50 protein-coding genes and 9 pseudogenes (1 of these 59 only partly in view) are annotated in these 56,883 nt (G+C 52.9%); 43 read left to right on the top strand and 16 right to left on the bottom strand.

Annotated features, from left to right (window positions below; all coding sequences use genetic code 11):
* Positions 1–372 carry the 5' portion of a glutathione S-transferase family protein gene (locus tag BUA39_RS08810; RefSeq protein WP_072792854.1) on the bottom strand. 255 nt of this gene lie to the left of the window's left edge, so only the first 372 of its 627 coding nucleotides appear in the window; its start codon is at positions 370–372; its stop codon lies off the left edge, out of view.
* A gap of 23 nt (positions 373–395) precedes the next feature.
* Entirely contained in the window at positions 396–872 is a 477-nt protein-coding gene (locus tag BUA39_RS08805; RefSeq protein WP_072792853.1) for a nuclear transport factor 2 family protein, read from the bottom strand.
* 114 nt (positions 873–986) lie between these two features.
* On the opposite strand from BUA39_RS08805, the gene BUA39_RS08800 reads away from it, so the two are divergent.
* From BUA39_RS08800 to BUA39_RS08780, 4 genes are all read left to right on the top strand, one after another.
* Positions 987–1,886 (top strand): LysR family transcriptional regulator, encoded by a 900-nt coding sequence (locus BUA39_RS08800; RefSeq protein ID WP_072793027.1) that lies wholly within the window; start codon positions 987–989, stop codon positions 1,884–1,886.
* Between the two features lie 96 nt (positions 1,887–1,982).
* Complete coding sequence (locus BUA39_RS08795) at positions 1,983–3,407, top strand: dihydrolipoyl dehydrogenase (RefSeq protein ID WP_072792852.1); 1,425 nt, start codon at positions 1,983–1,985, stop codon at positions 3,405–3,407.
* Positions 3,408–3,429: 22 nt separating this feature from the next.
* Positions 3,430–3,909, top strand: coding sequence for a DNA starvation/stationary phase protection protein Dps (dps, locus tag BUA39_RS08790; RefSeq protein WP_072792851.1), 480 nt, complete (start codon positions 3,430–3,432; stop codon positions 3,907–3,909).
* A gap of 283 nt (positions 3,910–4,192) precedes the next feature.
* Positions 4,193–4,435 (top strand): hypothetical protein, encoded by a 243-nt coding sequence (locus tag BUA39_RS08780; protein WP_072792849.1) that lies wholly within the window; start codon positions 4,193–4,195, stop codon positions 4,433–4,435.
* An 88-nt stretch (positions 4,436–4,523) separates the two neighbouring features.
* On the opposite strand, the gene BUA39_RS08775 is transcribed toward BUA39_RS08780, so the two are convergent.
* The gene (locus BUA39_RS08775; protein ID WP_131814589.1) at positions 4,524–4,760 is read right to left on the bottom strand and encodes a LysR family transcriptional regulator; all 237 of its coding nucleotides are present in this window, start codon (positions 4,758–4,760) and stop codon (positions 4,524–4,526) included.
* Between the two features lie 244 nt (positions 4,761–5,004).
* Positions 5,005–5,238: pseudogene (locus tag BUA39_RS08770) on the bottom strand (IS110 family transposase); the annotation flags it as partial.
* Positions 5,239–5,372: 134 nt separating this feature from the next.
* On the opposite strand from BUA39_RS08770, the pseudogene BUA39_RS16670 reads away from it, so the two are divergent.
* A pseudogene (locus BUA39_RS16670) lies at positions 5,373–5,666 on the top strand (integrase core domain-containing protein); the annotation flags it as partial.
* A 369-nt stretch (positions 5,667–6,035) separates the two neighbouring features.
* Here BUA39_RS16670 and BUA39_RS08760 read toward each other — a convergent pair.
* Positions 6,036–6,980: a LysR family transcriptional regulator gene (locus tag BUA39_RS08760; protein WP_072792847.1), complete on the bottom strand. Its 945-nt coding sequence runs from the start codon at positions 6,978–6,980 to the stop codon at positions 6,036–6,038.
* Positions 6,981–7,096: 116 nt separating this feature from the next.
* Between BUA39_RS08760 and BUA39_RS08755 the strand changes: the two genes are divergently transcribed.
* From BUA39_RS08755 to atzF, 7 genes are read left to right on the top strand one after another with little or no spacing between them, the layout of a single operon-like run.
* Positions 7,097–7,924, top strand: a complete 828-nt coding sequence (locus tag BUA39_RS08755; protein WP_072792846.1) for a transporter substrate-binding domain-containing protein — start codon at positions 7,097–7,099, stop codon at positions 7,922–7,924.
* 32 nt (positions 7,925–7,956) lie between these two features.
* On the top strand, positions 7,957–8,601 hold the full coding sequence (locus BUA39_RS08750) for an amino acid ABC transporter permease (RefSeq protein WP_165610507.1): 645 nt from the start codon (positions 7,957–7,959) through the stop codon (positions 8,599–8,601).
* Entirely contained in the window at positions 8,591–9,307 is a 717-nt protein-coding gene (locus tag BUA39_RS08745; RefSeq protein ID WP_072792844.1) for an amino acid ABC transporter permease, read from the top strand. Before BUA39_RS08750 ends, BUA39_RS08745 begins: the two co-directional genes overlap by 11 nt.
* A complete protein-coding gene (locus tag BUA39_RS08740; protein ID WP_072792843.1) occupies positions 9,304–10,080 on the top strand; it encodes an amino acid ABC transporter ATP-binding protein in 777 nt (258 codons plus the stop codon). Before BUA39_RS08745 ends, BUA39_RS08740 begins: the two co-directional genes overlap by 4 nt.
* Before the next feature lie 21 nt (positions 10,081–10,101).
* Positions 10,102–10,974 (top strand): DUF1989 domain-containing protein, encoded by an 873-nt coding sequence (locus tag BUA39_RS08735; RefSeq protein ID WP_084604845.1) that lies wholly within the window; start codon positions 10,102–10,104, stop codon positions 10,972–10,974.
* Positions 10,975–10,984: 10 nt separating this feature from the next.
* Positions 10,985–11,617, top strand: coding sequence for an urea amidolyase associated protein UAAP2 (locus BUA39_RS08730; RefSeq protein ID WP_072792841.1), 633 nt, complete (start codon positions 10,985–10,987; stop codon positions 11,615–11,617).
* The gene (gene atzF, locus BUA39_RS08725) at positions 11,617–13,404 is read left to right on the top strand and encodes an allophanate hydrolase (RefSeq protein ID WP_084604843.1); all 1,788 of its coding nucleotides are present in this window, start codon (positions 11,617–11,619) and stop codon (positions 13,402–13,404) included. Before BUA39_RS08730 ends, atzF begins: the two co-directional genes overlap by 1 nt.
* A 243-nt stretch (positions 13,405–13,647) precedes the next feature.
* Here atzF and BUA39_RS16805 read toward each other — a convergent pair whose 3' ends face one another.
* Positions 13,648–13,800, bottom strand: coding sequence for a hypothetical protein (locus BUA39_RS16805; RefSeq protein WP_165610506.1), 153 nt, complete (start codon positions 13,798–13,800; stop codon positions 13,648–13,650).
* A gap of 134 nt (positions 13,801–13,934) precedes the next feature.
* Here BUA39_RS16805 and BUA39_RS16800 point away from each other — a divergent pair, with 134 nt between their 5' ends.
* The 3 genes and pseudogenes from BUA39_RS16800 (at position 13,935) to BUA39_RS08700 (ending at position 17,057) form a co-directional block, all read left to right on the top strand.
* A complete protein-coding gene (locus BUA39_RS16800) occupies positions 13,935–14,081 on the top strand; it encodes a hypothetical protein (RefSeq protein ID WP_165610505.1) in 147 nt (48 codons plus the stop codon).
* Between the two features lie 509 nt (positions 14,082–14,590).
* Positions 14,591–15,687: pseudogene (locus BUA39_RS16975) on the top strand (IS3 family transposase).
* A 192-nt stretch (positions 15,688–15,879) separates the two neighbouring features.
* Positions 15,880–17,057, top strand: a pseudogene (locus BUA39_RS08700) (IS3 family transposase).
* 131 nt (positions 17,058–17,188) lie between these two features.
* Here BUA39_RS08700 and BUA39_RS08695 read toward each other — a convergent pair.
* Entirely contained in the window at positions 17,189–18,676 is a 1,488-nt protein-coding gene (locus BUA39_RS08695) for an aldehyde dehydrogenase family protein (protein WP_072792838.1), read from the bottom strand.
* A 782-nt stretch (positions 18,677–19,458) separates the two neighbouring features.
* Between BUA39_RS08695 and BUA39_RS08690 the strand changes: the two genes are divergently transcribed.
* From BUA39_RS08690 to BUA39_RS16590, 11 genes and pseudogenes are all read left to right on the top strand, one after another.
* The gene (locus tag BUA39_RS08690) at positions 19,459–19,800 is read left to right on the top strand and encodes a cupin domain-containing protein (RefSeq protein WP_072792837.1); all 342 of its coding nucleotides are present in this window, start codon (positions 19,459–19,461) and stop codon (positions 19,798–19,800) included.
* A gap of 142 nt (positions 19,801–19,942) precedes the next feature.
* Entirely contained in the window at positions 19,943–21,343 is a 1,401-nt protein-coding gene (locus BUA39_RS08685) for an FAD-dependent oxidoreductase (protein ID WP_072792836.1), read from the top strand.
* 154 nt (positions 21,344–21,497) lie between these two features.
* A complete protein-coding gene (locus BUA39_RS08680; protein WP_072792835.1) occupies positions 21,498–23,123 on the top strand; it encodes an extracellular solute-binding protein in 1,626 nt (541 codons plus the stop codon).
* Between the two features lie 180 nt (positions 23,124–23,303).
* Positions 23,304–24,065: a carbohydrate ABC transporter permease gene (locus tag BUA39_RS08675; protein WP_242648565.1), complete on the top strand. Its 762-nt coding sequence runs from the start codon at positions 23,304–23,306 to the stop codon at positions 24,063–24,065.
* Positions 24,062–25,012, top strand: a complete 951-nt coding sequence (locus BUA39_RS08670; protein ID WP_072792834.1) for a carbohydrate ABC transporter permease — start codon at positions 24,062–24,064, stop codon at positions 25,010–25,012. Before BUA39_RS08675 ends, BUA39_RS08670 begins: the two co-directional genes overlap by 4 nt.
* Before the next feature lie 4 nt (positions 25,013–25,016).
* Complete coding sequence (locus BUA39_RS08665; protein ID WP_072792833.1) at positions 25,017–26,126, top strand: ABC transporter ATP-binding protein; 1,110 nt, start codon at positions 25,017–25,019, stop codon at positions 26,124–26,126.
* Positions 26,123–27,193, top strand: a complete 1,071-nt coding sequence (locus BUA39_RS08660; protein WP_072792832.1) for an ABC transporter ATP-binding protein — start codon at positions 26,123–26,125, stop codon at positions 27,191–27,193. Before BUA39_RS08665 ends, BUA39_RS08660 begins: the two co-directional genes overlap by 4 nt.
* 45 nt (positions 27,194–27,238) lie before the next feature.
* On the top strand, positions 27,239–29,383 hold the full coding sequence (locus BUA39_RS08655) for a molybdopterin-containing oxidoreductase family protein (protein ID WP_072792831.1): 2,145 nt from the start codon (positions 27,239–27,241) through the stop codon (positions 29,381–29,383).
* A gap of 19 nt (positions 29,384–29,402) precedes the next feature.
* Positions 29,403–29,720 (top strand): ferredoxin family protein, encoded by a 318-nt coding sequence (locus BUA39_RS08650; RefSeq protein WP_072792830.1) that lies wholly within the window; start codon positions 29,403–29,405, stop codon positions 29,718–29,720.
* A 945-nt stretch (positions 29,721–30,665) separates the two neighbouring features.
* Positions 30,666–32,150, top strand: a complete 1,485-nt coding sequence (pdxR, locus tag BUA39_RS08645; protein WP_084604841.1) for a MocR-like pyridoxine biosynthesis transcription factor PdxR — start codon at positions 30,666–30,668, stop codon at positions 32,148–32,150.
* Between the two features lie 490 nt (positions 32,151–32,640).
* A pseudogene (locus BUA39_RS16590) lies at positions 32,641–33,480 on the top strand (IS3 family transposase); the annotation flags it as partial.
* A gap of 259 nt (positions 33,481–33,739) precedes the next feature.
* On the opposite strand, the gene BUA39_RS08630 reads toward BUA39_RS16590, so the two are convergent.
* Entirely contained in the window at positions 33,740–34,972 is a 1,233-nt protein-coding gene (locus tag BUA39_RS08630; RefSeq protein WP_072792826.1) for an IS110 family RNA-guided transposase, read from the bottom strand.
* 202 nt (positions 34,973–35,174) lie between these two features.
* Here BUA39_RS08630 and BUA39_RS08625 point away from each other — a divergent pair.
* A pseudogene (locus BUA39_RS08625) lies at positions 35,175–35,417 on the top strand (integrase core domain-containing protein); the annotation flags it as partial.
* A 187-nt stretch (positions 35,418–35,604) separates the two neighbouring features.
* On the opposite strand, the gene lhpI reads toward BUA39_RS08625, so the two are convergent.
* The 6 genes and pseudogenes from lhpI to BUA39_RS08595 form a co-directional block, all read right to left on the bottom strand.
* Positions 35,605–36,549 carry a bifunctional Delta(1)-pyrroline-2-carboxylate/Delta(1)-piperideine-2-carboxylate reductase gene (gene lhpI / locus BUA39_RS08620; protein ID WP_072792825.1) on the bottom strand — a complete coding sequence of 315 codons (945 nt, stop codon included), beginning with the start codon at positions 36,547–36,549 and terminating at the stop codon, positions 35,605–35,607.
* A 2-nt stretch (positions 36,550–36,551) separates the two neighbouring features.
* Positions 36,552–36,896, bottom strand: a complete 345-nt coding sequence (locus tag BUA39_RS08615; protein WP_072792824.1) for a RidA family protein — start codon at positions 36,894–36,896, stop codon at positions 36,552–36,554.
* Positions 36,897–36,907: 11 nt separating this feature from the next.
* Positions 36,908–37,165, bottom strand: a complete 258-nt coding sequence (locus BUA39_RS16890; protein ID WP_072792823.1) for an arginase family protein — start codon at positions 37,163–37,165, stop codon at positions 36,908–36,910.
* 213 nt (positions 37,166–37,378) lie between these two features.
* Positions 37,379–37,591: pseudogene (locus tag BUA39_RS16970) on the bottom strand (transposase); the annotation flags it as partial.
* A gap of 406 nt (positions 37,592–37,997) precedes the next feature.
* Complete coding sequence (locus BUA39_RS08600) at positions 37,998–39,368, bottom strand: YjiH family protein (RefSeq protein ID WP_072792819.1); 1,371 nt, start codon at positions 39,366–39,368, stop codon at positions 37,998–38,000.
* A 253-nt stretch (positions 39,369–39,621) separates the two neighbouring features.
* Entirely contained in the window at positions 39,622–40,521 is a 900-nt protein-coding gene (locus BUA39_RS08595) for a LysR family transcriptional regulator (RefSeq protein WP_131814587.1), read from the bottom strand.
* Between the two features lie 171 nt (positions 40,522–40,692).
* Between BUA39_RS08595 and BUA39_RS08590 the strand changes: the two genes are divergently transcribed.
* From BUA39_RS08590 to speB, 7 genes are all read left to right on the top strand, one after another.
* On the top strand, positions 40,693–41,334 hold the full coding sequence (locus BUA39_RS08590; protein ID WP_072792816.1) for a cysteine hydrolase family protein: 642 nt from the start codon (positions 40,693–40,695) through the stop codon (positions 41,332–41,334).
* 22 nt (positions 41,335–41,356) lie between these two features.
* Positions 41,357–42,298, top strand: a complete 942-nt coding sequence (locus BUA39_RS08585; protein ID WP_072792814.1) for a DMT family transporter — start codon at positions 41,357–41,359, stop codon at positions 42,296–42,298.
* A 15-nt stretch (positions 42,299–42,313) separates the two neighbouring features.
* Positions 42,314–43,351 (top strand): ornithine cyclodeaminase, encoded by a 1,038-nt coding sequence (locus tag BUA39_RS08580; RefSeq protein ID WP_072792813.1) that lies wholly within the window; start codon positions 42,314–42,316, stop codon positions 43,349–43,351.
* Positions 43,352–43,355: 4 nt separating this feature from the next.
* Entirely contained in the window at positions 43,356–44,540 is a 1,185-nt protein-coding gene (gene argE, locus BUA39_RS08575) for an acetylornithine deacetylase (RefSeq protein WP_072792812.1), read from the top strand.
* A gap of 1 nt (position 44,541) precedes the next feature.
* Positions 44,542–44,862, top strand: a complete 321-nt coding sequence (locus BUA39_RS08570) for a DMT family transporter (protein ID WP_072792811.1) — start codon at positions 44,542–44,544, stop codon at positions 44,860–44,862.
* A 139-nt stretch (positions 44,863–45,001) separates the two neighbouring features.
* The gene (locus tag BUA39_RS08565; RefSeq protein ID WP_072792810.1) at positions 45,002–46,159 is read left to right on the top strand and encodes an amidohydrolase; all 1,158 of its coding nucleotides are present in this window, start codon (positions 45,002–45,004) and stop codon (positions 46,157–46,159) included.
* Positions 46,160–46,174: 15 nt separating this feature from the next.
* Entirely contained in the window at positions 46,175–46,975 is an 801-nt protein-coding gene (gene speB, locus BUA39_RS08560; RefSeq protein ID WP_072792809.1) for an agmatinase, read from the top strand.
* 8 nt (positions 46,976–46,983) lie between these two features.
* Here the strand turns inward: speB and BUA39_RS08555 are convergent, their stop codons facing one another.
* Positions 46,984–47,877 carry a LysR substrate-binding domain-containing protein gene (locus BUA39_RS08555; RefSeq protein WP_072792808.1) on the bottom strand — a complete coding sequence of 298 codons (894 nt, stop codon included), beginning with the start codon at positions 47,875–47,877 and terminating at the stop codon, positions 46,984–46,986.
* Positions 47,878–47,992: 115 nt separating this feature from the next.
* On the opposite strand from BUA39_RS08555, the gene BUA39_RS08550 reads away from it, so the two are divergent.
* The 6 genes and pseudogenes from BUA39_RS08550 to BUA39_RS17095 form a co-directional block, all read left to right on the top strand.
* A complete protein-coding gene (locus tag BUA39_RS08550) occupies positions 47,993–48,787 on the top strand; it encodes an ABC transporter ATP-binding protein (RefSeq protein WP_072792807.1) in 795 nt (264 codons plus the stop codon).
* 57 nt (positions 48,788–48,844) lie between these two features.
* Positions 48,845–49,618 carry a transporter substrate-binding domain-containing protein gene (locus BUA39_RS08545; protein ID WP_072792806.1) on the top strand — a complete coding sequence of 258 codons (774 nt, stop codon included), beginning with the start codon at positions 48,845–48,847 and terminating at the stop codon, positions 49,616–49,618.
* An 88-nt stretch (positions 49,619–49,706) separates the two neighbouring features.
* Positions 49,707–50,396, top strand: coding sequence for an ABC transporter permease (locus BUA39_RS08540; protein WP_072792805.1), 690 nt, complete (start codon positions 49,707–49,709; stop codon positions 50,394–50,396).
* Positions 50,397–50,399: 3 nt separating this feature from the next.
* A complete protein-coding gene (locus BUA39_RS08535) occupies positions 50,400–51,185 on the top strand; it encodes an ABC transporter permease (RefSeq protein ID WP_072792804.1) in 786 nt (261 codons plus the stop codon).
* Between the two features lie 247 nt (positions 51,186–51,432).
* Positions 51,433–51,673: pseudogene (locus BUA39_RS08530) on the top strand (integrase core domain-containing protein); the annotation flags it as partial.
* A 177-nt stretch (positions 51,674–51,850) separates the two neighbouring features.
* Positions 51,851–51,970 (top strand): annotated as a pseudogene (locus BUA39_RS17095) (IS30 family transposase); the annotation flags it as partial.
* A gap of 69 nt (positions 51,971–52,039) precedes the next feature.
* Here the strand turns inward: BUA39_RS17095 and BUA39_RS08520 are convergent.
* A complete protein-coding gene (locus BUA39_RS08520) occupies positions 52,040–52,966 on the bottom strand; it encodes a LysR family transcriptional regulator (RefSeq protein WP_072792799.1) in 927 nt (308 codons plus the stop codon).
* 108 nt (positions 52,967–53,074) lie between these two features.
* Here BUA39_RS08520 and BUA39_RS08515 point away from each other — a divergent pair, with 108 nt between their 5' ends.
* From BUA39_RS08515 to BUA39_RS08505, 3 genes are all read left to right on the top strand, one after another.
* The gene (locus BUA39_RS08515) at positions 53,075–53,698 is read left to right on the top strand and encodes a glutathione S-transferase family protein (protein ID WP_072792797.1); all 624 of its coding nucleotides are present in this window, start codon (positions 53,075–53,077) and stop codon (positions 53,696–53,698) included.
* Between the two features lie 208 nt (positions 53,699–53,906).
* Positions 53,907–55,880: a pyridoxamine 5'-phosphate oxidase family protein gene (locus tag BUA39_RS08510; RefSeq protein WP_072792794.1), complete on the top strand. Its 1,974-nt coding sequence runs from the start codon at positions 53,907–53,909 to the stop codon at positions 55,878–55,880.
* A 620-nt stretch (positions 55,881–56,500) separates the two neighbouring features.
* A partial coding sequence (locus BUA39_RS08505) for a sulfatase-like hydrolase/transferase (RefSeq protein ID WP_165610504.1) occupies positions 56,501–56,883 on the top strand: 383 nt, incomplete at its 3' end.

Here is a 56,883-nt window from a genome sequence, read left to right as displayed (position 1 = left end):
GCCGGTGCCGAAGACCTTGACCAGTCGCGCGGCGCACGGTCCGGCATAGATATTGTCGGCGGCAACTGTCAGCCAGCGCTGCACCTCTGCGGCGTCCTTCGGATTGGAAGGCATCCAGTGCGAACTTTTGGCATAGGTCTGCACCAGATAGATCAGGATCGCATTGCTGTCGGCCAGCGTGTAGCCGCCATCGTCAATCGCCGGAACCAGACCGAAGGGGCTGATCTTGAGGTACTCGGGTGCTTTGTGCGCGCCGTTGGCCATGTCGAGATCGATGGTCTCGTAGGGCAGGCCGAGGAATGCCAGCATCAGTTCGACCCGGTGGCAGTGGCCGGATTTGGGGTTACGGTAGAGTTTGATCGGGTTGGTCATGTCTTTTTTCCTTCAAGGTGAGGTCAGAGGCCTAGGTCGCTGAGGCCCGGGTGATCGTCGGGGCGGCGGCCCAGCGGCCAGTGGAACAGGCGCTCTTCTTCAGAGATCGGTTTTTCGTTGATCGAGGCGTGGCGATGCGCCATCAGGCCGTTTTCATCGAATTCCCAGTTCTCGTTGCCATAGGCGCGGAACCAGTGGCCGCTGTCGTCGCGATACTCGTAGGCGTAGCGCACGGCGATGCGGTTGCTGGTGAAGGCCCAAAGCTCCTTGATCAGGCGGTAGTCCATTTCCTTGTTCCACTTGCGGGTCAGGAATTCCTCGATCTCCTTGCGGCCTTTGGGGAACTCGGCGCGGTTGCGCCACTGGCTGTCCGGCGTATAGGCCAGCGCTACCTTGGCGGGGTTGCGCCCGTTCCAGCCATCCTCGGCCAGCCGCACCTTTTCGCGGGCGGTCTCTTCAGTGAAAGGCGGCAGCGGGGAGCGGGGGGCTTCGTTGGTCATGCTGTGCGGTCCTATTGATCTGTGTTGACATGACTGTAATTCGCTTGCTTCTTCGGAAGAATGACGTCATTCAAAAAGTCACTATTTCGCAGAATGGAATAAATGGCGGGTGCTATGGACCGGATCCAAATGCTCGAAGTCTTTGTGGCCGTGGCAGAAGCGGGCAGCTTCGCCGGCGGCGGGCGTGCGACAGGGCTGAGCGCGCCGTCGGTTACACGCGGGGTCAATGAGCTTGAGGAGCGTTTGGGCGCGCGGCTCTTCACGCGGACAACGCGGGTGGTCCGGCTGACGGATGTAGGGCAAGGCTACCTGGAAGAGGTGCGGAGCATCCTGGCGGACCTTCAGGCCGCGGACGATCTGGCCTCGGGCACGGCGGCCCGGCCCACGGGCCTTCTGCGTGTTACAGCCCCGGTCGAGTTCGGGCGCATCCATGTGGCCCCCATTCTGGCGGATTTTCTCGATACCTACCCGGATGTCTCGGCGGAGCTGTTGACGGTTGACCGCGTGGTGAACCTTGTTGAAGAGGGCATCGACGTCGGCCTGCGGATCGGTGAGCTGCCGCCTTCGGGTCTGATGGCGGTACGTGTAGGGCATGTCCGGCGGGTCGTCTGCGCATCGCCCGGATATTTGAAGGCACATGGCGTCCCGAAAACACCTCAGGACCTGACGCAGCATAAGATCGTCTCGATTTCAAGCGTCACGCCGAACACCGAATGGCGGTTCGGCAAGGAAGGTCTCGACGTTGTCCGGCTGAAGCCGCGTCTGCACGTTTCCAGTATCGGCACAGGGCTGGCGCTGGCCCGCACAGGCTGGGGGCTCACAAGGGTCCTGTCCTATCAGATCGGCCCGGACTTGCAGGCGGGTACTCTGCAAACGGTGCTGGAGCCCCATGAACCAGAACGCCTGCCCGTCCATCTTGTTCATCAAGAAGGGCGGCGCGTGTCGGCCAAGCTGCGCGCGTTCCTCGACTTCGCCCGTGACAGACTGCGCGGGGTACCAGTTCTGAACGGCTGATATTATTCCGTATCGTAAAATTATCTATTCAGGAATGAGGCCGTTCATTCTGTTTATGTACTGAATTAGCTCTGATCCCAACGAAAGGGATCGACCATGGCCACACTCAAAACCAAAGTCGCCGTCATCGGTGCGGGCAGCGCGGGAATGCGTGCCTACCGTGAAATTACCAAGACGACGGACGACGTACTACTGATCGAGGATGGACCCTACGGCACCACCTGCGCCCGGGTCGGCTGCATGCCATCGAAGCTCCTGATCGCCGCTGCCGAGGCGGCCTATGCAGGCAACCACACCGCGCCGATGGGCGTGACTTATGCCGCACCGCAGATCGATGGCGCCGCCGTCATGGCTCGGGTGCGCAGCGAGCGGGACCGCTTCGTCGGCTTTGTCGAAGAGACGGTTGAAGGCTGGCCGGAACAGCACCGGATCCGCTCCCGTGCCAGTTTCCTGTCCGACACCACGCTAGCGCTCAGCGACGGGCGCAGGGTCGAGGCCGAGACGATCATCATCGCCACCGGGTCGCGGCCCAACATTCTGCCATTCTTCGAGAATTTCGGTGACAGGCTGATCGTGAACGACGATGTGTTCTCCTGGGATACCTTGCCCAGTTCCGTCGCCGTATTTGGCGCGGGCGTTATCGGGCTAGAACTGGGGCAGGCGCTGCACCGGCTCGGCGTACGGGTCAGCCTCTTTGGCCGCGACAACCTCGTGGGCCCACTGAGCGACCCCGAGGTTTTGGCCCAGGCGAACCGCATCTTCACGGCTGAATTCGACTTCCACTCCCATGCCGACGTGACCGGCCACCGCCGCACTGACACGGGCGTCGCCGTCGACCTGAACGGCGAGACGCTGGAGTACGAATATGCCCTGATCGCCACGGGCCGGCGGCCCAATGTCGACAAGCTGGGGCTGGAGAACACCTCGCTTAAGCTGGATGCGCGGGGCGTGCCCGTGTTCGACCTTTACACCGGGCAATGCGGCGATGCCCCGATTTTCATCGCGGGTGACGCCAACAACATCATCCCGCTTCTGCACGAGGCCGCCGACGAAGGGGCAACCGCGGGCTACAACGCCGCGCATTGGCCGGACATTCGCCGCTTCACCAAAAGCGCGCCGATCTCGGTCATGTTCAGCGATCCGCAGATCATGATGGTGGGCGAGACGCACCGGGCGCTGACCGAACGCGGAGCGGATTTCGCCGTCGGGTCGCTCGACTGGGCCGATCAGGGTCGTGCGCGGGTGATGGGCGTCAACAAGGGCCTTCTTCGGGTCTACGGCGAATACAACACCGGCCGTTTCCTCGGGGCCGAGATGATCGGACCGCGTGCAGAGCATCTGGCCCATCTGCTGGCTTGGTCGCTGCAATCGCGCCTGACCGTGGACGAGATGCTTGAGCGCCCGTTTTACCACCCCGTCATCGAGGAAGGGCTGCGCACTGCGCTGCGGATCCTCAACGCCAACCTGCAAATGGGCGCCATGCCCCCGCCGCGCTGCATCGACTGCGGCCCTGGTGCCTGAACGACATCAAAGGAGAAAGATTATGAGACAGACACGACTGGGCCTTTCCGACAATGCCCGCAAAACCAGCATCGCCACCTTGCAAACCGCCCTGGCCGACGCCTTGTCACTGCGGCTTGCGGCCAAACAGGCGCATTGGACAGTGCGCGGACCGCATTTTCAGCAACTCCATGAACTTTTCGACAGCTTCGTCGCGCCGCTCGACGCGGAAATCGACGAAATGGCCGAGCGGATCGCGACACTCGGGGGTGCGCCCGATGGGCGGGCCGAGGCTGTGGCGGGCAACTCGGGGCTGCAGGAATATCCACTGGGCGCAACCCGCGGGGTCGATCACCTGGCTGCCCTTGCCGATCGATTTGCCGCCTTGGGCAATACTGTACGTGAAGGTATCGACATAACCGACGAGGCGGGAGACGCCAACACTGCGGACCTGCTGACCGCCACCTCTCGGTTTCTTGACCAGTCGCTCTGGTTCATCGAGGCGCATCTGGATGTGGCGTGATTGGCGTATTTGTGGACAGGAGGAGGGACAAAAGCCTCCTTCTTCCCGATTGACGCTCGAACATAATTCACATTTTCGGTTTAGTTAGCTGGCAAGGAACTTGCTCTAGGTCCACAACCGCTCCTGCACCACTTCGCCAGGTAACTTGATTTTACCAACGGAGCGTCCGACAGCCAGAAACCCGTTGAAATCACGGCCGGCGCCTTGGGACCCGGGCAGCCAGGGCGCAAACTGATAATGTCGCCCCAGCCCGCGCCCTGATCCTTGACGGTACCGCGAGGCCATGGGCCATGCAGAGAGCCTTGCCGCTGTTGGCGCCGCCCGTGTGCGCAAGGGTCAGCGCCATGTCGGGTATAACGCGCTGCTCTTTGCAAAACACCGGATTATCCTTGACGAAGGCATGCGCGTTGAAAGCCTCTACCCCGAGCCGCAGGCGATGGCACTGCTTTGCCTCGCACTTGGGGCCGGGCGCGAAGGGCGTCGAGATCGCCTTTCTCAAGCGGATGCCTGGGGTCGGAGTGGATGATATCGGTAGAGGATGTCAGTTTGGGCTGCATGATGCCATCGTCCGCATCGTCGACGAGAGGCAGGAACCCGATATCCAATGTCCCCTGTTACAGGCCCTGCATGATCTCGAACGCCGAGCCCGGACGCACCATGTCGATGGTGCGGTCGGGCGCCGCGAATATCGCGTCGACATGGCGCGGGGCGGCCTCGGCGCCGGGGAACAGCGCGTTGGCGCGTTTGGTCGGTGTCAAACCGTTTCCAGATCGCACGAACAGCAGATCGCCGGTGCGCGCACGCAGCTGCTCCAGCCAATCGCTGACGGTCGATTGGTTCATGTCCAGCAAGCGCGCCGCTAAGCGACCCGGCTTTCTGAATCGTCAGCAGGATGTGCAATTGCCGACCGTCGATTGTAAGGTAATCAGAATCTGAGCCTCCCCAACTGAATTGGTCCACCGTTGTGTTTAGGAAACGGATGACCAAGAATGGCAAGCAAGAGACCGAAGCCTGAAGAGATTGTATGGAAGTTACGGTAGGTTGAAGTTCTGATGGATCAAGGCATGTCCCGTCGTGATGCGATCAGACAGATCGGAGATGCTGCGCCAGCGTTCTATGATAGTTGCCAGTCGCCTCGAACGCGATCCGAACCGTCAGGTCGTAGCTGGCGAGGATGTCAGACAGGCGCTGGAAGTCTTCCAGCATGTTCATGATTGTCAAACGTCGGTGACGCATTTTCCCAGGGATGCCGATCAGCGTCTCATGGCGATGTTTAGAAATGTCGATAGCGACCAGCACGGTCGAAGCGGTAGAATAGGTGGTAGTCATAGCCAGTCTCCTCATCAGTGTGGTTTGTGCAAAACCAATGTTGAGACCTGAGACCCAGTTATGGCCACCCGCTGCGCTATTTGGGGGCTGCGGGTGGCCATAACCATAAACAAACGCTTCTTCCCAAGGTGCTAGGGCCGGAATTTGTCGCCGAGGCTGCCCGAGATTGGTTAGCCGCCATTGGCGCCAAGACAGCTTACATCGAACCGGGGAGCCCTTGGGAGAACGGATATTGTGAAAGCTTCAATCGCCGGTTCAGGGATGAGCTGCTCAACGAGGAGATGTTCTAAAGCTTGCGCGAAGCACAAATCTTGATCGAACAATGAAGGAGACATTATAACACAAAACGCCCACACAGCGCACTGGGCAATCGGCCGCCAGCGCCTGAAACCATCGTCCCGATGGATCACAGGCAAATTATGCATTAACACTCAATGTTGGCCATTTAAATGGGGCTGATCACCCCTGCACATTCTGTGCGTAGCGGGTAGCACGAGGATAATCTCAATGCGATGCGTTTTAGGATCTCGAAGGTTCGTATCCAGCAAACACCGGTTTCTTTCATAGCTACGCTGCTGGCGTTGCTCGGCCCGAAACAGGCAGCGAGATTTTGTGCGAACGTCGCGAAGGCGCACACCGGAAAGGCCTCTCGCTGGGGTTAACAGTCTACAAATGTATGCTCGAACCGAAATCGATCGCTGCCGCATTGGGGTTGACCATCTTCAGGTCCGGGCGATAGTCCGCCAGCCCCGGAAAGCATCATCCAGATGCATCGGTCGTCGATCATGCGCCAACAATCAAATTTGATCTCCCAGTTGATGCTGATCAATTGCATGCTCTTCTTTCATGCATTTCATTAGGAACTCTAACGATCTAGAAGGTGCGCGCGATCGAAGTCGTGCGAACACAAATTTCCGCTCTGCTGTCAGGCGCTCCGAGCGAGGCACCAGTGCAAGTTCATGATCTGGACCCGAAATATGTGGTAATGTGTGCATTGGCAGCAATCCCACATGCCGTCCGGCCGCAAGCAGAAGCGCGAGCGAATCCAGTCCCCTCGCCCGTGCAATAGGGCTGCGAATCGGCAGCTTCTCAAGCACTGACGCTTCAAACGCCCTCTCTTCGGAACGTACGGCAAGCCCAAAACCAATTTGCCCCAGATCCTCGGGGCTGGTGATATCAGCCAGTGCCGATTTCGCGCCGCACAATACGAAATACTCACTAAATAATGGCATTGTTTCAAACTTGGCTTCTTCGATCGGCAATCCGACAACACACGCGTGCAAGTCGCGATCTGCGACCTTGCCCAGTAGACTGCTTGGCGGGGCAGTTTCGATTTGAAGAGAAACATCCGGAGCTGCTTCTTGAAATTTGGCAATGCTTTCGATAAGACGTGCTGCTGGGTTTGTCAGGCAGTGATCCGACACTCCAATCCGCAGGGTACCACGGAACTTGGAGCGCGCGCTGGTCAAACGGCAACGCACTTCTTCCATCGAATCTTCCAATTTGATTCCTGCATAGAAGACATTGCGGCCCAGTTCGGTCAGTGCAAAGCCGGTCCTTCCGCGATGACATAGTGTACCGCCTAAGCGAGTCTCCAGTGACTTAACATGACGACTAATAGTGGAGCGGTCTAGTTTCAGCCTAGCCTCGGCGGCACTGATGCCTCCAGCTCTTGTCACTTCGGTGAAAACACGAATTAGCTCAAGGTCTTGCGAATGTATCTGCAGCCGATTCAGTCTCATATCGCCTCATTAAGTTGTGTGAGATGCAAGTAAGCGTGCAGTTACTTGCACTTTTCACATCATACCGGACGGTTAACGATCAGACCACCCTAGTTTACTCAACAGAGGACTATTCGATGAAATCGATCATTTCCACATCATTGCTCGCGGCAAGCTTAGCTCTGCCGGTCCAGGCCGAATCCACTTTTGAAAGCATCAAGTCGAGTGGGAGCGTAACAGTCGCGACTGAAGCGGCATTTCCACCCTTCGAATTTGTCGAGGACGGCAAAATCGTAGGGTATGGAAAAGATCTTCTAACTGAAATCGTGACTGAATTGGATGTAGAACTGGAACAGCTTGACCTGCCTTGGCCTGGGGTCCTGCCGGGCTTGATTGCAGGAAAGTTTGACTTTGTCGCTACAACCGTCGCAATCAACGAGGAGCGCGCCAAAAAATACGCCTTTACGATGCCTATTGCTGATGGTCAGCCCTATTTCGTGACGCGTAAGGGTGAAACACTGTCCTCGGAAGACGATCTTGCAGGTCTGAAGGTGGGAACGCAACTTGCCTCGTTTGCCGAACCGATCGCGCGGGCTCTGGACGAACGCCTGTCCGCCAAAAGCCAAGGCTACGCCGAGTTGAAGCTTTACCCCACGTTCCCTGATGCCTATGTCGGGCTTGCATCCGGCGAAGTAGACGCTGTCATCCAGGCACTGCCTTCCTTGGCAGTGCTGGTGCGTGACCGGCCGAATCTCTTTGAACTTGGACAGCCAGTGACCACCGGGGTTGAGTACACTTATCTGGCTTGGGTGACGCGCCCTGCAGATCTCGATCTCCGCGACTATCTTTCAGCCAAGCTCAAAGAGATGCGCGACGACGGTCGTATGGGAGAGTTTCAGAAGAAGTGGTTCGGCTTTGAAATGGACATCCCGACCGAAGGCTATCTGCCAGAAGGGGCGTTCTAAAACCGATGCGCTTCGAGTCAGAGATATTTGTAATGGCACTGCCCCAGGTTTTGGTGGCAGTGCTAACCAACGCTTGGCTGGCTGTTGTAATTTGCTTTTTCGCGCTAATCACCGGCGCCCTTTTGACGGTTGTTAGGACGTTCAAGGCCAAATTAGTGAACAAGATTGTGTCTTTATTCATATCCTTCATTCAGGGAACACCAATCCTAGTACAGATTTTTCTAGCCTATTATGCCCTTCCCGCGGTGGGCTTGAACCTTTCGGCAATCAGCGCCGGCATTCTAGCGTTAACTGTAAATTCGTCAGTGTTCATTACGGAAATCTTTAGAGGCGGTTTGCGCAACCTTGAGGACGGGCAAATCGAAGCGGCGGCGACACTTGGGCTTAAACCATTTCACATCTGGCGCTTAGTGATCTTTCCTCAATTGCTGCGCGTCTGCATTCCCATGCTCGTGAGCGAGAGCAGTATGGTTCTGAAGGCCACCGCGCTTCTTTCAGTAATTACTGTTGTAGAAGGTCTGCGCGTCGCGCAGCAGATAGGTGCTAGTGAGTTTAGTCCGTTCGAGCCCTATCTCGCAGTCGGGGCCGCTTTCGCCGCAATTTACCTGGTGATCGTTGTGATCGGAAAATTGCTTGAATCCCGACTTGCGTTGATCGGAGGGCGTCATGAATCTTGATTCGAACGTTATTCTTGGAAATTGGCTCCTCTTTGTACAGGGGCTTGGGATCACTGTTTTTGTCTGCACCATTTCCGTCGCCTTTGGTTTTGCGGCGGGAATCTTGTTCGCCTCGATGGTCAAATTTCCTTCCCCGCCTGTGCGATGGGCCGCCGGCACAATGCTCGTTTTGCTCCGCGGCGTGCCGTTCATCGTGATCGTTTTCGTTTTACATTTCGGACTGTTGTCAGCAGGGCTGCAACCGTCACCGATGGTGAGCGGCATCTTTGCACTCTCGCTCTTTGCTGGCGCCTATTTTGCTGAGATGTTCCGCGGTGCGCTTGATGCAATTCCGACTAAACAATGGGAAAGCGGTCAGGTCGTCGGCATTAGCCGATTTCAGACACTTATTCACATCATTATACCGCAGATGATCCCGCCATCCATCCCGGCAACTGTCAATATCACGATCATGACGATTAAGGAAAGCTCGGTTATCAGCGCAATTACCGTAGGTGAACTTACCTATCAGGGGCTGGTTGTTCAGGGTAGAACCTTCGCGCCTTTCGAAGTCTTCGCCACCATCGCACTGTTTTACTGGGGCATCACATTCACCGCCGCGAGTTTGGGTCGTTGGGCTGATCGCCGTCTTGGTAAAAAACAAGGCGGCAACGTTCGGCGGAGCAAATTAGGTTTGAAATTCCTTGAGTTGGAGGCCAAACCATGAGCAATCAACCTCGTGATATCATTTTTGCGGCCGAGAACTTATTGAGAAGGGCTGGAAACCTTCGCATTCTCGATGATGTCTACCTTGATATTGAGCGCGGTGAATGCTTGGGCGTGATTGGCCCCTCGGGCAGCGGCAAAAGCTCCTTACTCAGGGCTATGGCAATGCTGGACCCATTAGATGACGGCTTTATGCTGCTTAACGGCCTGCCAATTGGAAAGGGACGAACAAAAGACGGACTCGTATTTCGCCCTGACAAAGCCGCACGGTTAAAGGCGCGTCTAAGTATCGGCATGGTCTTTCAGGACTTTCAACTGTGGCCGCACCTTAGCGTTAAGAGGAATATTGAGCTCGCCCAGGAAATTTCGCTCGGGATCGCACCGGAAAAAGCGGCGCAAGCTGCGCAAAACCTGATGCACCGACTCAAAGTGTCCCATCTTGGTAAGGTTTTTCCCAACAACCTGTCCGGTGGTCAGAAACAGCGGGTTGCGATTGCGCGCGCCTTGGCGTTGAAACCTCAGGTCTTGTTGTTTGACGAGCCGACTTCGGCGTTAGACCCAGAACTTGTCAATGAGGTTTCCCAGCTCTTTATGGAACTCAAGAAAACAGGCCTGACGCTTGTTGTTGTGTCCCATGAGATGGATTTTCTAGGACGGGTCTGTGACCAGCTCGTCTTCATGGACCAGGGCAAAATTATTGCTCAAGCTGACCCCAATACGATGATGCGACAAAGCCAAAACGAAAGAGTGCGGCGGTTCTTTCAGACCCTTTAGCTCTCTAAAGAGAAGTGACCGATGTTTTATCTCTACCACCTATATTTAGAAAACGACCCAGGAGATGCAGATATGCTATCACCCAACATCTCACAAAATGAAACGCCTGAACAGCGCTATTACCGACTGAAGGCTGAAGGCAGTGAAGGTAAAAGCACATTCCCTGAACTTCAAAAGGTGGAGCGCCTAAAACCTCTACCGGAGATCCCGGAGGCGAATTACCTGTTTCAGGATCAAGTGCCCTCGAGGGGATATTGGTCAGGCCATCTTCGGCGCGGCGACGGACTGCGATTGGTCGCAGACAAGGCCACAGGCATTGCTACAAATTTCTGGAATCAGAATGACCGGTCCGAGCGCTTCAACCCTGGCGACACAATCAAAGTGCAATGGACGAGTGACATTACTGTCGGTCGTGCACTTTTGTCGGACATGGGGCGCGCAATGGCCTCTATCACCACAGATACGTTCGGCAAATCCGATTGCCTTGCTGGAGCGTCTTCACCCGACCGGGACACACCTGAGGAGTGGGCTGACAGCCAGTCGCATTTCCGCCGCGCCTGCCTAAAGAACGGACTGGACAAGCGAGATGTCGGCCCCGTGATCAATTTCTTCTCGCCGGTTAGCGTTGATAAAGACGGTAGGATTTTTTGGAATGCCCCATCAAAACAGGGCCCGTTCACACTCGACCTCAGGGCCGAGATGGATCTATTCGTCGTGCTCACCAATTGTCCCCATCCGCTGAGCCCCGATCAAGAAGCTGGAGGCTTGACAGTTACCCACTTTGCACCCGCCGCATGCTCTGAAACCGACTTAACACGGACGGGAACGCCCGAAGCCATTCGCGCTTTTGAAAATACTGACGCACTCTTCGGCCAGCGCAAACGCAAATCTTGAGGACCATACAATGCTTGATCAAACTAAACCCAAATCTGCCTTCACGTACCACATCCCTGCAAATGTCGGTTGGTCCGGTGTCATCAAAAAGGCGCAGAGGATTCGCATTGTGGACCTTCACGGCCAGCAGGCGGTCGACACTCTCTTTTACAATGCCGAAGACACAGCTGAGCGCTATTCGGCCCAAGACACAGTAAGGGCACAAATGTCGCCCTATGTCACTACTGGGTCCAGACTCATGTCTAACGAGGGCAACGTGATGCTGACTGTGTTGGATGATAGCGTTGGCCATCACGACACATCCGCTGGGGCCTGCTCATGCGAGGCGAACACGGTCCGCTTTGGGCACGAGGTTCGCCATTTGCACGCTTGCCGTGATAACTTTGTGATCGAAGCGGCCAAATGGGGTATGGAGAAGCGAGACATCGTTTCCAATATCAATTTCTTCATGAATGTGCCGATAGATGAAAACGGCGCTCTTGCCATTGTTGATGGCCTCTCAGCACCCGGTAACTATGTTGAACTGCGCGCCGAGATGGATTTAATTTGCCTGATATCGAACTGCCCGCAAATCAATAACCCCTGCAACGGGTTCAACCCTACACCGGTCGAGGTTTTGATCTGGACTCCGGAGGACGCCTGATGGATTTGCAGATTTCCCGGATAAATGCGCTTTATGCATCTGGCGAAGAAACCGTTGTTTCTTTGTTGACCAAGGTATTAGCGAATGTTGATAGCTATGCCGACAAAGCTGTATTCATTTCACGTGTCGCCCATAATGATGTTCTAAAGAGAGCCGCGGAACTCGACGCCCTTCCTCCAGAAAAGCGAGGCCGGTTATATGGTGTCCCCTTTGCAGTGAAAGACAATATCGAGGCAGCGGGATTGCCGACGACCAAGGGTCTCGCCACACCGCAACCTATAGCTCAACGCAATGCTCCCGTCGTTCAGCGCGCCCTGGACGAAGGCGCAGTGCTGATCGGGAAAACCAATCTCGATCAATTCGCTACAGGTCTCGTTGGGGTGCGCTCTCCTTACGGGGCACCGCGTTGCGTGTTTGACGATCACATGGTATCTGGTGGCTCAAGCTCCGGTTCCGGGGTCGCGGTGGGGGCGCACCTTGTGTCTTTCGCTTTTGGCACCGATACAGCTGGTTCCGGTCGTGTGCCAGCAGGCTTCAACAATGTGGTGGGCGTGAAGCCAACAAAAGGGATCTTATCCGCTACTGGCGTCTTTCCCGCCAATCGGAGCCAAGATTGTGTGTCTGTGTTCGCTCTATCGGTGACGGATGGTGATCTTGTGCGCCAGATTAGCCAAGGCGTGGATCCTGAAGATCCATATTCTCGCTCAGCGCATCAAGTGGCTCTGCCCCTGGGAAAGCTGCGCATCGGCATTCCAAATTCTTCGAGCATCGAGTTCTTCGGCGACAAGGAGGCAGAGCGGGAATTTGACCGGGCTTGCGAAGCCTTACGCACGCAGGGGCATGATATTGTGCCTTTCAATTTCGATCCCTTTGCGCAAACTGCGCGTCTACTATATGAAACCGCGTGGGTCTCCGAGCGCACACATGCCTTGCAACCTTGGCTTAATGGAGCCGAGGACGAGTTGCATCCGACTACGCTGAAAATCGTCGGCGGCGGCTTACAGTATAGCGCAGTGGACGCCTTTGACGCAATTTACAAAGCCGCTGCTGCCAAGCAGAAGCTTGCAAGTGTCTGGGATAATTTTGATGTCATGCTTCTGCCCACAACACCTACTTTTTTTTCGGTTGCAGAATTAGAAGAAGAGCCGATCAAGCGCAATTCACAGCTTGGATATTACACCAATTTCGTAAACCTTCTAGACTTGGCAGCTTTGGCAATTCCTGCTGGCTTCCGCGCCGACAAACTGCCCTCTGGGGTCACCCTTGTTGCCCCAGCCTTCACAGATTGCGACCTGGCTCGTATCGGGGCCGAATTTCATGCGTATTTGTCGCCTGTATCAGGGCGCGATAAAATCAAGATTGATACCTCGCAGTGCATTCCCCAATGCCCGGAAAGTTTCTTGGACATCGTTGTGGTTGGCGCTCACCTTGAAGGTATGTCTCTGAACAAGGGCCTGACTTCGCGTGGCGCTGTCTTTGTAAGTGCAGAAAAGACAGCCCGCGAATACCGTTTCTATGTATTGTCGGATGAAAAACGCCCTGCTTTGGTGTATGAGCCCGGCTTTGACGGTCCAGGTATCGACTGTGAAATCTGGCGCATACCAAAGGTAAATATCGGCGATTTTCTCACAACAATTGATCCGCCTTTAGGCCTAGGTAGCGTCAAACTATCGACCGGCGTATTTAGGAACGGATTTATTGCGGAATATCAAGCGATCAAAGGTGCAAAAGATATTACTGAATTCGGAGGATGGCGAAGTTTCAAATCGGCCGAAGTTGTCTCATGAGCGGTGATGCCGCGCACGCAAAATTCCTTCATAGTCAGAAATCGTTGAGTCGATGTATTTTAGTTAATCAGCGTGGCGGCGCGCGTCACTCTTTGTAGCTCCGCGTATCTGGAATACGTTTGTGAAGTTTGAACAAGGGATCGGCTGCGTCGGAAGGTGTTCTCATTGGCAAGCAGCTCAAGCTGAGAACGCCATCCTTGATAGCGCCGCCCGGAATACCGCCATTTTCGCAGCCTTCGACGGTTATTGCAGCCCGATCACCATCTGAGCGTGCCGATCTGCCAGCCATGTATCCGGATCAAGCGGCACGGACAGCTGAACATTCTCCGCCGCCTCGCCGCCTGGACGACCAACACCCGATTTAGATACCCAAAGCGCCTGAATTGCTTCAGCCACATATCGCCCGACCGAAAAGCGTCCCGCAGATGAAAACACGCTGCCACTTCCCAAAGACGCCTGCCTCCGGTTTCTTGATTGTCCAAATGCCGATGCCGTGTGGATGTCCGACGTAGGAAATCCCTTGGTTGGTCATGCCTCGTACCGCTCTGGATCAACGCCGTCGCCTCTATGAGAGGCAAGGCTATATTGGCACCTTCTACATTCAGAAGGCACAGCATTCGCCGGATAGAGCGCCTGAATCTATTGTGCCCCTGAAAGACGTGCGCAATCGGATCTGACGACAACGTATCAGACAATCTCGCGGCAATGGCGGCCAGATCAGGCAGATGCTCCCAGCTCAGACTGCCTTCGACGGCTTTTCCAAAGATGTGCCGTCCTCTTTGGCTTCCAGGAGCGCGGCACCCAAATCCCGAAAAGATCGGACGGTCTGTTGAACTGCCGATCTGGCATTCTCCACACGGACCGTGCAAAGCCGCCGCCCTTAGCGCTAGGTCTTTCCGTGTATTTTGCTATCGGCGCCGAATGCGAGCAGTTTCTACAGAGCTTCGGGCTATGAACATCACAGCGGTGCCTATTTGTTGCTAAACGTAGCCGAATTCAGTTTCGGTTTCGAGAACTTGTTTTATCAAGCTAAGCATCCACTGATCGCGAAACCGGCATAGATCACTGACCGTATTCCTTTAACGCTGATTAAATGCCCGCTGCTATGACCTGCTGCCCGCAATCTGGACCGTTCTGAGCTGGAATTTTTCAATTATGATCCCGAGAGTGGGAGAAGGAGAGTTCCATGAAGAAGAGCAAGTTTACGGAAGCGCAAATCGCGTTTGTGTTGAAGCAAGTCGAGGAGGGCACGAGCATTGCTGAGGTTTGCCGCAAGACCGGGATTGCGGAAGCCACGTTTTATAACTGGCGCAAGTAGTATGGCGGGCTGATGTCTTCTGAGATGAAACGTCTCAAGATGTTGGATGAGGAGAACCCGGGGTTGAAGCGTCTGGTGGCTGACCTTTCTTTGGATAAGGCAGTGTTGCAGGACGTTATCAAACGAAAGCTCTGAGTCCTGCCCGTCGCCGAGAACTGGTCGATGATCTCCGCGCCGTTTGGGGCGTCAGCATCCGGCGTGCCTGTGGCGTGTTGCGGGCACATCGCTCGACCTACCATTACAAGGCACACGGCGACGAGCAGGCCGAACTCAAAAACCGTATCAAAGAGATTTCAGAGACGTTTGTGCGCTATGGCTACAGGCGCACCCACGTCCTGTTGGGGCGCGAAGGGTGGCTGGTGAATGCCAAGCGTGTCTACGTCTCTACAACGAAATGGGCCGGCAACTGCGGAACAAAACGCCGAAACGCCGGGTCAAAGCCAAGCTCCGGGAGGATCGTGTGGAAGCAACTCAAAGCAATGAGACTTGGGCAATGGACTTTGTGCACGATCAACTGGTCACAGGCCGCAAAATCCGCGTGCTGACCATCGTGGACACCTTCTCGCGGTTCTCGCCTGCGACTGATCCGAGGTTCAGCTACCGAGGCGAAGATGTTGTCCAGATGCTTGAGCGAATATGCGGCAAGGTCGGATCCCAAGTCCATTCGTGTCGATCAGGGATCGGAGTTCGTCTCGCGTGACCTGGATCTTTGGGCCTACCAGCGTGGCGTCGTTCTGGACTTCTCTCGGCCAGGCAAACCGACAGATAACGCCTTCATCGAAAGCTTCAACGGCAAGTTCCGAGCAGAATGTCTGAACCCGCACTGATTCATGAGCCTTGACCACGCCCGGTCAAAAATGGAGGAGTGGCGTAGGGACTACTACTAAGTGCGTCCTCACAGCGCAATCGGAAACAACCCGCCGATCTCGCTGATGAATGGCTCAGAAACGCAACAAGCACCCTGAGCCCCAACCCCTGGAAAATCTCTAGCCGGGTGGTCCGAACAAGGGGAGCGGCTCAGTTTGCTACTTCAAAAGCAAGAGCGAAATCTGTCACAATAAATTAGTATTGCCGTTCAATTTGGATCTAACAAATGGACCTGTCGCTGTTTGATGCTGCTCCTTTGATAGCATTTATTGCAGCAAAGGAGATGAACTATGGGACTGAAACGGACGGACGAATTCCGGGCTGATGCGGTGCGTATCGCGCTGGCCAGTGGGCTGACAAGGAAGCAGGTGGCATCGGATTTGGGCGTCGGCCTATCGACGCTAAACAAATGGATTACGGCGCACCGCGACACTGATGTTGTGTCCGACAAAGACTTGGACCTCGCCCGCGAAACTGAACGGCTTCGGCGCGAGAACCGTATCCTGAAGGACTTGCAAGGATCAGGAAACAGTCTGGGGGACTGTTTTCCCGCAGCAAGAGGGATATTCTAAAAAAGGCCGCGGCCTTCTTCGCGAGCCAAAAGCCATGAGGTTCCGGTTCATTGAAGAGCATGGCCGCGAATTCCCGACCAACCGCCTTTGCAAGGTTCTGGATGTCAGCGAACGTCGCCTGCGTGCCTATCGTCACCGTCCAGCCAGTCAAAGGCAGCGGACCGAAATGATCGTTCTGGCGCATATCAAGGAGCAATCCCGTCTCAGCCTGGGCAGCTATGGTCGGCCACGGATGACCGAAGAGTTGAAGGAGATGGGCCTGAACATTGGCCATCGCCGTGTCGGTCGACTGATGCGTGAGAATGGCATTCGCGTTGAAAGGTCGAGGAGATACAAGGTGACGACCGATAGCAACCATGCTTTCAACATCGCACCTAACCTGTTGAACCGAGACTTCCGCGCCGACCGCCAGAACCAGAAATGGGCGGGCGACATCAGCTATGTGTGGACCCGAGAAGGATGGCTGTACCTCGCGGTGATTTTGGATTTGCATTCACGGCGGGTGATTGGCTGGGCAGTCAGCAATCGGATGAAACGTAATCTTGCGATAAGGGCTTTGAAAATGGCCGTGGCACTCCGTCAGCCTCCCAAGGGCTGCATCCACCACACCGACCGTGGCAGCCAGCCAATACTGCTCTCACGACGACCAGAAGCTGCTGCGTCAGCATGGAGTCCAGGGGTCGATGAGCGGCAAGGGCAACTGCTATGACAACTCCGCCGTCGAGACGTTCTTCAAAACGATCAAAGCTGAGCTGATTTGGAGACCGTCATCGCAGACGCGTAGAGAATCTGAGTTGGCCATCTTCCAGTACATCAACGGCTTCTAAAATCCGCGCCGCAGGCACTTAGCACTGGGCTGGAAAAGCCCGGTCGCTTTCGAACGGAAAGTGGCTTAAACGAGCATTTGGAGCGGCACAGAAACGGGACAGGTCCAAAAAGCATATCTTCCTGACGAGCCATGGCCAGTTAAATAGCAGCAGGCTATTACTGGCCATGGTATTAGATGGGTCCCTATTTTTGAGCGGCTCTAGAGAGGGCGAACAACTGATTGACGACGGTAGTAGTCTTCAAGAGTGTCGGCGCCGAGCACACCGCCGCCACATCCGCTGAGGTTACAACCGCCGTAAGAAACGCCATGGTTGAAGAGGTTGTGGCCGTTGATCCAAGAGTTACCAGCGACAAGTTTCTCGGACACGCGCTTCGCGCGGTCTAGATCAGTCGTCCAGACGCTGTTTGCAAGTCCGTACGGGCTACTGTTAACCAATTCAATAGCTTCGTCTTCGTCCTTGAAGGTCATGATATATGCGACCGGTCCGAAGATTTCCTCACGGGCAGCAATATTCTCGGGTGAACCACCTAAGAGGGCCGGCTTGATGTAGAAGCCGTCGTGACCAGGAACTTTCTCTTCACCGCCAGCAAGGTAGATTTCAGCACCTTCTTTTGCTGCGCGTTCAAGATAGCCGAGGACCCGGCTTCGCTGTTTTTCGCTGACGACAGGGCCGATTTGGGAAGCTTCTTCGCCACCATAGCCGATCTTCATCCCTTTCATTTCTGCAACAGCTTTATTGATGAACTCTTCAGCAATGTTTTCATGAACAAGCCAGCGAGAAGCAGTGCAGCATACCTGACCCGCATTCAGAGTAATGGCGCCAACCAAACCTTTTGCAGCCTGATCTACGTCGACGTCATCAAAGACTACTGCGGCACCTTTGCCACCAAGTTCCAGCTTGGCCGGTGTGAGATTGCTGGCACAGGCCTCTGCAACCATTTTACCTACCTCTGGTGAACCAGTGAATGACATGCGGTTGATGTCTGGGTGCTTAGCAAGAGCTGCACCCGCTGTCGCACCGCCGCCGGTGACCACGTTCACTACGCCGTCAGGGACACCAGCTTCAGCTGCCAATTTCGCGAAGTATAGTGCCGTCAGAGGCGTTTCTTCTGCGGGTTTGATGACAACAGTATTGCCAGCTGCAAGTGCAGGCGCGACGCCCCAACCCAACAGCAAGAACGGGAAGTTCCATGGGAAGATGAATCCACAGACACCATAGGGGAGGCGTACCGACCAAGCGTCGCTGCCCTCGACGTTAAATGGCACGCGAGGTTCAATTTCTGCACTCAGATCAGCATAGTAGCGGAAGGTGCCGACAGTATGAGGAATGTCAAAGGCGAGGGCCTGTTCTCTCGGCTTGCCTACATCCTTGGATTCGAGTTCACCAAGAATGGCTGTGTCACGCTCAATTAGATCCGCCAACTTGTTGATAATCTTCGCACGGTCTTTTGACGGCATGGTTGCCCAGCCCGACTTATTGAATGCCTCTCGGGCCGCCTTGACGGCAATATCAATATCTTCAGCGCCGCCATCGGCAAGTGTTGCAATGGGCTCACCCGTGCCTGGGTCAAAAGTCCGGAAAGTACCGCTAGATTTCGCATCGACCTGTTTGCCGCCGATTGCCAGTTTTAGTGGAGATGCCAAAAACCCGCGCACCTCCGAAGTAACTTTCTCCATCATGTTCATCTTAGTTCCTCCTCCAGGAATTTTTCGAAGTAATTTGGTCGTTTTCTACGTTTTGCCTTCAGATCGCATGCGTCGTCGTACGTATCAGTATGCCGCGAACAAGCCCGTCACAGCCTCAACCGCATAGCTTGGGCGAGGCTGTTTCAGGTTTGGCAACCCGTCTGCTGCAAATTTAGGCAAGGGAATCTGGTTTTGAGAAGAGCCAAAAACGTAGATTTTCATGGAGCCAAATACGGAATGGGAAAAATCCCCTGGTGCCGCGAAGGCAGGCTCCAGAATAGTGAGCGGCCTAGCGAGGCGCAGCCGCATGAGAAGAATCTTGGCTGCGAAGTCAAAAAAGCGACTTCTCCGATGAAGTTGAACACTGACCTATTATTGATGCAACAGCTTCTTCGAGCACCCATCAAGTAGATCGCCAATAAGCATATATTTTAGGCATCCAGGACTGCTTAAAGGCAAAATATGGGCATTGTTTGAAATACGGAAAAGACGGCAAAGGCTCCTCGATATCCGCGTTCTTTCTAATGGATTCAGCAGAGTGTGAAGCGACGCACAGAAGACACGGACTCAGGACAATTTAGGGATACTCCGAGCAGCAGGTCTCAGTGGGCAAAAACATTGGCACCATAAAAATGCTGCATCTTGGACCTTTTCAGGACCAAGATTCGGATGTTCTCTATAAGCTGCGAATGTGAGGCTGCTGACCATATTCCATTTCGGATGATCCTTGGGTCCCAGCCTTGAAGAGCCAACTTTGTAATAACGTAGGGATACATAGTACGATGAAAGTGGAAAAGATTGCAGGCGTGACAACTGGTGAGATACCGGCGCTGCCCGCCCCAAACGAAAACGCGCAGGGGAAAGACGTGGCTACGGCTAACTCCGGCGGGAATCCTCTCACGCTCGGTATGTTCCGAATGTCAAAAGGTGAAGCGCTTCCGTACAGCTACGCATTTGATGAATTCAAAGTGGTTCTCGAAGGAGAAATCACGGTTGCCGACGATCAGGGTAACTCGACTGACTTCGTGGCTGGCGACGTGATGAAGTTCGGTAAGGATACAAACGTAACCTTCTCAACAAAGTCGTCGGCCTTGATGGTCTACGTTGCTCAACGCGACCAATAGGCGTTTGGTTTTAATAACGTTCAATTCTGCGGAGGCTGATTGTGAACTGGAATGCTTGCAAGAGGTGCCAACAGGCTAAAGGGATGGGCTGGGAAGTCCAACTCTTTTGCAACGCATTAACAACAGCACGCGGGGAGGACTCATGTCATATAATGTTGCGATAATCGGAAGTGGCCCTTCGGGATTCTTTGCTGCGGAGGCGTTACTCGCGGCCGAGATGGGTGTCCGTGTCGACATGTTTGAGCGGCTGCCCGTGCCATTTGGCTTGGTAAGGTTTGGTGTTGCTCCTGATCATCAGAAACTGAAATCCGTAATTTCTGTTTTTGAAGAAATAGCGAAAGACCCCAACTTTTCTTTTTTCGGCAATGTTGAAATAGGAAGAGATATTGATGTTGCGCAGCTGAGAGCGACCTATGACGCGGTTATCGTTGCTACGGGTGCCAATTCCGGACGGAAACTTGGAATTGTTGGAGAGGATCTGGTTGGGAGCTTCTCGGCTCCAGAATTCGTCGGCTGGTACAACGGTCACCCTGATTTCCAAGATCTTGAAGTAGATCTTTCAAATCCTACGGCAGTCATTATTGGCAATGGAAATGTGGCACTTGATGTGTGCAGGATACTTGCAAAGAGCGTGGAAGAGCTTAGCGAGAGTGATATCTGCGATCATGCCTTGCAAGTCTTGGCTAAAAGCAAAGTCAAAGACATCTATCTAGTGGGGCGGCGTGGTCCTGTACAAGCCAAGTTTACACTAAAAGAGCTCCGGGAATTTGGTCAACTTGACGTTGCACAGCCTATCGTTATTCCAGACGAACTGGAACTCAATGATGCATCGACAGAAGAGCTTGGCGCACCTGCAAATTTTGTTCGGAAGAAAAACCTAAGCATCCTAAACGATTTCGATGTCGAGGGTTCTGAGTCTAGCAAGCCCAAAAGGGTTCATTTCAGGTTCAATCTGTCTCCGAAAAAGATCGCGGGAACAGAACGCGTCGAAGAAGTCCTTTTTGAAGAAACCCGACTTTCGGGGCCCGCGTTTGTGCAAAAGGCCGAACCTACTGGAAAGGAAGTTTCAATTCCGGCCGGTCTGGTAGTGTCGAGTGTTGGGTACCGTGGCTCAAAAATCCCAGGTGTCCCGTTTGATCAATCTTCTGCAACGATCCCGCATCTTGACGGTCGTGTGAGAGATGAGAGCGATGAGATTGTTCCGGGATTGTACGTGGTCGGTTGGATAAAGCGCGGCCCGAGTGGCGTTATTGGGACCAATCGCGCCTGTAGCGTCGACACAGTATCTGCTGTTTTGGACGACTTGAGAGCAGAGACTCGCAAGGATGAGGAGCTCGGCCGCCGTGACGCGCTAATCAAATCATTGTCGGAGCTTCCAACGGACTACGTTGATTTTTCCCGTTGGGAAAGGATTGACACACTGGAGCGCGAAGAAGGCGCTCGCCGCGGAAAACCGCGTGAAAAATTTACCAGAGTTCAATCAATGCTCGACGTTTCGCAAGATGCAGAGGCCTCAAGCTTTTCCACAAGTAGAACGGCTTAGGGGGAGAATTGGAAAGCAAATTTCAGTGATTGCAGCCGTATAGTCCGCGCCGAGACGCGTAGATAAATACCGAACGTATTTCGAGGCGGATCATTGCGGGACAAGAGAACGCAGAGCGACATGATTGCCTGTATAATAGGGAGCTAGACAAAAAATGACTGACAAAACATCACAACAAGAGCCCACCAGAAGGGCATTTTTGCAGACATCAACTGCTGCTGTTGCTGCAACTGGTCTGGGTGGCCTTGGCAACTTCATTGCTACGCCAGTTTTTGCAGATGGCCTTGCCGCCGGCATGACCGGAGGGCCAACTGGTTTTGAAGGAGCCGAGCGGTTCCAATACAATGGCGAGATGTCCGAAGGCCGGGCGATCGAAGGCATCAAAGCGCTGCAAGCAGCGGGCAATGCTCCGCAGAAGATCCGAATCCTGTTGCCCGAAGGGACAATTGATCAGCTCAAGCAGCCGTTCCGCGACGGCGCAACTGCCCCGATAGATGTTTGGACCCGCGAAACTGGTGTCGAGATTGAAATGGTCGGCGCTCCGGTGGCTGATATCTTCAAGAAAGTTATTCAAGACGTCACAACGACGGGTGGATCTTTTGATATCTACACAGGGCCTTGGAATTCGACAGGCGATTTGGTTGCGTCAGGTGGTGCCTATGATGTTTCCGAGTTTGTTGAAAAGTATCAGCCCGACTGGGGTGACCCTGAGCGTGGCTTGCCAACGCAGGAACTCGTGAAGCTGCTCTATACGTATAACGACAAGTTCTATCCTATTGCCTTGGATGGGGATTTCCTCACCTGGTATTATCTGAAGGGTATTTACGACAAGCCTGAAGTCCAGGACGCTTTTGCAAGTGAAGTCGGACGAGAATTGGTTGCGCCCAACACCTGGAAAGAACACGACGAAATCGCCAAGTTCTTCACGGGTAAGGACTTCGGCAACGGAACCATGTATGGCAACGGCATCTTGATGAGCCGCTTCTGGGGGCTTCCGTCCTTCTATATGCGCCTTGCCTCGATGGATACGCCGAATCATCATTTCTTCACGGAAGATGGAGAGCCAAACCTCAACACAGATCTTGCGATCCAATGTGCGGAAGAACACGTGCGTTCTTTGGAGTGGTCACCGCCAGATGCGCTCAGCTTTACTTTTGTTGAAGGCTGGTCATCATTATGGAATCTCCAAGTACCAAGTATCTGTACTTACACTGCAATTGCAAAATTCGGCGACGGCAACAAAGCAGACGGGTCGAAAAAGTCCAACGCGTCTGGCTTGATGGCGACACACAACCCGATTGGTCGGAAGCACGGTGACCACATCAACCGCCGTTCGATCTTACACTACAGTATTAGCGGATGGGTGTCTTCAACTTCACAGAATGCTGAAGCCGCATACCTCTTCCTTCAGTGGCTAAGCTCTACGAGGACTTTTTCACTCATCATGGCAAGCCCGACCGGATATTTGGATCCAATGCAGCAAGCCAATTTCGATGAGCCATTGGTTGCATCCAACTACCAACAATATGCCATGGAGACCATTCCTTACACCGTTGCGCGGTCCGTTCCAGGTATCAATTTTGGGGGCCAAACAGCATTGGACAATGCGCTGGACGAAGAAATTCAGGCTGCATTGACTGGTCAGAAAACTGCAAAGCAAGCAATGGATGCTGCTCAGGGGAAATGGGAACAGATCATTCGTCGACAAAAGCGAAAAGGCATTGTCGAAGCGATCCAGGCCAGCCGAAAAACATGGCCTACAATTGTCGACCCGATCTGATTAATCGGCAGGGCCGCCTATTTGGTGGCCCTGCTCCGGCCTGATGAAGGGTCCATTGTTAAGACCCACAAAACGAGGAGTGTAACCATCAAACGTTCTTTTCGCTCTCTAGCTGTGAAATACGCATTGTTACTGCTGGCATGTGCCGTTGTGATGTATCCTCTTTTTTGGATGATAACCATGGCGTTCAAACCATTTGACGAATGGACAACCGGCAGTGGCCTTACATGGCTTCCACAAAATGCAACCTTGGGTAATTTTGAATACCTTTTCTATGGCCAGACTGAAGGTCTGGTAGTCACTTTGGACCGCACGATAGGAGGTCCGCTATGGGCCAGCCTTGTGACATCGACATGTGGTACCATAATAGCTGTGGTAGCAGGCACACTTTCATCCTACGCCGTGGTTCGCTTTAACATTCTGCCGTCGCTGGCATTATCTGTCTTGCAGCTTCGACTGTTTCCACCGCTTGCAGTCATGATTCCGGTTATGGTGATGTGGGCATTTATTGGTGGTGTCGATACCTGGTGGGGATTGTCACTGATTTATGGTATCGTCACTTTGCCATTTGCCTTCTGGCTCATGAAGACTTTCTTCGACGAAGTCCCAATTGAGATCGAAGAAGCAGCACGAGTTGCTGGAAGTTCGTATTGGCGAGTTTTCTATCGGATTACCTTGCCGATTGTAAAACCTGGTTTGGCAACATGTGTATTGTTTGTCTTCATATTGAACTGGTCTGATTACCTTTTGGCATTGCTTCTTACACAGAAGGAATGGGTAACGTTGCCAGTTTACATGAACACACTCAACACCGCGCTTGGCGAGATGTATGGAATGAAGGCCGCTTTAGGTTTCATTGCAGCAATCCCCCCAATCTTCCTAGGGCTGCTCATTCAGAAGCACCTAGTCCGTGGGCTTACGTTTGGAGCACTGAAACAATGACAGAGTTGTCAAGCAATACATCAGCATCGTTGGCGTCCAACGTAGGTGAAAAACGTGGTTATTGGTCGAGGGTCGGCCGTGATGGTCGGAAGCTCGGGAAGTGGTTCGTAGCGCCAACTGTGGCTCTGCTTATCTTCATCGTTATCTTTCCGCTTCTGATGCAGCTATATCTTAGCTTCACTTGGTGGACACCACTGGACGGTGTGCCGTGGTATCAGGCCTATGAAAGTTTCAACTGGGGTGAGAACTATCTCATTCTGGCATATGATCCGGCCTTTTGGGCAGCTTTATGGAGGACTGCAATGATCATGCTGGTCGCTGTGCCAGCGCAATTTTTCCTTGGCCTGGGTTTGGCCTACCTGTTCATAGACAAGTTTCCCGGGCGGAAAGTTTTCTACTCTATTGTCTTGACCCCGATGATGGTTGTGCCAGCGGTCGTTGGTTTGATGTTCTTCCTGCTGTTCCAAGGCACAGGACCCGTTAATGACTCCCTCGGTCTCCCTGCCAGCTTTTCGTGGCTCACTGATCCCAATCGCGCATTAATTTCGGTGATTATCGCTGACACTTGGCAGTGGACGCCCCTTATGTTCCTTATCTTGCTGGCGGGCATGTTGGGTGTGCCATCGGATCAGCTCTTGGCGGCCCGGCTCTTGGGAGGAAGCAACTGGCAGAACTTTTACAAAATTATTTTGCCGCGCATGAAGTCTGTTATCGCAATTGCTATCGTTTTAAGGTTGGTTGAATGTTTCAAGATATTCGATCTGATCTTCATCATGACGAGTGGTGGACCCGGCGTAGCCACAGAGACAATTTCGCTGTTCCTCTACAAGAAGACTTTCGCTGATCTGGATTGGGCTTACGTAGGCGCCGTCGGACTGGCTGTCTTGATCGTACTCAGCCTTATCGCTGCATTCGGGCTCAGTCGCGTTGCAAAGAATAAGGGATAAGCGGATGTCATCAATTCAAATTAACAACGTAACCAAACGTTTCGGTGAATTTACCGCAGTAAGCGATCTGTCGATAGATATCGAAGACGGGGAATTTGTCGCTCTTCTTGGCCCATCAGGCTGTGGAAAGACAACAACAATGAATATGATCGCCGGTTTGGAGGAAGCCACCGAAGGCGAAATCCTTTTCAATGGGCAGGACCTGTCGCATACGCCTATTCAACAGCGCAACATCGGGTTCGTGTTTCAGAACTATGCGATCTTCACGCACATGACCGTTTACAAGAACCTGTCTTACGGTCTTGAAGTCAACAATGTGCCAAAGGATCAAATCACCAGCCGTGTAGCGGCGATGGCGAAGAGGATGAACCTGACCCATTGTCTGGATGCGCCAGCCGCAAGTCTTTCTGTGAACGAGATGCAGAAACTGGCGATTGGGCGATCTGCGATTGCTGAACCGCGGATTTTCCTTCTGGATGAACCTTTGTCAAATCTCGATGCAGGGTTCCGCGCGTATATGAGATCGGAACTGAAGGTACTCCAACGCGAATTCGGCCAGACGATGATATATGTAACGCATGACCAGATTGAGGCGATGAGCCTCGCAGATAAGATTGCGATTATCGATCAGGGAAAACTGATGCAGTATGGTTCACCCCTCGAAGTCTACAATAATCCCTGTAATCGCTTTGTTGCCAACTTTGTGGGTAGTCCAAAAATCAACCTACTTGATGGGCAAATCAAAGGAGCTAATGGGTCAACAAAACTTATTACCCAAGGTGGGGCAGAAGTGGCCCTACAAGGCAAGATCAGTTCTGATTTTGCCAAACTTAAGTCTTCTAAAGGCGGTTCAATCGGTATCCGCCCACAAGACATCTACTTTGGCGAGAAGCGCGCTTCGGACGATATTCAGCTACACGGATATGTCGAGGAATTGGAGCGTGTGGGCCCGAAACGGCTTGTTCACCTTCAGGTACACCGAACTCAAATCGTCGCTGAAGACGAGCGAGACGCATTGTCGATTGGCGATGAAGTCGAATTCTTTCTGACAGCGGACAAATGTATGGCCTTTGATCTTGATTCTGGCGACAGGCTAACTGGGGGCGCAGCATGACTGCTATTGAACTTAGAAAAGCAACCAAGAAATACCCTGGCTTCACTCTTGGCCCGATTGATTTGTCGATAGAGCAGGGGGAGTTTTTTGGGATTTTTGGGCCACCGTCTTCTGGGAAGACCTCGATCCTGAAGCTTATTCTTGGGCTGCTTTCTCAGGATGAAGGGCAGGTCATTCTCAGTGGAGTGGATTGCAAAAACCTTGAAGTGTCCCAACGCGGTATTTCCATGGTTTTTCAAAATCTGGCGCTGTTTCCACACATGACAGGGCGTGAGAACATCATCTTCCCATTGGCTGAAAGAGGTGCGCCGGAAGAGGAGATCACGAACCGTTTGGACTCTGTTTCGGAGGTTCTTCACGTCAGTCACATCCTTCACAAAAACCCGTCTCAGATGTCAGGCGGAGAAAGACAGCGTATCGCCCTTGGTCGCGCCTTGGCAGACGATAGTCGCGCAATCCTGCTCGACGAACCAATTTCTGCCCTTGATGCCCGTCTGCGCGAAAACATGCGCGTCGAGCTCAAGCGCCTGCAGCGCACCAACAACCAGACCTTTGTCTATGTTTCACATGACGAAGAAGAAGTGATGGCGATTTCGGATCGCGTCGCCGTTATGATTGATGGACAAATTGCGCAGGCTGGCGAGCCTGACGTGGTTTACAATTACCCAAATTCAATCCGTGTGGCCGAAGTGATTGGAACGCCGCCAATGAACTTCTTTACAGGTACCTTTTCGGCCGACGGTCGGTATTTCGAGTGTGACAAGCTTACAAAACCAATACCGCTTGCTCGAAAGGTGAGGCCGGGTGAACCAGGGACTCTTGGGGTACGGCCAGAAGATATTCACGAAGATGCGGGCGATGACAGTCACGAGATTTCAATCAGTTCGGTCGAACCTCTTGGAAGTCATACTATTATCAATGCTGAGCTGGGTGAACAGCTGACCAAAATTCGAGCCGAAGGCAGGATCATTAAGCCTGGTGATCACGCTGGACGCGTTACTTTTGATCAACGCCGCCTGCATCTGTTTGACAAAGACGGCATCAGACTTCCCGAAGGCGGAGAATAGCCTGCGGAAAGTCTTTTGATCTCATAATCCTTAGGGAGTGAAAACATGACAAATGTAACTACTACTGTAAGAGGCGCATGCCCTCAGGACTGCCCCGATACGTGCGCGTTCATCTATACCGTTGAGGATGGAAAGTTGAAGGATGTGAAGGGTGACCCTGACCATCCCGTAACACGCGGGCGGCTGTGCACGAAGCTCAATGATTTTGCTGCTCACCACAATAACCCTGATCGTATTTTGTATCCTATGAAGCGAACTGGTCCAAAGGGATCTGGGGAGTTCAAACGTATTTCCTGGGACGAAGCGCTGGAAGAGATCAAGTCACGTTGGACGGGCATTATAGATGAGTTTGGTCCCCAAGCGATCATGCCTGTCCATTATCTGGGCCACCAAGGTGTTCTTAATGGGCTCACTGCAGGGGATGCTTTCTTCAACCGATTAGGGTCGACAATTGCGGAAAAGACATTCTGCGGTGTTGGCAGGGAAATCGGTACACACCTCAGCATCGGAGGGAGTACCGGTGTCGATCCGGAGAGTCTGGTTCACTCGAAATACATTATCCTTTGGGCCGTCAATACGCTGAGCTCTGGTTCGCACCACTGGCCCTTTATCGAAGAGGCGCGCCGTAATGGTGCAAAGGTCGTTGTGATCGACCCGCTCAAGAGCCGGACTGCCGTTCAAAGCGATTGGCACATCCCTATTCGTCCTGGAACCGATGCCGCGCTTGCACTTGGTATGATGAACATCATTATCTCTGAAGGCCTAACCGATGCGGAATATATCGCTCAGCACACTGAAGGTTTCGAGGAACTTGCCGAACGAGCAGCCGAATATCCGGTGGACAAGGTTTCCTCTATTACGGGTATTCCCGAGGCAGATATCCTGACGTTGGCGCGCGAATACGCCGGGAACAACCCATCAGTAATTCGACAAGGCGTTGCAATCGAGCGCCACCGGAATGGCGGGCAGACTGCGCGGGCGATCAGTTGCCTGCCTGCATTAATCGGCGCATGGCGCCATGTGGGTGGCGGTAACCTCGGACTAACTTTGGCACCGTTTGCTCTTGATTGGGATGCAATGTGCAGACCGGATTGGATCAAGGAAGGTGCTCGTGTGATTAACCTGCACAATCTCGGATCGGCTTTGAATGAACTGTCGGATCCGCCGCTAAAGTCTGTGATGATCTACAATATCAATCCCGTTGTGCAGTCTCCAAACACAGAGATGATCAAGAAAGGTCTCTCGAGGGAGGACTTGTTTGTTGTGTCCAGCGAACTCTTTCTGACAGATACTGCAGCCTATGCTGACATCATCCTGCCAGCGACAATGCAGGCCGAGCAGACCGATGTCATGTTCTCATGGGGACACTTTTACTGGACGTACAATCACAAGGCCGTTGAAGCGCCCGGCGAAGCGATCCCCAACACGGAATTGTTCCGTCGACTTGCTGAACTGATGGGATTTGATGAGCCCGAATGGAAGCGAACAGATGAAGAAATGATCCGCGACTATTTGGATTGGGATTCGCCATTTATGGAAGGTATCACTTTGGAAGACCTTCAAAAGAACGGCTATGCCAAAGTGGCGGCAGGGGACAAAGACACCAGAACACCCCATGCGGAAGGAAACTTTGATACGCCTTCAGGAAAATGCGAGTTCAAATCGAATTTGGCTGCAGACGGAACATTTGTGCCGCCGCCATTCAGAGCGGGGTATAACGGACAGCAACTCGCAGGATACATCGATCCGCTTCCAGGATACACTCCCCCGTTTGAGTCTCCTGAAAGTGCACCTGAGCTATCTGAGAAGTTTCCGCTAAATATCATTAGCCCCAAATCGCATGGCTTCTTAAACTCTCAATACGCAAACGAATTCAAGCAATTGCGCAGAGAAGGAGAGCCAATCGTGATCATGAACCCTGCTGATGCCAAGCAGCGCGGAATTGAAGACGGCGACGCCGTTAGCGTTTTCAACGACCGTGGGTCCTTCACTGGTGCGGCGAAAGTGACTGACGATACCATGAAGGGCGTGATTGCGAGTTTTCATGGCCATTGGCAGAAAAAGACTGGCGGCAACGGCAGTCACAAAGGCTCCGTAAATGCAGTAAGCTCTGAACGAATGGCCAATCTTGGCTCTGCACCAACATACTCTGATATTTTGGTTGAAGTCACTAAAATCTCAGCCGTCTAAATCTAGTTAGGAAGAAATAATGCCCTTTGTTGTTACTGATAATTGCACTGGATGTCGCTTTACCGATTGCGTCGAAGTATGTCCTGTTTCTTGTTTCCATGGGGACGACGACCGGGTCTATATAGATCCGGTGGCTTGCATCGACTGCGCCGCCTGTGTGCCCCTTTGCCCCGTTCAGGCAATCTACGAAGATCTGGATCTTCCTGAGGAAAAAGAGCATTGGACAGAGGTTAATGCTGAAAAAGCGCCAACTCTACCCAAAATTATTAAGAAACAGCCTCTCCTAGAGGGAGCGGAAGAGCGTATGGAAGCATTAGGGTTTTCCAGAGACAACTAACGGCAAATAGAATCTTTTCGTTCCAACCAAAAGCTTTAAATAGGCAGATTGCTTTTAATCAAGCAGCGATTGGAGACGGAAACAGGAGACTTTAATTTGAGGAGGATCACCTACGGCAAAGTGAGAGAAGAAAACCTGCGTACACATCGGGAGATGATGATCTAGATGAAATAGGTTCTTAGCTTTAGATAAAGCTTTCGCAATATCGAGATAGTGCATGGTTGTGCTCGATGGAACGGAAGCCGTTGCAATAAAAACTGGGACGTCGGCGTTTTTTGGATTATCGTGACACGGACAAACATTCCGCAGAGTAAACTTTAAGCTGTGGATGGAAATGCTTTGATGCGTCATAATCTACAAGGATAGTAGGTTTGCGAACGCACGAAGTAACACAATCAGGTTCGTTACATAGAGATCGAGCAAATGTTGTTTCAGTCTGCGCAGAAAACTCTGCTGAATTTAGATAGGGGACTTCTTGTGCGATACATTCATTCCGTACGATATGAAATCATTGTGACCAGGCAGGTAGAGTAGAGCGCTTGTATCCGATCTTTTAGTGACGATTCCCGCAATGCGATATGTTGCGAAACTGCGAGGCTTCCAATTCAAACGGAAGAGAAGCCACCTCACAAGTTTTCGCAGCGCCGGCGTTAATTCTTGGATATGGTATCGCCATGCAGCCTAAACGTGTATTCATGCCAAATTGCACTAGAGATAATTGCGTTCTTAAGGCCCCCTTTCAATTTTTTGTAGCATACTTTTCGTGGCGATGTATCGGAGGATTAACTTTGGATGAGAAGTTGGATTTGAGGACTGATCTGCTAGGTGGCGACCCCGTAGACTGCATAAATGGCTTAATAAGATGCTCGAAAAAATTGAGATCTTTTCAAATTCAGTCCAATGTGCGGTGGACCATGAGATTGTGGGGATAACACTTTGGAACTTATGCTCACAATCAACCACGAAGCGGAAGCATCCCTGCAGGTACAAGTGTTTGATCAGATCCGAGACCTGATCTTGTGTGGCCGCCTGCGCGCTGGAATGGCCTTGCCGTCAAGTCGAGCATTAGCAAACCAGTTAGGTGTTTCGCGCAACACAATAATGTTTGCCTACGAACGGCTCGCTGCCGAGGGATATACTGCCTCTCGCGGCACTGCCGGCATGTTCGTCACATCAATTCCTCCAGATGATCTGCTTTTGGTTCGCAACCTCAAAGATGAGCTTGTGCCAACAGATGATATTGAGAATCAATCTAGCGATCCTCTCTTATGTTTTGCCGGATCACCGGGCGGAGAAGTGAATCGGCCGGCTTTCGATTTTTGGGTAGGGCGGTCCGCTGCCGGTGCATTCCCGCTCAAGACTTGGCGCCGAATAGTCGGGGGCATCCTGTCTGCGTCGGATGGCCCTCGATATCTAACCGATTATTGCGATCCTGCCGGTCTGCCAGAACTACGAAAAGCAATTTCTGATCGTTTGGCGCGTAGCCGTGGCATGGATGTCAGCACTGACCAGATCATTGTCACAACTGGCGGACAAGATGCGCTCAATCTCATATTGAGAGTTCTGAGAAACCACACCCGACGGCTTTGTATTGAAAATCCCTGCTATATTGGAGCGTCGTTGTTGTTTCAGCAGGAAGAGCTTCCAATAGAGCCAATTCCTGTCGACGACGAAGGCATCCGAGTAGACTTATTGCCAAACAAGAGGCGAAATCTGCTGTTCGTTACGCCATCCCACCAATTTCCAACCGGTGTAATGATGTCCTTGAGCCGACGTTTGGCCTTGCTAAAGTGGGCGGAGGAAACGGAGAGTTTCATAATTGAAGATGACTACGATAGCGAATTTCGCTACAATGGCCCGCCACTAACGGCCTTATCGGGTCTCGATCGGGGAAGAAGGGTCTTTTATGTTGGATCATTTTCCAAGTCAGTGGGCGCAGGTGTACGGCTAGGCTTTACAGTACTCCCAAGATCTTTCTGGAACGATGCACGTGTATCGAAGGCCCACATGAGCAATGGGCAATCTTGGTTGGAACAGAAAGCGTTGGCCGAATTTATCAATGAAGGGCACTTTGATCGCCACGTTAGGAAACTAAGTCAGATATATAAAGCGCGAAGAGATGTCCTTATTGAAGCCTTGAAAGGCCATTTTGGCGACCCCAAAATTACTGGGCAGGACAGCGGGTTGCACTTCGTTTGGCATTTGCCTGAAGGCATCGGAAGTGGTCAGATTATTCAGGAAAAGGCGCGGTCAATAGGAATAGGAATCTATTCTTTAGCGAGCGGCGCCGCATTTGATTTCAGTGGGGAGCCTCCAGGAAACATGGTAATGCTTGGATACTCATCTTTGACTGAGTCGGAGATATGCCAAGCTATCGCCAGACTAAGTGATTTGCTACGCGATCAGGGCATCTTGAGCCTTGAGAAATAAATTTGACATTAGATTCTTTCAGACAAGAGCGCTCAGGTTTAACCAATCCCAAAATACATCGCCAATTACTGGGAGAGGCTGTATTCTTCATCACCGATTGTAGCATCGAGCTCAGCCGCGACTGCGTCGAGAGCTACCGTCGTCAGAGAAGTTAGGCTGGCTGGCGTCCAAAATTATGTGAGAGTCCGGCGCATCTTATTGGTTTGGTTATGCGGGGTGTTTGCGGTGATGGGCACATTCTATACTGATGGATTGGATGCCCCTCCTGCCGGTTCATTATTGAGCCGCCCGAACTGCTTCAGCTTGTGGATATTGCAGGAGGATAAAATGTCTGAAGCTTTCATTGTCGGCGTTGATTTGGCGAAGCGCGTCTTTCAAGTCCACGGTGCCATCGCCACGGGCGAAGTGTTGTCAATCCCGGAGCAAGAAGTGGCTGAGCCTCCCCTACTGATTTGGTCCGCCGCTATGTTTAGGAAACGGAGGACCAAGAATGGCAAACAAGCGACCGAAGCCAGAAGAGATAGTTTCGAAGTTACGGCAAGTTGAGGTGTTGATGGGGCAAGGCATGTCCCGTCTGGATGCAATCAGACAGATCGGTGTTGTTGAACAAACCTATTACCGCTGGCGTAAGAAGTATGGCGGAATGGGTGTGGATCAATTGAAGGAGCTGAAGCGAATTCAAAAGGAAAATGAACGGCTCAGAAGAGCTGTGTCTGATCTTACGTTGGACAAATTAATCCTGAAGGAAGCCGCAAAGGGAAATTACTAAGCCCCGCTCGCCGTCGCGCATGTATCGATCACGTTCGAAGCCAGTTCAAAGTATCGGAACGCAGGTCACAGGACCTGTCGGATTCTCGGGCAGCATCGCTCCACACAAAGGCATATCCCGAAAGGCCGCGCCGATGAGGATCGTTTGGTTGCTGACATGATCGAATTGGCCAGACAGTTTGGCCGCTACGGCTATCGGCGGATCGCGGCTCTGCTCAGAGAGGCGGGTTGGTCCGTGAGCGATGGTCGTGTCGAACGGCTGTGGCGACGAGAGGGGCTGAAGGTTCCAGCAAAACAACCGAAGAAGGGGCGGCTCTGGCTGAATGATGGATCATGCGTGAGGCTGAGGCCCGAATATCGGAACCATATCTGGAGCTATGACTTCGTGCATTGCCGGACAGATGATGGAAAGGTCTTCCGGACACTGAACATCATTGATGAACACAGCCGTGAATGCCTAGCGATCAAGGTACAGCGCAAGCTGAACTCGACAGATGTCATCGACGCGCTGACGGACCTGTTTATCCTGCGCGGCACTCCGGTATTCATCCGGTCGGATAACGTCCTATGTGCGGAATGATCGGCTGATTTGGCATCAGATCATTGTCATGCTGAAGCGTTCCAGCACGTTTGAATGTGTGTCAGTTCGGCATTTTGGTCAACAACATGTCTCTCCCATAACAAACACAGAGTACGCTTTTGCGGCTCTCACCGTCCTTAAGACGAGATCTTTTGGTCGTTGAGCAGAAGGCCTGAACATTATCTACGAGGTCGAATTCTCGCCTATACGGCCCTTACAGAGAAAGGTCCTTCTGCGTCGATCATCCCTCAAAGAAGGGACGATAGGGTTCGCCGCGTTTGATGATCCCGTGCACGGTACGGGCCATTTTTGCGGCGATTGCGGTGTACGCCTTGCGGCGCAAATGGGTGTTTTGACGATCTTTGGCAATGTATCGCTCGAACTTGTCACGGAAGCTGTTGGTCTTTTGCATGATGGCCACCTGACCAGCCATCCACAGCGTGCGGCGTAATCTGGCATTCCCATATTTTGAGAGCTTGGTTTGGCCACGGAATGTGCCGGATTGGATCGTCGCGAGGTCCATCCCACAGAACTTCAGAAACTGGCGGTGATGCTGAAAGCGGCGCAGATCGCCTGCCTCTGCCAAGATGGTCAGGGCATTGATTGGCCCGATCCCCGGGATAGAAGTCAGCAGTTGATAGTCGCTGTTGTTCGCGAGCAGTTCGACAGCACGGTCCTCAATCTCATTGCGCTGTGCAATCAGGCTGCGCCCTTCGCCTAAGACCAAACGGAACATCCTGGCGGCGTCGGAGTCTGGGGCAATGGGCAAGCCTACAGATGACTTGGCGGTCTGATAAATGTCTGCAAGTAAACGCTCTTTTGAGACTTTGCAACCGACAACCTCCCACGCATCGGTAATGAATGCCTCTTGGCTCATGTCTGAGATAAAGTGTGGCGAAGGATAGCGTTCGAGGAACGCAAAGAACCAGTCGCTGCGTGAACTGCGATGAAAGCGGTCAGCCTCAGGCCAATACAGCGGCAGGTAATGAGTCAGCACCCGGTGCCAAAGTTCCGTCTTTGAGCGCGAGACGATGTTGTGCGTCTTGGACAACTCCTGAAGATCATTCGTACCGCACAACAGTGGATCGTGATAGAATTGCTCGTTCCCGATTTGCATCATATGCAGGATGACCTGCGCATCCTTGGGGTCGTTCTTGTCCCAGCTGTTGTTCAAGGCTTCACGGGTGCGCGCCAATGCGACCGAAGACACCAACTTCACATCAAAACCGGCGTCCCCAAGCCGGTAAGCCAAAGCGCGATGGTAATTGCCCGTCGCCTCAAAGGCTGCGCGGACAGGACGGTCATAATCCGAGAGTGTGGCAATCAATCGGTTGAAGTCGTCGAGCCGATTCAGAACCGTTAGGCGGCGACGCCGCGTTCTACCCGGAACAGCAATCAAAACTTCATGGCGGGCCTTTGCGATATCAATCGCAACCAAAACAGGCGCGGTTTGTGCAATAGTGGCATCGGTCATAGTCGGTCTCCCTTGCGGTGTGGTTTGTTGCAAAACCACTGTAGAGACCTGAGACCCGGCTATGATCACCTGCTGCGCTATTTGAGGGCTGCGCAGGCAATCATAGCCTCTAAATCAACGTCATTCCGAAGGTGTTATGGCCCTGAGTTCGTAGCACAGGCTGTTCGGGACTGGGATCACTGCCGTCGGCGCGAAGACCGCCCACATCGAGCCAGGGTCACCCTGGGAAAACGGATACTGCGAAAGCTTCAACGGCAGGATGCGGGATGAGTGTTTGAACGAACACCTGTTCGAAAGCCTGCGGCATGCCCGCAATCTGATCGCATCGTGGCGCAACGACTTTAACCATCACCGCCCGCACACAAGCTTCGCTGGCCGAACGCCAGCAGAATATGCTAACCAGTCAAAGAAAGACCAAAACCTGAACAGAGCTAACCCAAATTAGCGGACTTTAAGGGGAGCAGGTCACAATTTGTCTCCGGGATTTACATCGAAGGACGCCGCTGACAAGTTGGTCAGGGACATCGAGCGCTGCATAGTCAACTGTTGGCGATCAGGTGTCGTTAAAGTTTGACCTAGACCGCATTTCGGTCTTTGCGAGTAAATCTAAGACGAAAAGGTTTGGCTGGGGATCACTCTGCCAAACTTTCATAGACCAGCATTGCTCCTGCCAGATCCTCCAACGCCGCGCCAACGGATTTGAATACGGTGATCTCCTGATCGTCGGAGCGTCCTCCATGATCACCACGACAAAGATCGAATAAATCGGCTTTCACGTGCTCTTTAGAGATCAATCCCGCTTTCAGAGGCTGCAGAATATCGCCTCCTTCGGCGAAGACCCCATCGCGGGTATCCGCAAATACCGAGGCATTCACGATGGCATCATCGTCGCATTCTCGCATGTCCGGTTTGAATGCTCCAATCAGGTCGAGGTGCGAACCGGGTTTTAGCCATTCGCCAAGCACCAGCGGCTCACGCGACAGCGTACAGCAGGAGATCACATCTGCGTCCCGTGCAGAAGCTTCTAGATCACCGCACGCGCTTGCAGGGAAACCTAAAGCCCGCGCCTTTTCGGCAACCAATTCGGCTTGCTCAAGGCGACGTGCCCAGATCTCGATGACATCAAATTGGCGATGCACTGAATGCGCCTCGATCAGGTTGAGCGAGAGTTTTCCTGCACCAACAATCAGCAAGCGTCGAGCATTAGGCCGCGACAGATATTTAGCTGCCAATGCCGATGCGGCCGCCGTGCGCCGTGCGGTCAGTTCTGCGCCATCCATAATCGCCTGAAGTTCACCTGTTTTGGCAGAACTGAGGATGTATACGCCTGCAATCGCAGGTAGACCACGGGCTCCGTTGCCAGGCACCACATTGACCATCTTTACGCCAAGATGATCACCGGATCGCCACGCGGGCATCACCAAAAGCGTGCCAGCCTCTTCACCGGGTACGTCAAAACTGTGGTGGTGCCGAACCGGCATGTCACAGCCCGTTTCAAAAAGCCCGTCGATCGCATCAATCAACGGGCTCATTTCTAGTGCTGCAGAGGTTTGTTCGGCAGTCAAAAAATGTGTCATGGTTAGCCTTTGGTGGCGGTCACCATAACTTCAACAAGGAAGTCCGGTGTGACAAGTTTGCTTTCCACGCAGGCGCGTGCTGGCGGATTTTTTGGGTCAATCCAAGCATCCCAGACTTCGTTCATCTCTGCCACGGTGGAGATGTCAGAGAGCCAGATTTGCGCCTGTAGAATGTTAGACTTGCTGCTGCCCGCCTCAGCCAACAAACGGTCAACCTCGGCCAACACCGAAATGGTCTGAGACGTCACATCTGGGCCTTCGCCGATCTGACCAGCAAGATAGATCATGTCGTTATGGATCACGATCTGGCTCATGCGGTTATCGGGTTCTTTACGTTCAATCGCCATTCTTCGTCTTTCTATTTTGAAGGGAGTGAGGGAGAAAACTGCATCAGGCTGAGAATTTCAAACAGCATCTGCGCACCGTATTGGGCGGTGTTAGTGGTGGGGCAATAGGCCGGAGCAACTTCGACGATGTCGCCTTCGACAAAGTTCAAAACTTTGAATCCCTGGAACAATTTCATGGCTTCACGTGTCGAAAGGCCTACAGCTTGCGGCGTTCCGGCGCCGAGGCCTGGGGCGACTGCTGGATCGAGGCTGTTGATGTAAAAGGACATGGGCTGGTGCATCCCCTACGACCTGTCGAGCCAATGCGATAATTTCTGGCAGACGTTCCTCGGTGATATCTTTTGCCTCAACCACGGTCGTGTCTGACATTGTTGAAAACTCCCAGATGTATCCAGCATCGCCCCGAATACCGATTTAAATGTTACCTCTGGATCCAAAAACCCATCCGAGACGGTGTTACGAAAGTGCCCCGAGGGTCCGTACATATCTACAAGCTCACGCTTAAGCCGCCGGTTCCCAGCATCATGATCAACCTCATGTTTTGGTGAGGACTCTCCATACAGCTTTATCCATTTGTACAATGAATGTGTGCTGACACCTAGACGCTCGGAGACCTCGCGAACTTGATTGCCTCGAACTTTGATTTGCTGCACCGCATCGCGCTTGAAATGGCCACTGTAATTGCTTGTCCTCATCGCGGCGCTCTCGCCTCAAAATTTAGGAGCAAAGAGTCTACAAATCAAGGTGCACCTCGAACTGTGCTCTGGGCTATCGCCCGCCAGCGCCTGAAACCATCATAGCGCTGCCAATCCGCCCAACAACACACTCACGATCACACTGGACCTGCCAGCTGAGGCCGCTCACAACAATGAAGGAAGACCAAACGGCAATACCGAAAATATCCCATCGGTAATGTTGGAAACTTCACATGACGAAACCAGCCCGTAATTCTAAGAAATCCCGAAATTACTATGCCTGGGTGGCAGAAGGTTGGGTATCAGAGCACGATGCCTACCATGGCCCTATTTGGGACACTCTGGGCTATTGATAAATCATGAAACACGGAAAAGGTGCAACAAAGCGGATGGGCGATCCAATTCCTCAGTTTAGACCGTATAGGCGACCCATCGCGAGGGCGATTGGAATGGACACTACAGTTTTCAAAAGGAAGACTAGAACCAGATCGGTAAAGTTCACGGGGATTGCGGACTTAAGCAGAATCGCTCCAGTTTCGCTCATACAGATTACCGTCACTGTACCGGTAACACAGATTACAAACTTGGTCAGCTGTGATTCAATACCTTCCGCCGCTAGGAATGGAAGCAGTAAATCAGCAAAGCCAACCAAGAAGGCGGGCGCAGCTTCTGAGGCCTCGGGCATGCCGATTGTGGACAGGAGAGGTTCCAAAGGGATCGCAATGAATTTGAAGATCGGCGTGAACTCTGTTGCCACAAGGGCGAGGATACCGATAACAACGATCAAAGGGAAAACGGTCATGTAAAGTTCAAAGGTGGTCAGCACACCATCTTTTAAGATCCTGCCTAGACCCGGAGCCTTCTCTGCCTTTTTGTAAGCAATATCGCTGGCGCGTTGCAGTTTGCTGCGGGATACGTCCTTTGGCAGCTCCAACATTGGGTTCTTTTTGCCTTGATAAAACTCATCGGACTTCAACGACAGCGGCGGTACCCGCGCGATCACCATGGTGGACACAACACCCACCACAAAAAGGGTGAAGAAAAAGTAGAGGAAAGTGCCAACTTCGAGGCCGCCGATGCTGGTGGTATAGATAAAGACCGCTGGCATTGAAATTGTGCCGAAACCCAAGCAAAGGATGCTAACTTCACGCGCCGTATACATCCCCTTTTTGTAGTCGATATCTGCCGCGATGATCCCGTTGGTGCCAGAGCCGATCCAAGAAGTTGCTGTCAGAACGGAGGCGCGGCCCGGAAGGCGGAACAGGCGTTTGAACATCGGTTGCAGATAGACGCCGATGAACTCAACCCCACCGAAATCCAACAGAAGCGGCAGCAAGGTGGTCGCTAGCAGGAAGATGACCAGCAGCGATGGCATTAAATAGATGATGATAATTTCGCCGGTATATTCGTTCCAGACCGCTTCGTGGCCCAGTTTCCAATAGGCCATAATCGACATAACTGCCGCTGCCACGCGGAAAATTAGCGACATCACGGATGTTACAAAAATTGATTTGAAATACTTGTTCATACCAGCGCCGCCCGTGAGCGTACCGCTGACTGAACCAAGTGCGGATAGCACCATTAGCGCGACGATCACCAAAGGCAGTTGGCCTTCGACCGGAGCGCTGATTTTGTCCTGAATAAGAGAAATTAAGATTGTCAGTTCACCATCCCATTTGAATGGAATCATGAAAAAGGCGAAGCCGCAAAATGATCCGATGATCATCTTCAGCCATACAAGGCTGCTTTGCTGCGTTACTGTTGTGTCTGTTGGCATAGCATTGTTCCAAGTTAGAAGCGACCAACGGAACACGCTGTTTTGAAAGGGAAGTCCCGCCTCAGGGGGCGGCGGATCCACGAGTTCGCGTTGGTCGCTTGCAGTGCTTCGAGTCCACTTTTGAAGTCAAGTGCGACCCGCGATAGAGCTTGTCACAGTCCTAAAAAACTTGGGAACGCGAATAACTTTCGCTCAGCGGTGGATAAAACGTTTCTTCTGATTTGAAGCCGAAAGGGCTGACCGGACTGGGTTGTCAGATTGCAAAATCTTCTTTTTGGGCCTCGGTCACCAGCCAATCCCGCAACACGATAGCCGCCGAATTTGACGGAGCGTTTTCTTCAATCGCGACACGGTACCATGTGCAGCGTATGGTGCGGTCATCGACCTTCACCAACTGTTCAGAGGCGAGTTCTTTGCCGCAGATGATGTTGTCAGCTAGAACAAGGCCTTCGCCGTCAACGGCCGCTTCTATGGCAAGGGAAAGATCGGAGTGCACCTTCCCTTCTTTCCAACGCTTGCCTTCCTTTGTGAATTCCGTGAACCAATGCTGCCAAATATGTCGCCCGTTGTCGTGGATAAGCGGAAACTCCACAAGGTTTCCCTCTGCTTCCGGCTCAAAGTTCGGGTCCAATTTGGACTTCGCCATGGCTGGAAATCCGTCGATCGGGAACAAACGGTCACTTTCGGTGCGCGACCGTAACAAGCGCTCTTCAAAGTGCACAATCAGGTCAACTTGATCCTCGTCTATGGAAGGCGTGCGCCATTCTGATCGCAGGTTGCATTCGATTTTCGGGTGCTGGTCACAGAACTCTGTGATCTTTTTTCTGAGCCAACGCGAGGCAATCGCAGGTTCCGCCGAAATGTTCACGGTGCCCGATTGGGACAACCTCAACAGGTTGTCGCAGGCATCGCTGAGAATCTGCAAGCCATAGGCGATTTGAGGTTCCAGATGCTTGCCATCTTCGCTGAGCTCGATGCGATTGCTGTGCCGTTCAAAGAGGGACACACCCAGCCATTCTTCAAGGTTTCTAACATGTTGGCTGACAACGCTGTGGCTGACATGAAGCTCTGTCGCGGCCTTTGCGATGCTTCGATTTCGGGCCGCAGATTCAAACGCGCGCAGGGCGTTGAGGTGCCGAAGAGAACTGAACATTGGATCACCGTAGGTTTTACCTTCGGTCAGCACAAGATAAATCTAATTTCGGAATATCGTTGTGCCCCGTAGGTTTTGGGGGTGGTTTGCAAGATTTGGCATCGTTTTTGGCGATGATTGCTCAATTTGCAAGCAGAATGAAAACAGAACACGACAATCGGAGAGTGGATCATGGCCAATCCAAACCAAGTGCGGAAGAATTTGATCGAAGGAAATGCAGCGTTGCTGGTGATCGATATTCAGGCAGGGATCTTCATTGGCCGTGACGATGATGCGCGCAGTATTGACCACATGCCGGGACATGCGGCGCGACTGCTGAAAGCGCGGACTGCGATCGACAAGGCGCGTGAAAGCGATATTCCTGTGATCTTCATCCAAGAAATCCATCGGGCCAATTTGGTGGACTTCGGGCGAGAGCTGGATGGCGATGAAGATGTGCATTGTCTGGACAACAACCCAAACACCGACATTGCGCGGGAGCAGATGGGTTTTCGCGATGACGACTATCTGATCCAGAAACGCCGCTACTCTGCCTTCTACGGCACCGATCTGGAAATTCTGCTAAAAGGGTTAAAGGTCGATACGCTTTTGCTGGTCGGCGGGCTGACCAACGTATGTGTTCACTACACATTCGCGGATGGTCATCAGGGTGATTACTACTGCCGTACGATCGAAGACTGCGTCGCGGCCTCCAGTACAGAGGCACATAGCGCAGCACTTGCACAGATGGAATATCTACAGGCCGGTGCAATCCGGACCCTAGATGAAGCCCTTGAGGCGATGGACGCCTACGCTTCAGAACGCGCAGCGTAACTTTACCTTTGGGAGCCAATCCATGGCGACTTTGAACAACAATCTGGCGGCAGCCTTTCTGGCTCTGTTGGCTTCGGCCATCCTGAGTTTCTCAGACAATTTCGTTGCGGCGGTGTCTGAGATTTCAGGGCTGTGGCAGTTTCAAGTTGTGCGGACATTTTTTGCGGTGCCTATGTTGTTTGTCATCGCCATGGTCTTCAGTATTTCGATCAAACCGCGCAGCATGCGCGCTTTGGTTTTGCGCAGCTCGACAGTTGCAGCGGCATTGCTGGTCTATTTTGCGACTTTGGGACTGCTTCCCGTGTCGCAGGCAGGGGCTGGCCTTTTTAGCGCGCCAATATGGGTGATGCTGTTCTCTGTAACAGTTCTGGGTAAACGGATTGGCCGCCGTCGTGTTGTCGCCATGGCGGCTGGCTTCGTCGGTGTTTTGCTCCTATTGCAGCCGGATGTCACCAATCTGACCGCCTTGTCGGTACTGCCACTCTTGGCAGGGGCACTTTATGGGTTGGGCGCTTTGTTCACCAAACACTTCTGCGAGGCTGAAAGCGCACCCGTTTTGGCACTGGGCGTTTTTACTGCGATGGGGATCGCAAGCCTTGGATTGATGATCTATTTCACCCTTTTTCCGGTCCCTGTTGAAAACCAACAGTTCTTCACACGCGGATGGGAGGGGATAAGCCCTCGTTTCCTCGTCTTAACCTTTGGCCAGGCCGTTGGCGCGACAGTCGCGGTTTCGGTGATCGCGCAGGCTTACCGCGCAGGCGAGACTGACTTTGTGGCCGTTTGCGAATACTCCTTCCTCGTCTTCGCTGCGATCTGGTCTTTCGTGCTTTGGGGGCAATCCACGGGTCTGCTCGCCCAGCTTGGCATTGTCATCATTCTGATCTCGGGTTCGGTCATGTTCATTCTGGATCGAAACGCTGCAAAACGTGCTGGTACTTCCGGCGCCCCCTCACATAATTAATAGTTGGGATACACCATGGAGTTTAAGTTCTCACCCTTGGCCTATGTGCCGTTTGTTTCTGTTGAGAATATGATCAAACTGGTCAATTCGATCGGCGCAGAGACATTCATGTCTGAGCTGGCGGTTGCCATCGAAGAAGATTTCAAACGCTGGGAGCTGTTTGACAAAACCCCGCGTGTGGCAAGCCACTCTGACGTGGGCGTTATCGAATTGATGCCGACCTCTGACGGCGAGATGTATGGTTTCAAATACGTCAACGGCCACCCAAAGAATACCAAAGAGGGTCTGCAAACCGTGACCGCCTTTGGTCTGTTGGCGGATGTAGACAGCGGCTATCCGAAGCTACTGACCGAGATGACCCTGCTGACCGCGTTGCGCACTGCGGCGATGTCGGCACTGGTTGGTCGTCATCTGGCGCCAAAGGGATCAAAGACAATGGCCATGATCGGCAACGGTGCTCAGTCAGAGTTCCAATGTCTGGCCTTCAAAGCTGTTTGTGGCATCGAAAACGTACGCCTGTACGACATCGACCCAGCGGCAACTGCAAAATGCGCAGCGAACCTAAAATCTGCTGGTGTGAATGTTGTCTCTTGCAAGACCGCAGAGGAAGCGATGGAAGGTGCTGAGATCATCACCACCTGTACAGCTGACAAGCAATACGCAACCATCCTGACCGACAACATGGTGGGTGATGGTGTGCACATCAACGCCATTGGCGGTGACTGCCCGGGTAAAACCGAGGTTGCCGAAGCCGTTTTGCGCCGCTCGGACATCTTTGTGGAATACCCGCCACAAACACGCATCGAAGGCGACATTCAGCAGCTGCCTGATGATTACCCAGTCACCGATCTTTGGCAGGTGATGCGCGGAGAAGCCGAGGGCCGCACACATGATCGTCAGATCACCTTCTTTGACAGTGTTGGTTTTGCGGTTGAGGACTTCAGCGCCCTGAAATACGTGCGCGCAAAAATCGAAGGCACAGAGTTCTTTGAACACCTCGACATGTTGGCTGATCCTTCCGATCCGCGTGATCTCTTTGGGATGCTGAGCTAACAACATGCAGGCAGATATCCTTTCGACCGCGCGGAATATTCTAGAGCGTTTGATTGCCTTTCCGACGGTCAGCGACACCAGCAATTTGGCCTTGGTCGAATACGTTGATGGGTATCTGCGATCCCATGGTGTGGAACCCATTCGGGTTTCGCACGGCACTGAACCCAAAGAAGCGATTTATGCCAATATTGGTCCCCGCAAGGATGGGGGCGTTTTGCTCTCGGGTCATACGGATGTTGTTCCGGTCAAAGGGCAAAACTGGGACCGTGACCCATTTCAATTGACCGAAAGGGATGGCAAACTTTTTGGTCGCGGCTCCTGCGATATGAAAGGGTTTGTGGCGCTGTCCTTGGCGACGGTACCCTATGCCCTAAAGGCCGGTATCGCCCGTCCATTGCAAATCGCGCTCAGCTTTGACGAAGAAGTCGGGATGACCGGCGCACCGATCATGTTGGATCATATGCAATCCAGCGGCTTTCCCAAAGCCGAAGCTGTAATTGTAGGCGAGCCGACTACGATGGATTTGGTGACCGCCCATAACGGCGGTTTCGGCTATCAAGTGCATGTGCATGGTTTTGAGGTGCATTCGTCGATCATGCACAAAGGGGTCAGCGCTGTGATGATGGCAGCGCGGCTGATTGAATGGGCCAATCAGATGAATGATCGCGCTTCAGCTCGTGATCCGTCTGTTCCTAATGCTGCCTTTGATCCCCATTATTCAACTATCCACGTCGGGCAAATTTCGGGCGGAACCGCGCTGAATATCACCGCCAAAGACTGCGCTTTTGTGATCGATTTCCGCATCGTTCCAGGAGATGATTTTGCGGAGTTGCTGCAAGCCTTTGAAGCTGAAGTTGTGCGACTTGATGCTTGTATGAAAGCAGTGCGCTTAGAGGCTGGCATCTCGATTGATCGAGATTTCTACGCGCCGGGATTGATGGATGAACCAGATAGCACCGCATTGAAATTAGCTCGAAGACTGTCTTCTTCGCAGAAAGAGCGCGTGGTCAGCTTCTTGACCGAAGCTGGACTCTTTCAGCAACATGGCTATTCAACAGTGGTCTGTGGCCCTGGCGATATTGCTCAGGCCCATCAACCCAACGAATTCATCTCTTTGGATCAGTTTGCCAAAGGAGCGGGATTTATGGCGCAGCTTGTTGAATGCCTTACTGAAGTCGAAGGAGCATAGCGTGGCTTGGTTCTTTCTCGCGATGGCTGGCTTGTTCGAAATCGGATGGGCCGTCGGACTCAAATATTCTGACGGTATGTCAAAACCAATCCCCACGCTGCTCACGGGAGCCTCCATGGTGATCAGCATCGCGTTTTTGGCAGCAGCATTGCGAGAGTTACCACTCGCGGCGGCCTATGCAGTTTGGACAGGTATTGGTACTGTTGGCACCGCACTGTTCGGTATCTTCTATCTAGCAGAAGCAGCAACGGAGTTGCGGCTTCTTGCAATAGGTTTGATCGTTGTGGGGATAGTCCTGCTGAAGCTCGCTCCCGCTTCATGAGCAATGCTCAGTTAGCCACTGACGGAAAATCAATCACTGAGCGTCAGAAATTCGCAGTCTGCCAAATTATCTGCCCGTGTAATAGTGTGGGTTCATTCAAAACAATGGGCATTAGTGTTGGCCAACAAAGGATTATCAAATGCTGACAAATTCAGACCTTGATGAATTGACTGCTTTCCGGCGTGAGTTGCACAAACGTCCTGAATTGTCAGGTGAAGAAGTCGAAACTGCGCGCGCCATCGTTGAGGCGCTGAAGCCGCTCAATCCGTCAAAGGTTCTGACAGGCCTTGGCGGTCACGGGGTCGCGGCGGTTTTTGATAGCGGAGTGGAAGGCCCTACTGTCCTGTTCCGTGCAGAGCTAGATGCCCTGCCCATTCAGGAGATTTCCGACAATCCTTGGAAGTCTGAGATTGACGGCAAAGGGCACCTTTGCGGTCATGATGGCCATATGACCATACTATTGGCGCTCGGTCGCCAAATTGCGCGCGAACCGGTTGCGAAGGGGCGTGTTATTTTGATGTTCCAACCTGCCGAAGAAGACGGGAGCGGTGCAAAAGCGGTTGTGGCAGATCCAGCCTATAAGGAAATCCAAGCCGATTGGGCCTTTGCGATCCACATCGAGCCGGGGCGCCCATTTGGTTATGTTTCCACTAAAACAGGGCTGATCAACTGTGCCTCTCAGGGGCTGGAAATCAAACTGGCCGGCAAGACCGCACACGCGGCTGACCCTGAAGATGGAGTATCACCCGCACGTGCGGTCGCCAGCTTGATCCCTGCGCTGGATGGTCTGGGGCAGGGGGGCAAGTTGGATGACGACTTCCGCCTTGTGACAATTACCCACGTGCAAATCGGCGAGCCTTCTTTTGGCGTCGCACCGGGCGAAGCTGTGATCTATGCGACTTTGCGCACGGCTCATGATGAAGCGATGGAAGACATCGACAAAGACGCGCGTGCTTTGGCGCAGGCACAGGCGGAAAAATATGGTCTAGACGTGTCGTTTGACGTCTTTGATGCTTTTGCGGCTTCTATAAATGATCCCGAGGCGACAGATGTTGCGGTTAACGCGATGACAGCAATTGATGTTGAAAGCGGAGATTTTGGGCTTCCGATGCGCGCCTCTGAAGATTTTGGTGTATTTGGTTGGGGGGCGAAAGCCGCGATGCTATGCCTTGGTCCGGGACATGATTATGCTGCGTTGCATAACCCCGATTATGACTTCCCTGACGATTTGATCCCCGTCGGTGGTGCAATTTTTGAACGTATTGCACGCGATTTGCTTGGGCGTGCAGAGAAGTAATTAAGGACGTTAAGAATGATCAAGCTTCTGGGCCTCCCTCAGGACAACAACAGCAGCTATATGACCGGCCCAGCGATGGCGCCGGCCCGTATTCGGGAAGCAATTGCGTGCGACTCCGCGAACATGTGGAGTGAAACCGGCTATGACCTTGGGAACAAGGACTTTTGGCAGGATGCCGGTGATATTGATCTGCAGAGCAAAAGCGGTGCAGAGGCTTTTGAAGCAATCAAAGCGGGTGTTGCGAAGCAGATAAAAGAAGGTCATCGGGTTCTAAGTCTTGGCGGCGATCACTCTGTCGCATTTCCTGTCATTTCTGCTCATGCAGAGCATTATGACGGGCTGAATATCCTTCATATCGATGCCCACCCTGATCTTTATGATGACATGCAAAGCAATCCGTTCAGCCACGCATCGCCCTTTGCCCGGCTGATGGAAAGTGGCAAGGTCAAGAAGCTCGTTCAGGTTGGTATTCGTACTCTAAATGCACATCAACGCGAACAAGCAGAACGCTTTGGCATCGACATTCATGAAATGCGCGACCTCAGCCGCGTGTCAGAGATCGCTTTTGAGGGGCCGGTCTACTTATCCTTCGACCTAGATGCGCTTGACCCCGCTTGCGCTCCGGGGGTGTCGCACTATGAGCCCGGCGGGCTGTCCACGCGTGAGGTGCTGGATATCATTCACACATTCAAAGGTCAGCTTGTTGGCGCGGATGTGGTCGAGTTGAATCCACACCGCGATCCAGCAGATATCACCGCGATGGTCGCGGCGAAGATTGTGAAAGAACTCATCGGTCGCTTGTTGCAGGACGGCTAAGACCTGTCTTACACCTCTAGGCGGGAGATGCGATTGAGCAACCATTCAGTAAACGTATCTGCCGCCGGTTTTCTTTTGTCAGATTTTGGGCTGGCGAGCGCGTACCAAACGCAATGAACGCGGCGGTCATCCACTGCCACCAATGTGCCTTTCTGTATGGTTTGCGCGCAGAGGATATCATCGGCAAGAATAATTCCGTCACCATCTGCCGCCGCGTGGATCGCCAATGACAGATCGGAATAGACGCGTCCTTCTTCCCAGGCCTGCGATCCCGGTTGGTGAGCCGAGTACCATTTCTGCCAAATTTCACGCCCATTATCGTGTACCAAAGGGGCTGCATTCCAATCGATTTTGCCGTCAACCTTCGGCAGGCTGGCGGCCAATTCCGGAGAGCACGCAGGATAGCCTTCGATAGGAAAAATCCGTTGTTTTCGCACTCCCTTCATGGGCAGGCGTGTCTCAAAGTGGATGATCAAATCGGCATGATCTTCACCCAGTTGAGGAGGCAGCCAGGCAGGGCGTAAGTCCACGTCAATATTGGGAAATTCGTCGCAAAACTCTGCAACATATCTCCGCAGCCAAAGTGATGCGAGTGCAGGCTCAGCGCTGATAACCAAAGTCCCCTTTTGCGTGGCGCTGAGAAGGTCTGCGCAAGCATCTTTTAAGGTCTGCAACCCCGCCGATACCCTTGGCAGTAAAGACCGTCCATCATCGCTTAGTTTGATGCGGTTTCCAGTGCGCTGAAATAGCTCAGTATCAAACCACGCTTCAAGGATTTTGATATGCTGGCTGACCACTGAATGGCTGACGTTAAGTTCGGCAGCAGCCTTAGAAATACTCTCATGTCGTGCAGCAACTTCGAAGGCCCGCAGGGCGTTCAAATGGCGAAGATAAGTTGTCATTACGTGAGCGTAGCAAAAACCATTGCTGAGAGCCAGTTTTTCCTGTTTTTCTAAATCTTACCGCATCGCTACCGTGATGTGACCTGCACCACAACCCCAATTGAAAAGACTTCACATGGCCGCATTAGACACAAATCTCGATGCAAACCTGTCGCTTCAGGTTCGTGATCTTCACAAGTCCTACGGCTCTCACGAGGTGCTTAAAGGCGTTTCTCTTGAAGCGCGTGAAGGTGATGTCATTTCGATGCTCGGCTCATCCGGTTCTGGTAAAAGTACCTTCCTGCGCTGCGTCAACCTTTTGGAAACCCCCAACGCAGGCACGATCACCGTGCACGGTGAAGAGATCAAGATGAGCATGAACAAACATGGTGCGTTCCGTCCAACTGATCCCCGCCAGGTCGAGCGTATTCGGGCTCGTTTGGCGATGGTGTTTCAATCGTTCAACCTTTGGTCCCACATGACCATTCTAGAGAATGTGATCGCAGGTCCGGTACATGTTCTGAAGCAGCCAAAAGCCGAAGCGATTGAAAAGGCAAAGGCAGTGCTTGAACGTGTCGGCATGTTTGAACGACGCGACTACTATCCAAGCCACATTTCAGGCGGCCAACAGCAACGCGCTGCGATTGCGCGCGCATTGGCCATGGAACCCGAAGTGATGCTGTTTGACGAACCGACCTCTGCCCTTGACCCGGAATTGGTTGGTGAGGTTCTGAAAGTCATTCGCTCCCTCGCAGAAGAGGGGCGCACCATGGTTGTTGTGACCCATGAAATGGGGTTCGCGCGCGATGTCTCTAACAAAGTGATCTTCCTACATCAGGGATTGATCGAAGAGCAGGGGAATCCTGCAGAGATGTTCACGAACCCTCAGACACAACGCTTCCAAGAATTTCTGGCAAACGCCCGAGACTAAAAAGCGGTGACCAACATCGCGCCCTCAACTCCAACAACCCCTCAGGGAGATAAGTCAATGAAACTTACCAAAACACTTGTTGCATCCGCACTAACTGCGGCCACACTGATCGCAGGCGGCATGGCCTCTGCTGAAACTCTGCGCCTTGGTGTGGAAGGTGCATACCCTCCGTTCTCTAAGAAAGAAGCAGACGGGTCATTGTCCGGCTTTGACATCGACATCGCAAAGGCGCTCTGTGCTGAGCTGGAACGCGAATGTGAGCTGGTCGAGCAAGAATGGGACGGCATGATCCCAGCGCTTCTGGCGAACAAATACGACGCGATCGTTGCCTCTATGTCGATCACAGAAGATCGCAAAAAGAAGGTCGACTTCACCAACAAGTATTACGATACCCCAACTCGCTTCATCGCCAAAGAAGGTGCTCAATTTGAGTTGACCAAAGAAGGCACCGCAGGCGTGAAAATCGGCCTTCTACGCGGTACAACCATGCAGTGCTACGTAGAGAAGCATTTCCCAGATGCGGATATCAAACTCTACAACACTCAAGAAGACGTATTCGCTGACCTCGTAGCGGGTCGCTTGGACATGCAAGTTAACAACACTCTGCAAGCTATTGACGGCTTCCTGAACACCGACCAAGGTCAGGGTTTCGCCTTCCTCGGTGGCAATCTGGATGACGTCGCGTGCTTGGGTGAAGGCACAGGAATCGCGGTTCGCAAAGGCGACTCTCTGACTGCAGAGTTGAATGCGGCGATCGAAGCGATCCGTGCAGACGGCACCTACAAAGCGATCAACGACAAATACTTCGCGATCGACATCTACGGTAAATAATCACGGTTTCGGGACGGGGCTGCTAACCGGCCCCGTTGCCCTCTGACTGGCGTGACCTGCGCATAAACCCTAAGGCGGTGGCTTCCTGATGGATACACTCATTCAATACCGACAGGTTTTGATCGACGGAACGATTGTGACAGTATCCCTTGCGGTCCTGTCCTTGATACTTTCGATCGTGTTCGGCCTTTGTGGCGCCTTTGCTCAATTGTCTGAGTCAGTCACCTTCCGACGTCTCGGTCTGCTCTACACAATGTTCGTCCGTGGCGTGCCAGAGTTGGTTTTGATGATGCTGATCTTCTTTGGGGGTCAGCTTCTGATCAACGACATGGGCCGTGTCACCGGGCTTTGGGGCTATGTGGACGTCAACCAGTTCTTTGCTGGGGTTCTGACCCTTGGCTTTATATTTGGCGCCTATATGGCAGAGACTTTCCGTGGCGCCATACTCGCGATCCCCGTCGGCCAAATTGAGGCCGCCAAGTCTGTAGGCATGTCACCTCGGCAAGTTTTTGCAAATGTGACATGGCCACAGATGGTTCGTTATGCGTTGCCAAGTTTCACCAACAACTGGTTGGTTTTGGTAAAAGCCACGGCGCTTGTGTCGGTGATTGGATTGCATGATCTGGTCTGGAATGCCTTCTCTGCGGGTCGCTCCAACCACAAGCTTTTTACATTCATGATTGCGGTTCTGGCGATCTATCTGGTTATCACGGCACTGTCGGATTTGGCACTGCGTTGGGTCGAGCGGAAATACAACGTCGGCACAAGAAAGGCGTAAGACATGGAAGCCGAACGGACCTTTTGGGAATACCTGCGTGACTTCAGCGAAAACCAAGCGCCGCTTGATTTCGTGCTGGTCTATGACAACCTCGATAAGTTCTTCGAAGGTGCGCTTGTCACGCTTCAACTGACCTTTCTTGCACTGCTGATTGGCGGTCTTATGGCAATCCCAATGGCGCTGGCACGCGCCAATAAGGTGAGTGTCCTTAACCCAATCATCTGGTGCTATACCTACGCCTTCCGCGGCACGCCGCTTCTTGTGCAAACTTACCTCTTTTACTTTGGCCTCGGTCAATTTGAAGCGGTACGCGAGAGCTTTCTGTGGTCTCCGATCCTCAGCGATCCTTGGTGGTGCGTGTTGATTGCCTTCACATTGAATACAGCGGCTTATACAACCGAATTCCTGCGTGGTGCGATCGAAACGACACCTCGCGGAGAAATCGAAGCTTCCGTTGCTGCGGGCATGTCGCCTTGGCTGCGTACCCGGCTGGTTGTGCTTCCAAGCGCCTTCCGTCGTGCGTTACCCGCATACTCAAACGAAGTGATCTTCACCCTGCATGGTTCAGTGATCGCAAGCACTGTAACGTTGCAGGATTTGCTGGGCGTTGGCCGTTGGCTGAACGGACGCTACTACCTCGCCTATGAAGGGTTCGTCACCGCAATGCTGTTCTATATGGCCATTGTATTAATGATAACCGTCGCGTTCAAATTGGCAGAGAAACGGTACCTCAAACATTTGCGCCCGCGTGAAAGCACCGAAGAGACGGCGGCGTCAGCAACGGTCTGATAACACTTTAGTAAATCGCTAACACAGCCAGGAATCGACTCCTGAAGCCCCTTTGTTGAGGGGCTTTAGTGGCTAACTACATTGTCGAATACGATCCCATTGCCTGCAAGGGCCGGTGTGCACTGCGGTGGGCTAAAGCTGACTCTGTCTGGCGAACTGGGTTTTGGTCGAAGAAAATACTGAGTTACATCTCTGCGATGATGCGCTGACCGTCTGCCATCGGCACCCATGTAACAGAATAGTGTCCGTCGCCCCGGCTGTCCGAGACTGGATCGCCGCCGCTGGCGCTAAGACAGCTTACATCGAACCGGGGTGCCCGTGGGAGAACGGATACTGTGAAATCTTCTACAGCTTGCGCGAAGCACAAATCCTGATCGAACAAGGGAGGAGGCATTACAACACAAAACGCCCCCACAGTGCACTGGGCTATCGCCCGCCAGGCGCTTGAAACCATCATCCCGACGGATCAATGGCCGATGGTGCACTAACAATCAAACCGGACCAGTCAGATAAGGCTGCTCACGGGCATGGCCGATCTTTTCTGCATGCTGAAGCACTCTGAGTTGACGTTGGACGTCTCGTTGTTTGTTCCTCATGAAAACTTCTTCCACCCCAAATTGGGTAATTTACAGAAAGTCCCGCGGGAGTCCGTACATATTTACACCGCGCTATCAAATCGCAATATGAAGGCGCTTTACGCCCGCCTGACGAGTACGCCAAGACAGTTTCTGGGATGGCGCACCGCAACCGAAGTCTTCAGCGAAGAGAAGCTGAAGCTGAGATAACGGAAACCGTCGCAGCGTTCCTTGAGTAAACAAAGGCGCGCGCTTGCTTCAACCGTGATATATTGAAATCTAAGGCGATCGCTTGTTTATCACGGATAGTGAGCCTTCAAGACACAATGTCGCGTCACCGACCAGGTGATCAATAAGCGCGCGCACTCTTGTGGAGAGATGTCGGTTTTGCGGGAAAAGTGCAGCAACAACATAAGGTGAGACACGGTTCTCTGCAAAAAGCTCTACTAGATCTCCGGAGTCCAACGCATTGGCGACTGTATAAGCGGGGCATCGAGCTATTGCGACCCCAGATGCCGCGATGTGAGCTGCTCCTGCGGGCGCGTTCATCCGAAATCGTCCGCTTACCGGCACTGCCTCTATTTGGCCATTTATGTGAAACCTCCAAATCGTCGGCTCGGTGTTATTGCCGTCAAGAATGCACTCATGCGCCAATAAAGCGTGTGGGTGATCTGGCGTGCCTACACGCTCCAAGTAGTCAGGTGATGCACATACGACCAAAGGCATGTGACCGAGCTTTCGCACTCTGAGAGAGCTATCTCGCATCGGGCCAATCCTGATGGCGAGATCAAAGCCCTCCTCGATAATCGACACCCTGCGGTCAGAGAACTGCAAGTCGAGTTCGACATTCGGGTGTTCCGAGGCAAACCGTGCAAGCGAAGGCGCAAGCCGTAGTGCGCCGAATCCAGTCGGCGCTGAGATGTGGATCACGCCATGCAACGAAGCCTGATCACTTCTGATCCTTTCTTCAAGCTCATCGAACCCTTCGAGAAGCGGCTCGCACATGGCTAAGTATGTCGCGCCCGCATCTGTCAGTGAAACACTGCGTGTCGTGCGATTGAGCAGCTGCACGCCAAGCGCGTTCTCAAGGTCAGCCACATATTTGCTGACTAAACGCGAAGATCGGCCCATGCGCGTTGCGGCGATAGTAAAAGAGGCGTTCTTTGCAACTAGCGCAAAGGCCCGCATGCGATCAATCTTGTCCATACTATTGCGCCCTTTCAGGGCTTAAAGTTACGCTGAATTTGGCAATTATCCCCCAGCAGTGCAGCGTGTATCTGCTCTTTAGGATAAGTAGAATCACTGGAGAGACTAATGTCAAACGCTGTTCGCATTCACCATTTCGCAAAATCAGGTCATGCACATCGAGCTTTGGTTTTTGCAAAACTCGCGGGGATCGCCCATGAAGTTGTTCCAGTCAATTTGGTAGCCGGCGAGCATAAGTCGCCCGAATTTCTGGCGATGAACCCGAATGGTCAGGTGCCGGTTTTGGAGCATGGCGAAATCACCGTGCCAGATTCCAACGCAATCCTTGTATACCTTGCCCGGACTTTCGCGCCAGATTGGCTGCCGAACACGCCGGTTGATGAGGCCAATATCCAGCGATGGTTAACGCTGGCAGCCGGTGAGATCGCCTTTGGCACCTGTGCCGCACGATTGATCACGGTATTTGGTGCACAGTTGGACCCGGATTTCGCAGCGGCTACGGCCGAAAGAGCTCTGCAAAAGCTTGAAAAAGGGCTTGAAGGTCGTGATTGGCTTGTTGGTGACCGGCCAACAATTGCAGACGTTGCAACGTATTCCTACACCGCTCACGCGCCGGAAGGGAATATCTCGCTTGACCCCTACCCGAATGTGCGCGCTTGGATTGCCCGGTTTGAAGCCTTGCCAGGATTTGAAGCCATGCCGGCAACAGCCGTTGGCCTAGTGGCTGAATAAACGGCCCCTGAAAATAGCTCCTACGCCCTCGCGGGGGCTCATTTGGGCGGAGGTGACTTAGCCTCTCGCTCGGGACCGCAAACAGCGTTTTTGAACAGGGCGGTTCTAACCCGCAAGGGCTGCACAGAACCGTTCAACGGCAGAAAGTGCTGGCAGACAATTGCAGCTTGAATTCAGCCCGTCGCGAGAGGAGCAAAGGGAACTTACAATGGCACAGATACATAAATCGCACAAAGGTGAGTTGCTGCTGCAAGAGCGTCTCAACACGCCGCAGCTAATCGTCGACGGACTGCCGCATTTTATCGACCGCGATATGCCGCCGCAGCACGCGGATTTCTTTGCTGGTCTGTCCTACCTACCATTGGCCACGCTCGACAATCAGGGGCGTCCGTGGATCAGCCTTTTGGTCACGACGGCGGACAATGACCCGTCCATCGGCATCAAGGTGGAGGGTAAAAACACAATGGATGTCGTCGCCCAGACGTCCCCTTTTGACCCATTTGCGCGTGCCTTGCAGCAGCAGCCGACATCCCCCGGGGAAGAACGGCTTTTTGCTGGCGTTGGGGTCGATTTCAGCAATCGTCGTCGTAACAAACTGGCCGGGTCAATCGGCACGGCTTCCGTCGAACAGGCAGGAAAACTGCGACTTCGCCTCAACTCCGATCAACATCTTGGGAATTGCCCGAAATACATCACCGTGCGCACATTGGTCCCCGCGCAGCGCAAGGCGGAACTTTCTTATGACAGCTTTGACACAAGCACATCGGCCCTGCCTGCGGATGCCAAAGCCGTAGTTGACCGCGCAAGCACTGTCTTTCTTGCGACGAAACACAGTGCCAAGGACAAGGCTTCGGGCGTCCAGACTGATATGGGTGTCAATCACCGTGGCGGCGCCCCTGGTTTTACGCGCGTCTACGAAGAGGAAGATGGTGACGGTGTCGCGACATATCTGGTTTTGCCGGACCATTCCGGCAATCGCTTCTATCAGACCTTGGGCAATATCGAGACCGATCCACAAGTCGGGCTCGTCTTTCCCGACTTCGCCAATGGTCATGTCCTTTACGTGACCGGTGAGGCTGAAAACCTGCTAAATGCGGACGCCGAAGCGCTCATGCCGCGCACCAACCTGTTGACGCGCATCAAGGTCACCGGCGCGGTCCTGGTCAATAATGGCCTCAACCTCAGGCTGACGTCCGAAGAGCAGCTTTCGCCTTACAACCCGCCGGTAAAGTACTTGCAGCAGGAACTGGATGAAATGGGGCACGCCATTGCCACCCAAGACGGTCTGACTGCTATCACAGCCACGCTCGCGTCAACGCAAGACCTTTCCGAAAGTATCAAGACGTTCAACTTCGAGCTGTCTTCCCCGATCGATGCGCCTATGCCCGGCGGCTTCGGCGTATTCGACTTCTCGAAGATATTGGATACCGGATACAGCCATATGAACGAGGCCAACCCTAAGTTGGTCAACGAGGATTATGTGCGCACCTGGACGATTTCGAGCGCACCGGATTTTGATGCTGAAAGCCGTTCTTTTCGCGCTGGCAATCGGGTCAGCGTTACCGTCAAGCGCAAGCCCGGCGGTCTGATGTCAAATGTTATGCACGACAATGCAGACAAGCTGATCGCGCAAAAGATACCGGTTGATTTCAAGGGCACTGGGGCCGGCTTCACGTGCTTTTCTCCAGACTCTGAAGGGGGCCCTCCTGCCGTCCCAACAAGGATGCTTTGGGTCGCAGGCGGCGTCGGCATCACCCCATTCATGCCAATGTGGGACGGGATCAAAAAGGTCGCGATCGCGGTTCCCGGCCATCTGTCGACCGATATCGTTCTTGTCTTTGCCGGACGCGATGACGACATTAATGTCGTGCGGCATTTTATTTCGCAGAGCAGCGCCATACCGTCTGGTGTGAGCCTGAATGTGCTGGCGTTTCAGAGCGCCCGGGAACAGGCGGAAAATTCTCTATCTACTTTCGATGACCTGAGCCAGAACCTCTCAGACGGCGGATTGACGCTTGAGCAGAGACGATTGCAGATTGACGACCTACGAAACGTCGCAGACTTGCAGGATCGCGAGGTATTTATGTGTGGGCCCGATTCTTTGATGGATTGGAGCGACGAAGCACTTACAAAGTTAAAGGTCGCAGAAACGCGACGACATCGCGAGTCCTTTATCTTCTGATGGATGGCAGAGGAATTTGGTGTCTTCATCAACTTCCTCTTTGTGACCAATGGAGCCTAAAAAAGAGCTTAGGGCATTGCCGATCTTTTCGGCATGCTGAAGCACTCTGAGTTTGCGTTGGGTGTCTCGTTCTTCGTTCGTCAGAGAATTTCCTCCACCCCAAATTGGGTAACTTACAGAAAGTGCCCCGAGAGTCCGTATATGTCCACAGTCGTTGATCATATTTGAAGCGGGAGCCACTGTTGATCGCTCTAATGTGGATGGTTAGTTCCGGAATTTTACCCAGAACTGGCCAGGGCGCCGCACAGCGAAACAGAACGATCGAAACTTTCAAATGCCGACAAATCCATCACAGATAATTAGACGCACTTGACGAAATCGTGTTTGTCGAAGGCTAGTTTGGCCAAATGAATGATTTCTTGTAATGAGTCGATCCGCGACCGTCCTAACCCAACAAATGCTAAACGCCTTTCTTTGATCTAGTATCCTGTTGGATTAGTCGACTATATTAAATGTACAATATTAGCTTACTAACATCATAGACGATCATAGGCGGTTTGTGTAGAGCCGGAAGCAGTGGCTCGTAACCTTACCAAATTTACTTGCAGCAGGAGAAAGCGATGACCCGCAAGCCCAATGTCATTTTGATTTCGACGGATCAACATCGTGGAGATTGCATTGGCCCGGAAGGTCGCGGGGTCAAAACGCCGAATATCGACAAAATCGGCGCAAGCGGTGTGCGGTTTTCAAAATGCATCACGCCCCATCCTATGTGCCAGCCCGCACGTGCGTCGATTCTGACTGGGAAATTGCCCTATACAACAGGCGTGCGCGACAACGGGCGTGATTTGGATTACAGCTTTGGCGCGCAGGGACTTGCCGGGATATTCGGCGATGCCGGATACGACACGCATTTCATCGGCAAGGCGCATTTGTCGAGTCACGACACCTTTGCGCCGACAGGTAAGCCTGAGTGCCACAAAAGTGCCAAGGACTATGATCC

The sequence above is a fragment of the Cognatishimia maritima genome (assembly GCF_900129685.1).
Lineage (GTDB): Bacteria > Pseudomonadota > Alphaproteobacteria > Rhodobacterales > Rhodobacteraceae > Cognatishimia > Cognatishimia maritima.
The sequence above is the reverse complement of the archived record's forward strand: the minus strand, read 5'-3'. Positions and strand labels throughout refer to the sequence as shown.

What these genes read in the sequence shown, in the direction of transcription:
- BUA39_RS08805 (WP_072792853.1), bottom strand. Translation starts at nt 872, where the DNA reads ATGACCAACGAAGCCCCCCGCTCCCCGCTGCCGCCTTTCACTGAAGAG.
- BUA39_RS08800 (WP_072793027.1), top strand. Translation starts at nt 987, where the DNA reads ATGGACCGGATCCAAATGCTCGAAGTCTTTGTGGCCGTGGCAGAAGCG.
- BUA39_RS08795 (WP_072792852.1), top strand. Translation starts at nt 1,983, where the DNA reads ATGGCCACACTCAAAACCAAAGTCGCCGTCATCGGTGCGGGCAGCGCG.
- dps (WP_072792851.1), top strand. Translation starts at nt 3,430, where the DNA reads ATGAGACAGACACGACTGGGCCTTTCCGACAATGCCCGCAAAACCAGC.
- BUA39_RS08780 (WP_072792849.1), top strand. Translation starts at nt 4,193, where the DNA reads ATGGGCCATGCAGAGAGCCTTGCCGCTGTTGGCGCCGCCCGTGTGCGC.
- BUA39_RS08760 (WP_072792847.1), bottom strand. Translation starts at nt 6,980, where the DNA reads ATGAGACTGAATCGGCTGCAGATACATTCGCAAGACCTTGAGCTAATT.
- BUA39_RS08755 (WP_072792846.1), top strand. Translation starts at nt 7,097, where the DNA reads ATGAAATCGATCATTTCCACATCATTGCTCGCGGCAAGCTTAGCTCTG.
- BUA39_RS08750 (WP_165610507.1), top strand. Translation starts at nt 7,957, where the DNA reads ATGGCACTGCCCCAGGTTTTGGTGGCAGTGCTAACCAACGCTTGGCTG.
- BUA39_RS08745 (WP_072792844.1), top strand. Translation starts at nt 8,591, where the DNA reads ATGAATCTTGATTCGAACGTTATTCTTGGAAATTGGCTCCTCTTTGTA.
- BUA39_RS08740 (WP_072792843.1), top strand. Translation starts at nt 9,304, where the DNA reads ATGAGCAATCAACCTCGTGATATCATTTTTGCGGCCGAGAACTTATTG.
- BUA39_RS08735 (WP_084604845.1), top strand. Translation starts at nt 10,102, where the DNA reads ATGTTTTATCTCTACCACCTATATTTAGAAAACGACCCAGGAGATGCA.
- BUA39_RS08730 (WP_072792841.1), top strand. Translation starts at nt 10,985, where the DNA reads ATGCTTGATCAAACTAAACCCAAATCTGCCTTCACGTACCACATCCCT.
- atzF (WP_084604843.1), top strand. Translation starts at nt 11,617, where the DNA reads ATGGATTTGCAGATTTCCCGGATAAATGCGCTTTATGCATCTGGCGAA.
- BUA39_RS16800 (WP_165610505.1), top strand. Translation starts at nt 13,935, where the DNA reads ATGCCTCGTACCGCTCTGGATCAACGCCGTCGCCTCTATGAGAGGCAA.
- BUA39_RS08695 (WP_072792838.1), bottom strand. Translation starts at nt 18,676, where the DNA reads ATGAACATGATGGAGAAAGTTACTTCGGAGGTGCGCGGGTTTTTGGCA.
- BUA39_RS08690 (WP_072792837.1), top strand. Translation starts at nt 19,459, where the DNA reads ATGAAAGTGGAAAAGATTGCAGGCGTGACAACTGGTGAGATACCGGCG.
- BUA39_RS08685 (WP_072792836.1), top strand. Translation starts at nt 19,943, where the DNA reads ATGTCATATAATGTTGCGATAATCGGAAGTGGCCCTTCGGGATTCTTT.
- BUA39_RS08680 (WP_072792835.1), top strand. Translation starts at nt 21,498, where the DNA reads ATGACTGACAAAACATCACAACAAGAGCCCACCAGAAGGGCATTTTTG.
- BUA39_RS08675 (WP_242648565.1), top strand. Translation starts at nt 23,304, where the DNA reads ATGGCGTTCAAACCATTTGACGAATGGACAACCGGCAGTGGCCTTACA.
- BUA39_RS08670 (WP_072792834.1), top strand. Translation starts at nt 24,062, where the DNA reads ATGACAGAGTTGTCAAGCAATACATCAGCATCGTTGGCGTCCAACGTA.
- BUA39_RS08665 (WP_072792833.1), top strand. Translation starts at nt 25,017, where the DNA reads ATGTCATCAATTCAAATTAACAACGTAACCAAACGTTTCGGTGAATTT.
- BUA39_RS08660 (WP_072792832.1), top strand. Translation starts at nt 26,123, where the DNA reads ATGACTGCTATTGAACTTAGAAAAGCAACCAAGAAATACCCTGGCTTC.
- BUA39_RS08655 (WP_072792831.1), top strand. Translation starts at nt 27,239, where the DNA reads ATGACAAATGTAACTACTACTGTAAGAGGCGCATGCCCTCAGGACTGC.
- BUA39_RS08650 (WP_072792830.1), top strand. Translation starts at nt 29,403, where the DNA reads ATGCCCTTTGTTGTTACTGATAATTGCACTGGATGTCGCTTTACCGAT.
- pdxR (WP_084604841.1), top strand. Translation starts at nt 30,666, where the DNA reads ATGCTCACAATCAACCACGAAGCGGAAGCATCCCTGCAGGTACAAGTG.
- BUA39_RS08630 (WP_072792826.1), bottom strand. Translation starts at nt 34,972, where the DNA reads ATGACCGATGCCACTATTGCACAAACCGCGCCTGTTTTGGTTGCGATT.
- lhpI (WP_072792825.1), bottom strand. Translation starts at nt 36,549, where the DNA reads ATGACACATTTTTTGACTGCCGAACAAACCTCTGCAGCACTAGAAATG.
- BUA39_RS08615 (WP_072792824.1), bottom strand. Translation starts at nt 36,896, where the DNA reads ATGGCGATTGAACGTAAAGAACCCGATAACCGCATGAGCCAGATCGTG.
- BUA39_RS16890 (WP_072792823.1), bottom strand. Translation starts at nt 37,165, where the DNA reads ATGTCCTTTTACATCAACAGCCTCGATCCAGCAGTCGCCCCAGGCCTC.
- BUA39_RS08600 (WP_072792819.1), bottom strand. Translation starts at nt 39,368, where the DNA reads ATGCCAACAGACACAACAGTAACGCAGCAAAGCAGCCTTGTATGGCTG.
- BUA39_RS08595 (WP_131814587.1), bottom strand. Translation starts at nt 40,521, where the DNA reads ATGTTCAGTTCTCTTCGGCACCTCAACGCCCTGCGCGCGTTTGAATCT.
- BUA39_RS08590 (WP_072792816.1), top strand. Translation starts at nt 40,693, where the DNA reads ATGGCCAATCCAAACCAAGTGCGGAAGAATTTGATCGAAGGAAATGCA.
- BUA39_RS08585 (WP_072792814.1), top strand. Translation starts at nt 41,357, where the DNA reads ATGGCGACTTTGAACAACAATCTGGCGGCAGCCTTTCTGGCTCTGTTG.
- BUA39_RS08580 (WP_072792813.1), top strand. Translation starts at nt 42,314, where the DNA reads ATGGAGTTTAAGTTCTCACCCTTGGCCTATGTGCCGTTTGTTTCTGTT.
- argE (WP_072792812.1), top strand. Translation starts at nt 43,356, where the DNA reads ATGCAGGCAGATATCCTTTCGACCGCGCGGAATATTCTAGAGCGTTTG.
- BUA39_RS08565 (WP_072792810.1), top strand. Translation starts at nt 45,002, where the DNA reads ATGCTGACAAATTCAGACCTTGATGAATTGACTGCTTTCCGGCGTGAG.
- speB (WP_072792809.1), top strand. Translation starts at nt 46,175, where the DNA reads ATGATCAAGCTTCTGGGCCTCCCTCAGGACAACAACAGCAGCTATATG.
- BUA39_RS08555 (WP_072792808.1), bottom strand. Translation starts at nt 47,877, where the DNA reads ATGACAACTTATCTTCGCCATTTGAACGCCCTGCGGGCCTTCGAAGTT.
- BUA39_RS08550 (WP_072792807.1), top strand. Translation starts at nt 47,993, where the DNA reads ATGGCCGCATTAGACACAAATCTCGATGCAAACCTGTCGCTTCAGGTT.
- BUA39_RS08545 (WP_072792806.1), top strand. Translation starts at nt 48,845, where the DNA reads ATGAAACTTACCAAAACACTTGTTGCATCCGCACTAACTGCGGCCACA.
- BUA39_RS08540 (WP_072792805.1), top strand. Translation starts at nt 49,707, where the DNA reads ATGGATACACTCATTCAATACCGACAGGTTTTGATCGACGGAACGATT.
- BUA39_RS08535 (WP_072792804.1), top strand. Translation starts at nt 50,400, where the DNA reads ATGGAAGCCGAACGGACCTTTTGGGAATACCTGCGTGACTTCAGCGAA.
- BUA39_RS08520 (WP_072792799.1), bottom strand. Translation starts at nt 52,966, where the DNA reads ATGGACAAGATTGATCGCATGCGGGCCTTTGCGCTAGTTGCAAAGAAC.
- BUA39_RS08515 (WP_072792797.1), top strand. Translation starts at nt 53,075, where the DNA reads ATGTCAAACGCTGTTCGCATTCACCATTTCGCAAAATCAGGTCATGCA.
- BUA39_RS08510 (WP_072792794.1), top strand. Translation starts at nt 53,907, where the DNA reads ATGGCACAGATACATAAATCGCACAAAGGTGAGTTGCTGCTGCAAGAG.